Raw genomic sequence first — 57671 nt, forward strand, 5'->3', positions numbered from 1 at the left:
ATACGCGCACAACTGACCTTCGTAGTCTGCTCGTTCACCGGCGACGAAGGCGGCGAACTCCTCGCGCACCGGCTCGAAGCCATCGGCGACCGTGCCGTGGACGGTGATCTCCTGTGTCATCCGCTCTCCTCAACCGAGCCGCTGCTCGCTGCTCCCACTGTGATCAACGCCCTTGCCAACCGGGCGGATTTCCCCTTCGGATGGTCCGGGAAGAGGGGTTCGGTGCCGGACAGCACGACGTGCGGAACACTCAGAACGGGTCTCGGGGGAACGGCTCTTGCGGTGGGGCGCACGCGTACCTCCTTCGCGGTTCAGAGATCGGTACGGCGGGACGTACCTGTTCGACTCAACGGCAACAAGGGGATCTCGGTGTCACCGATGCCCCGGACGGCCGATGGCGAAGGGGGCGTACGGGGCATGCTGGGGTCGGGCGCACGCGAGACGCGGGCCGAGGAGAGGCGGGAGGGGCCATGGCGACGATTCCATCGCTGCCCAGCAGGGACGACATGCTGCGCATGGCACGCAGCACCACCGACATCACCGGCCAACTCCTGGACACGGCCGGGAACATCACCAGGATCGCGATCAACACCCTGGATCCGCGGGACGGTTCGGGCACCGAGCTGTTGCGGGTGTTACGGCAGACCACGGCGGAACTGGCGGAGGCGAGTGCGTCACCGCAGGCGCAGGAGGCGTTCTACCGGATCGTCGACACGCTGACCCGGCTGGGTACGAGCGGTGCGCCGCTGGCGGTGCACCCGGTGAGCGAACCGGCGCAGGCCCTGCTCGCCGCCCTCGGCGACAGCCTGCTGCCGGTGCTGGACGCGGTGGAGCCGGCCGTGGAGGAGGTGGCCGCTGCGGTCGGGGAGCTGGCCGAGGCGATGTCCCCGCTGCTGCCCGCGGCGGCGGGCCTGGGGGCGGGTGTGCTGCTGGCCCTCACCCCGGTGCTCCGTGCGGCGGCCGAGGTTCTGCGGGACTCCTCCCCCGAACTCCGCCGCATCGCGGACGCGCTCACCGCGGCCGTGGCTCCCCTGATGCCCCTCCAGGTGGCCCTGGCGGAGCGGGCGGCCAAGGCGGGCGTGAGCGTCGTCCGCGCCACACTGCCACCCCTGGCCGACCTGACCGAGGCGGCAGCGGCAACGACGAAGGCGGCCCGCCCGGTGCTGATAGCGGGCGAGGAACTGGTGGTCGCCGGTCTGGAACACCTCCAGCCCCTGCTCCTGACAACGGCAACCCACGCGGGCCGCGTGGCCCGGGCGGCGGCGGTACGGGTGTCGGCGGCGGTGAACCCTGCGGCCGACCGGGGGGTGGTCGTGGCGGTCACAACTGCGTAGCAGCTCCGCCGGATTCGCAGAAGAACAACACCGCGGCTTCGGGGTGGACGCCGGCCGGGCGCCCGCCGCGGGTCGTCGGTACTGCGGCCGGGGTGGTCGCCGGCCGCGCGATCGTGCCCGGCCGCGCCGCAGCCCCCGCGCCCATACCGGCGACAGCCGACCGACCGGCCCCGACAACTACCCCACGCACACCACCGCAAGAACCGCCCGCGCGACTGCGACTGCGACAGAGCGGCGGTCGCAGCAGACGTCATCGGAACCACGGCGGGGTGGGCACCGACAACGATCGCCCTGCCCGGCCGCGCCGCAGCCCCCGCGCCCATACCGGCGACAGCCGACCGACCGGCCCCGACAACTACCCCACGCACACCACCGCAAGAACCGCCCGCGCGACTGCGACTGCGACAGAGCGGCGGTCGCAGCAGACGTCATCGGAACCACGGCGGGGTGGGCACCGACAACGATCGCCCTGCCCGGCCGCGCCGCAGCCCCCGCGCCCATATCGGCCCGTCGACTACCTCACGTGCACCACCACAAGAACCGCTTGCACGTCTGGGTCGGTGACGGATGGGCGGTCGGGACGGATGTCGTGGGGGCCGTGGTCGGGGTGGGGGCCGGCTGGGCCGTGGTCGTGGCGGTCGGCCGTGATGTCGTCGTGTCCGAGCCTGCGGCGGACGACTGGTCCGACTTGTCCGTCGCCTTGTCGTCCGGGGACTTGGACGCCTTGTCCTTGTCGGACGCCGAGGCCGACGGGGAGGCGGAGGCGTCCGATGAGGCGGAGCCCGCTCCCGACGAGCCGCCGGGCGCGTCGTCCAGGGGCTTGGCGGTCTTGCCGGACTCCGCGGACGAGGAGCCGCCGTCGGTCGTCTCGCCTCCGGCCGCGACCGGTTTCGGGCTGGAGAAGGGGGCGTCGATGCCCAGTTCGGCAAGGCTCAGACCACCCGCCGCGAGGACGAACCCCGCGGTGATCAGAATGGCGCGGCGCCGCCGTCGGCGATGGGCCGCGGCCTTGCGGTCGCGACGGCTCGCGTCGGCGCCGGCCGGGCCCTCGGCGGCTCCTCCGCGCGCCCGTCCCCGGCCGCGCCCACGGCCCTGCTCACGGCGCCGGGCCGCGCGTCCCCGCGGATCGTTCTCGTCGCTGCCACCGTCGCCGTCGTAACTCTCGTCGTCCTGTTCGCCCTCGTCGTCGTAACCGTCGTACGGGGACTCGTCCTCGTACTCGTACGGATCCTGAGGGAGCGCATCCGCTTGCTGCTGATACGCGCGTAGCTCTTCGACGGGTGTGCCGCACCCCGGGCAGGCGAGGGCGCCGTTGAGGTGCCGACGGCACGGGTGGCAGTAGTCCATGACGCCGGAAGACTAAGTTCCGCACCGGTCACGTTCCTAGGCACCACTGTGAAGGTTCTGTGGGAGATCGAAAAAGCTCTCGAAAGCCTTGTCGAAACCGTTACCTGTTCGCCCCATTGACACTCCCGCCGCCCCCTCCTTACTGTCACGCCAACATTTCGAACGTGTGACGAAATATCGAACAGCTGAGAGGCAACTGCCGTGCGCATCACCGGAATCAGCACACACGTGGTGGGGACGCCGTGGCGCAACCTGACCTACGTACAGGTGCACACCGACGAAGGGATCACGGGACTCGGCGAGACCCGGATGCTCGGTCGCACCGATGCGCTGATCGGCTATCTGCGGGAGGCCGAGGCCAACCACATTCTCGGTTCGGACCCATTCGCCGTCGAGGACCTCGTCCGCCGTATGAAGTACGGCGACTACGGCCGGGCGGGTGAAATCGTGATGTCCGGCATCGCGGTGGTCGAGATGGCCTGCTGGGACATCAAGGGCAAGGCGCTCGGCGTCCCGGTCTGGCAGCTGCTCGGCGGCAAGGTCACCGACAAGGTCAAGGCGTACGCCAACGGCTGGTACACGACGGAGCGGACCCCGGAGGCCTATCACAAGGCCGCCCAGGAGGTCATGGCCCGCGGATACAAGGCCCTCAAGATCGACCCGTTCGGCACCGGGCACTTCGAGCTCGACCACGCGCAGACCCTCTACTCCGTCTCCCTCATCGAGGCCGTGCGAGACGCCATCGGCCCGGACGCCGAGCTGATGCTGGAGATGCACGGCCGCTTCTCCCCCGCCACCGCGGTCCGGCTGGCCAGGGAGCTGGCCCCGTTCAAGCCGGCCTGGCTGGAGGAGCCGGTGCCGCCGGAGAACCTCAAGGCGCTGGAGAAGGTGGCCGCCAAGGTGGACCTGCCGGTGGCGACCGGCGAGCGGATCCACGACCGGATCGAGTTCCGTGAGCTCTTCGAGAGCCAGGCCGTCGACATCGTCCAGCCGGACGTCGGCCACATCGGCGGCATCTGGGAGACCCGGAAGCTGGCCGCCACCGCCGAGACCCACTACATGCTCGTCGCTCCCCACAACGTGGGCGGCTCCGTGCTCACCGCGGCCTCGCTCCAGGTCGGGTTCACCTCCCCGAACTTCAAGATCCTGGAGCACTTCAACGACTTCGCCGACGCGGAGATCAAAAAGGTCGTGAGAGGCGCCCCGGAGGTCGTCGACGGGTACTTCCCACTGTCCGACGCACCCGGTCTCGGCGTCGAGTTCGACGCCGACGCGGCCGCCGAGTTCCCCCAGCAGCAGGCCAGGTTCGACCTGTGGGCCGACGGCTGGGAGCAGCGCAAGCCGAAGGGCGCCCAGAAGTGAACACCGCCGTCGTCATCGAAGCGCCGGGCACGCACCGCGTCGTCCCGCACGAGCCGCGCGAGCCGGGTCCGGGCGAGGCCCTGGTCGCCGTGCACGCGGTCGGCATCTGCGGCAGCGACCGTGAGGTGTACCAGGGCAACCGGCCCGAGGGGTACGTCCGTTACCCGCTGACGCCAGGCCACGAGTGGTCCGGGACGGTGTGGTCGGTGGGCGCCGGGGTGCAGGACTTCCTGGTCGGCCGCAAGGTGGTGGGCGAGGGCTTCCGCAACTGCCAGGTGTGCGACCGCTGCCACGCGGGCGAGACCACGCTGTGCACCGCGGGGTACGAGGAGACCGGCTTCACCCAGCCGGGCGCCATGGCCGGCACGCTCACCCTCCCGGCCCGGCTCCTGCACGTCCTGCCGGACGAGGCGGACCTCACCGCCGCCGCCCTCCTGGAGCCGGCTGCCTGTATCGCGGCCGCCGCGCTCAAGGGGAACGCCCGGCCGGGCGAGCGGGTCGCGGTGGTCGGCACCGGGACGCTGGGGATGTTCGCGGTGCAGTTCCTGAAGGCGGCCTCGCCGTCGGAGCTGCTGGTCGTGGGCACGCGCAACGACCGGGAGGCCCTGTCCATGCGGTTCGGGGCCGGCGACTTCCGCACGAAGAACGCCGGAAGTCCGGCACTGCCCGGCGACTTCGACGTCGTCATCGAGACCGCCGGGTCCGCGTCCGCCGCGCGCACCGCCGCCTCCCTGCTCAGACGCGGCGGGCGCCTGGTCCTGACGGGTATCCCGGCGCCGGGCGCCGAGGGTCTCGACCCGACCGATCTGGTCGTACGGCAGCTGGAGGTGCACACCGTCTTCGGGGCGCCGCCGGACGCCTGGGCGCACACGGTACGGGTCTTCGGCGCCGGGTTGCTCGACCCGCTGCCCCTGGTCACGCACGAGCTGCCGCTGACCGAGTTCTCGCAGGCCATCGAGCTGGTGGGAGCCGGCGATCCGAAGGTCGGCAAGGTGCTGCTCCGCCCCTAGCCGTACGCCGGCCACGGCGTTCACCTGACGACGCCGTGACCGGCGTACACCCGAGCCTTTTTCCGCCCCGAGCCGCGAACCTTGTCCGAAATATCGAACATGAAGGACAGCTTGTGACCGACGCTTCCGCCGCGGCAGCCCGCCGGCCCGGTGAGCAGGCGCTCACCACCCTGGGCCTGGGCGCGCCCGCCCTCGACCCCGCCGACGCCTCCGCGCACACCTTCCCGGGCGGCGGCCGCTGGCGCACCGAGATCCCCTCGTGCGAGGGTCCCGAGGCGCTGGCGGTCGTCCTCAAGGAGTCCTCCCGGCTCGACGTGCCGATCCACCGGATCAGCCAGGGCAGCGGCGTGTGGATGCTGACCGATGCCGAGATCACCGAGATGGTCGAGGCCACCGATGAACGCGACATCGAACTCTGCCTGTTCACCGGCCCGCGCGGCACCTGGGACATCGGCGGCTCGGTGCGCACCGACTCGCGCGGCGGCGGCCTGCGCGCCCGGGGCCACGACGCGGTCGCCGGATGCGTCGAAGACGCCGTCCGCGCAACCGAGTTGGGCGTCAAATGCCTGCTGGTCGCCGACGAGGGCGTGCTGTGGACGCTGCACCGGGCGCGGGAGAGCGGCATCATCCCGGCCGACACCACGCTCAAGGTCTCGGCACTGATCGGGCCGGTCAACCCGGCGTCGTACGCGGTGTACGAGCGCCTCGGCGCCGACTCCGTCAATGTGCCCAGCGACCTGACGCTCGGTCATCTCACCGAGATCCGCCGGGTGTCCGGCGCCCCCATGGACATGTACGTCGAGGCCCCCGACGACCTCGGCGGATACATCCGGATGTACGAGGTCGCCGAGCTCATCCGGCGGGGCGCGCCGCTCTATCTGAAGTTCGGCCTGTCCAGGGCTCCCGGCATCTACCCGTGGGGCACCCATCTGCGGGACGTGACCCTGGACACCGCCCGGGAGCGGGTGCGGCGCGGCCGCCTCGCCCTGGATCTGCTCGCCCGGCACGGCGCGGACGGCGACATGGCGCCGCTCGGCTCCCGGCTGCCCGGGACGCTCCACCGCTTTCCCACCGGCGCCTGAAACGCCCAGGACCTCTCAACGTCGAGAAGAACAAGGACTGATCACATGCGCAACCGCAGAGCCGCCCTCGCCGCCATGGCCTCAGCCGCCTCCCTCGCCCTCACCCTGTCCGCCTGCGGCCAGAACAGCGAGGGCGGCGGCAAGGACAAGGGCGGCAGCGTCAAGGGGGCCACGATCGGCATCGCGATGCCGACCAAGTCCTCCGAGCGCTGGATCTCCGACGGCAAGAACGTCGTCAAGAACCTGGAGACCAAGGGCTACAAGACCAAGCTGGTCTACGGCGAGGACGACCCGGACCAGCAGGTCTCGCAGATCGAGAACCTGATCACCCAGGGCGTCAAGGGCCTGATCGTCGCGGCGATCGACAACAAGTCCCTGAACAACGTGCTCCAGGAGGCCGCGGACGCCGGCATCCCGGTCATCGCCTACGACCGGCTGATCCTCGGCACCAAGAACGTCGACTACTACGCGTCCTTCGACAACACCAAGGTCGGCGAGCTCCAGGCCAACTACATCGTCGACCAGCTGGGCCTGAAGAGCGGCAAGGGCCCCTTCAACGTCGAGCTGTTCGCCGGCTCCAACGACGACAACAACACCAAGTACTTCTTCAACGGTGCGATGAGCGTCCTCAAGCCGTACATCGACAGCAAGAAGCTGGTCGTCCGCTCCGGCCAGACCGAGCTCACCAAGGTCACCACCCTGCGCTGGGACGGCGCCACCGCCCAGAAGCGCATGGACGACATCCTGACCTCGTCCTACAAGAGCCAGCGGGTCGACGCGGTCCTCTCCCCGTACGACGGCATCTCGATCGGCATCCTGTCCTCGCTGAAGTCCGACGGCTACGGCTCCAAGAGCAAGCCGCTGCCGGTCATCACCGGCCAGGACGCCGAGCTGGCCTCGGTGAAGTCGATCATCGCCGGTGAGCAGACGCAGACCGTCTACAAGGACACCCGCAAGCTCGCCGAGGTCGCGGCGGCCATGGTCGACGACACCCTCAAGGGCAAGAAGCCCGAGGTCAACGACACCAAGACCTACGACAACGGCACCAAGGTCGTTCCCTCCTACCTGTTGCAGCCGGTGAGCGTAGACAAGAGCAACTACGAGGACGTGCTGGTCAAGGGCGGCTACTACACGGACGCCGAGCTCAAGTAATCCGGACGCACCCGACCCCGACAACCCTGATTGGAAGGCACGACCATGGCGGGACCCGTCCTGGAAATGCGCTCGATCGTCAAGACCTTTCCCGGTGTCAAAGCGCTCTCGGACGTCACGCTGACCGTCCGCCAGGGCGAGGTCCACGCCATCTGCGGTGAGAACGGCGCCGGGAAGTCCACCTTGATGAAGGTGCTCTCCGGCGTCCATCCGCACGGCAGCTACGAGGGCGAGATCCTCTTCGAGGGAGAGATCTGCCGCTTCAGGGACATCCGGGCGAGCGAGCACCACGGCATCGTCATCATCCACCAGGAGCTGGCGCTGGTGCCGTACCTCTCCGTCGCGGAGAACATCTTCCTCGGCAACGAGCACGCCAGGCGCGGGCTCATCGACTGGAACGAGACCCTCAAGCACGCCACCCAACTGCTGCGCCGGGTCGGTCTCGACGAGCATCCGGAGACCCGGGTCGCCGACATCGGCGTCGGCAAACAGCAGCTCGTGGAGATCGCCAAGGCGCTGTCGAAGTCGGTCAAGCTGCTCATCCTCGACGAGCCGACGGCGGCCCTGAACGACGAGGACAGCGGCAAGCTCCTGGACCTCATCCTGGAGCTGAAGAACCAGGGCATCACCTCGATCATCATCTCCCACAAGCTGGCCGAGATCCGCCGGGTCGCCGATTCGGTGACGATCATCCGCGACGGGAAGTCCATCGAGACGCTGGACGTGAAGGCCGCGCAGACCACGGAGGAACGGATCATCGCCGGCATGGTGGGCCGCGACCTGGACCACCGCTTCCCCGAGCGCACCCCGCACGAGGCGGAGGAGGGCGCGGCCCCGGCCCTGGAGATCCGCAACTGGACCGTGCACCACCCGATCGACCAGCAGCGCAAGGTGGTCGACGACGTGTCGATCCAGGTGCGCCGCGGGGAGATCGTCGGCATCGCCGGCCTGATGGGCGCCGGCCGCACCGAGCTCGCGATGAGCGTCTTCGGGCGGACGTACGGCCGGTACGCGGGCGGCACGGTCCTCAAGGACGGCAAGGAGATCCGTACGAAGTCCGTCGCCGAGGCGGTGGACCACGGGATCGCGTATGTCACCGAGGACCGCAAGCACTACGGCCTCAACCTCATCGACACCGTCAACCGCAACATCTCGCTGACCGCGCTGGGCAAGGTCGCCAATCGGGGGATCGTCGACGAGCACGAGGAGCGGCAGGTCTCCGAGGGCTACCGCAAGTCCATGAACATCAAGGCGCCGACCGTCTTCGAGCCGGTGGGCAAGCTGTCCGGCGGCAACCAGCAGAAGGTCGTCCTCAGCAAGTGGATCTTCGCGGGCCCGGACGTGCTGATCCTGGACGAGCCCACGCGCGGCATCGACGTGGGCGCCAAGTACGAGATCTACGCGGTCATCGACCGGCTGGCCGCCCAGGGCAAGGCGGTCGTCTTCATCTCCTCCGAGCTGCCCGAACTGCTCGGCATGTGCGACCGCATCTACACGATGGCCGCGGGACGGCTGACCGGCGAGGTGCCACGGGCCGAGGCCACGCAGGAAGTGCTGATGCGTCATATGACGAAGGACAAAGAGGTAACCCGATGAGCACGGATGTCACCGCCAAGAACCCGGCCCCCGCGCCCCCGGGCAGGAGCGGGCCGGCCACCGGCGGGGGCCTGCTCGGGCTGATGCTGGACGGCCTGCGCCGCAACATGCGGCAGTACGGCATGCTGATCGCCCTCGGCCTGATCGTCGTGCTCTTCGCGATCTGGACCGACGGAGACCTGCTGCTGCCGCGCAACGTCTCCAACCTGGTGCTGCAGAACAGCTACATCCTGATCCTCGCGATCGGCATGATGCTGGTGATCATCGCGGGCCACATCGATCTGTCGGTCGGCTCGCTGACGGCGTTCGTGGGTGCCTTCGCGGCCGTGCTGACGGTGCAGCACGGGATGGCCTGGCCGCTCGCCCTGGTGCTGTGCCTGCTGGTGGGCGCGGTGGCGGGCTCGGTACAGGGATTCCTGATCGCGTATCTCGGCATACCGTCCTTCATCGTCACCCTCGCCGGGATGCTGCTCTTCCGCGGTCTCACGGAGATCCTGCTCAAGGGCCAGACCCTCGGCCCGTTCCCCGACGGTCTGCAGAAGATGGGCAACGGCTTCCTGCCCGAGGTCGGTCCGAACACCAACTACCACAACCTCACGCTGCTCCTCGGCCTCGTGCTGATCGTCGCCGTGGTGTGGCAGGAGGTGCGGGACCGCGGCCGTCAGCAGGAGTTCGCGCTGGAGGTGCTGCCCGGCCGGCTGTTCCTGCTGAAGCTGGTCGCCCTGGTCGCCGCGGTCCTCACCCTCACGATGCTGCTCGCCAGCTACAAGGGCGCGCCGATCGTGCTGATCATCCTCGGCGCGCTGGTGGTCGGCTACGGCTATGTCATGCGCAACGCCGTCTTCGGCCGCCACATCTACGCGATCGGCGGCAACCTGCCGGCGGCCAAGCTGTCCGGCGTCAAGGACAAGAGGGTCACCTTCTACGTCTTCCTGAACATGGGTGTGCTCGCGGCCCTGGCGGGTCTGGTGGTCGCCGCCCGGCTGAACGCGGCCTCGCCGAAGGCGGGCGTCAACTTCGAACTCGAGGCGATCGCCTCCTCGTTCATCGGTGGTGCGTCCATGAGCGGCGGTGTCGGCACCGTCCTCGGCGCCATCATCGGCGGTCTCGTCCTCGGTGTGCTGAACAACGGTATGAACCTCCTCAGCGTCGGCACCGACTGGCAACAGGTCATCAAGGGCATCGCCCTCCTGGTGGCGGTCGGCTTCGATGTGTGGAACAAGCGCAAGTCCGGTTCGTAAGTAGCTCGGGCCCCACCGGTCTTCCGGTACGGGGCCCGACTTCCATTGGGCGAGTGAGCCGAAGGGGGCGCACCCCGGAGGCGAACCGCGCCACAAAAAAGGGAGCCGCAACATGGAACTGAACAGACGCACGGTCATCGCAGGTACCGCGGCGGCGGCACTGGCCGCGACCACCCTCGGGGGCACCGCCGAGGCCTCCAGCAGCAAGCTGCCGAGCAAGTCGCTCTTCGGCAAGCTCGCCGACGGCACCAAGGTGTACCGCTGGTCGCTGGAGAACGGCGGCACCCGGCTGAAGGTCCTGAGCTGGGGCGGTGTCGTCCAGGGCCTGGAGCTCCCCGACCGGCACGGCCACTACGCCAACGTCTCGCTGGGCTTCGACAACATCGACGACTACGTGGCGAAGACCCCGTACTTCGGTGCCCTGATAGGCCGCTACGGCAACCGCATCGGCAACGGCCGGTTCACCCTGGACGGCACGGCGTACCAGTTGTCCGTGAACGACGGCGTGAACAGCCTGCACGGCGGCGCCAAGGGCTTCGACAAACACATCTGGCACGTCGAGCCGTTCACCAAGGGCTCCGACGTGGGCCTGCACCTGCACTACACCAGCGTCGACGGTGAGATGGGCTACCCGGGCACGCTCAGGACGAAGGTGACGTACACCCTCACCGGACACGGCGACTGGCGCATCGACTACGAGGCCACCACCGACAAAGCCACCGTCGTCAACCTCACCAGCCATGTGTACTGGAACCTGGCCGGCGAGGGCAGCGGCACGACCGAGAACCACGAGCTCACGATCGCCGCCTCCCGCTACACCCCCACCGACTCGGGACTGATCCCCACCGGCGAGCTCGCCAAGGTCCACGGCACCCCCTTCGACTTCCGCAGGACAAAGACGATCGGCCGGGACATCCGGGCCGCCCACGCCCAGCAGGTGCAGGCCAAGGGCTACGACCACAACTGGGCCCTGGACAAGGGCATCACCGCCAGGCCCGAGCACGTCGCCACCCTGCGCGACCCGCACTCCGGCCGCACCCTGCGGATCGCCACCGACCAGCCGGGCCTGCAGTTCTACTCCGGCAACTTCCTCGACGGCACCCTGACCGGCACCGGCGGCCGCACCTACCGGCAGGGCGACGCGCTCTGCCTGGAGACGCAGCACTTCCCGGACTCGCCCAACAAGCCCGCGTTCCCGTCGACCGTGCTACGGCCGGGGCAGACGTACCGGACGACGACGATCCACTCGTTCGGCGCGTAGTGCTCCGCCGGGAGAGCCGTTCGGGTGCGGTGAGGCCGTCGGGGAACTGCGGGTCGTCCGTGGCTGGTCGCGCAGTTCCCCGACGGCCCTGGCGCGTTGCGCCTCTGTGAGCTGAAGCACCATGGCGTCCACGCAAAAGACCGGCCTCCGGTTCCGCAACTCACACTTCTTTCACACACGTTGAACAGCGTCACCGCCGACTCCGTATAGAGGGGTGGCCCGTGCTCCCCCGCGCGGGCCACCCAAGACGACGAGCCCGGCCGTCCCCGTCGGCTCGCCTCATACGGAGGTTTCATGGCCGAAAACGTCACCTCGCTGTTCCGCAACACCGCGGCGCACAGCCCGTCGATGGCGGCGCTGACGCGGGAGGGCGGCGACGGGGCCGGGCCGGTGGACTTCTGTATTCCCTGTAATCCGTACTTCCCCACCCCGGCGATGTTCGAGGAGATGTCGGCCCGGCTGCGGGACATCGTCACGTACTACCCGAGCAGCGCCGACACCATCACGGCGGAGCTGTGCAACCTCCTGCAGCTGCCGCCGCAGTGCGTGGCGATGGGCAACGGCTCCACGGAGCTGATCACCTGGATCGACCACCTCCTGGTCCGTGAGTCCCTCGCCGTCCCGGTGCCGACCTTCGGCCGCTGGACCGACCAGCCGATGGAGACCGGCAAGCGCGTCGACATGTTCCCGCTCCAGGAGTCCAGCGGTTTCGCCCTGGACCTCGCGCAGTACGCGGAGTTCATCCGCAAACGCGGCACCCGCGTGGCCGTCATCTGCAACCCGAACAACCCCGACGGCGGTTTCATCCACCGCCAGGCGCTCGTGCAGTTCATGGACGCGATGGCCGACCTGGACCTGGTGGTGATCGACGAGTCCTTCCTCGAGTTCGCCGACGCCGAGGCCGAGCCGAGCGTCGTGCAGGAGGCGATGCTGCGCCCGAACGTGGTCGTGCTGCGCAGCCTCGGCAAGAACTTCGGACTGCACGGCATACGCTTCGGCTATCTGGTCGCGAACCCGTCCCTGGCGGGCAAGATCCGCTCCATGCTCCCCAAGTGGAACCTCAACTCCTTCGCCGAGCACGTGGTGTTCATGCTGAAGGAGCACGGCGCGGAGTATGCGCAGAGCCTGCTGCAGGTGCGCCGCGACCGGCTGGAGATGGCCAGCCAGCTGTCCGCGCTGCCGGGCCTGACGGTCTATCCGTCCCAGGGCAACTTCCTCTTCGTGCGCCTGCCCGTCGGCGCCGAGGGCACCGTGGTCCGGGACCGGATGCTCACCGAGCACCGGATCCTGGTCCGTGAGTGCGGCAACAAGATCGGATCTTCCAGCCGCTTCCTGAGGCTCGTGGTGCGCCCCCAGGTCGACGTGCGTCGCCTGGTGTCCGGCCTGGAGCAGGTGCTCTACGGGTCCAGGAGGGGAGCCGCCGTACCCGAGCTGAGTACAGGGACCAGCTACAGCTCGGGTACGGCGGCGGTGGACCGGCTGGTGAGCGAGACCAACGGCGCCGGGATGCTGGGGCTTGCCGCGCAGGCCATCGGTGCCGGCGCCGCCCCGGGGCCCGCCGTCGCCCCGGCCGCCGGCACCGGCATGCCGCTCCCCGCCGCCGTCCAGCCGGCCGGCGGCGGGATGCCGATGCCGGCGGCAGCCCAGGTCATGCCGCAGCCCATGGCCGTCCCGGCCGCCCCTCCGGCGCCCGCGCCCATGCCAAGCCCGATGCCGGTCCCCACACCGGTGCCTACGCCGGTGCCGGCGCCGGTCCCCACACCGGTGCCGGCGCCGGTCCCCACACCGGTGCCGGCGCCGGTCCCCACGCCGGTGCCGGCACCCGCCGCCGCGGTCGCCGGCCCCACCCCGCCCGGGGTCCCGGCCCGCGGCGGCCTCACCGCCGCCCAGGTCCGCGGTATGACGGCCCCCGCCGCGGGGCTGACCCCGGCTCCGGCGACCGGCTGGCCTAACGCCCAGAGCTGGCCGAACGCGGCGGGAATGGGGCAGGCGGGCTAGCCCGCGCGGCTGTCTCGACGACATCTTGACGGCCGTCACTTCGCCGCACCGACAGCTCGGTCGGGCGACGCCCCGTACTGATCGCCACCCGCACCGCGGCCGACGCCCTGGCCGTGGGAGCCGCCGCGGCCCTCTGCACCCTCACGAAGGAGATGACCAGGGGGCACGAGGACCACGAGCCCGCGCCCTGCCTCGCACGGCGCGGGCTCGTGTGCGTCCCCGGGTGCGGTCGGGTGCGCGTCCCCGGGTGCGGTCGGGTGCGCGTCCCCGGGTGCGGTCGGGTGCGCGTCCCCGGGTGCGGTCGGGTGCGCGTCCCCGGGTGCGGTCGGGTGCGCGTCCCCGGGTGCGGCCGGGGACGGGCCGTCAGGCTGTCAGGACTTCGCCGGGCATGTCTTCCATGCCAGGTGATACACGGTGCTGATGTCACCGTCCGTCGAGTCCATCGTCATGAAGCTGACCTTGCCGGGGTTGGTGCTGCCGGCGTTGACCCGGAGCTCGGTGTTGATGTTGAAGTTGCGCAGCACCCCGCAGGGCGCCCAGACCAGCTGCGCCCAGTCGGTGCTGTCGGTGGCCTGCCAGTCGTCGTTGTACGGACCGTTGAACGGGTGGTTCTTGGCCGCGGTGTTCGGGGAGCCCTGGAAGTAGTAGGAGGCTCTCTGGACAGCGGTCGCGCCGGACTGGAGCGAGGCGAAGCCGCGGTAGTCGGCGCTGGCGATGGCGTAGGTGAAGCCCTGCGGGACGTGCACGATCAGGTTGAGCTGGCAGTTCTTGCGGAAGGCCGTGGGGTCGGAGTTGCCGCCGGCCTGGGCGAGGTACTGGCTGTAGGTGACCGTGAAAGCGGTGTTGTCGGGCGAGACGGCGACGGCGGCGGTGCCCTGCGGGCAGCCCGAGCCGTTCACTGTGGCGACGTCGATGACGATCTTGTCCGGGGGCGGGTTGTCGATCACGGAGGACGGGCTCTGGCCCGGCAGTGCGGTGGTGAGGAGAGCGGCGACCGCACCGCTCAGAAGGAGTCCACCGGTCATGGTTTCTCCAGTCGTGGAGTGGGGGGTTGGACGCCTCCGGCCCGTGAAGAAACTGTGTGACACCTGTGAAGGCCGGGGCGGCGCTCGAATCGTAGGAACCCGCACGGGAGCAGGGCAGGGCGAACTCAGGCCATTCACACCAGCGGATTTCACACCCCGTGGTCGGACGCTGACTCAGTTGGAACCGAACCGAGTCGATCGACGCACCTCACGGGCGGCGAGTGGGGTTCAGGGGTTCTCCCAGGACGCCGGTTCCGCCGCCAGCTGCTGTACCGGCTCGGGGAGGGTGTTCGTCGCGATGTCGGCGATCGTGACGCCCTCCAGGATCTTGCGTACGTTCGCGCGGAGGGCGATCCACAGCGGGAGCAGTGGCTGGGCGGTTCCGGTGTAGGCGAGGCCCGTGGGGCGCTCACCCCGTACCGAGACGATCGGGCCGTCCACCGCGCGGATGACGTCGGCCACCGTGATCTTCGACGCCTCCCGGGCCAGCCGGTAGCCGCCGCCCCCGCCACGCCGGCTGTCCACGATTCCGGCGCGCCGCAGATCCCCCAGGATCCCCTCCAGAAACTTGTGCGGGATGGCCTGCGCGGTGGCGATTTCCTCCGCCTTCACCGGGCCTTCACCTTGCCGTACGGCTACCTCCAGTACCGCCCGTACCGCGTAATCCGCCCGTGCCGAGATCCTCATGGGTCCATTGTGGGGCGTACCTCCATGGAGAATGGCCGGACCCGCGCCCCGTAAGATCGCCCGGGAGGATCCCTTGGCGCTCAGCAGACGTTCTTTCAGTGCCCTCGCCGGCTCGGCCGCGCTCGGTCTCACCCTGGGCGGCAGCGGCGGCCCCGGGGCGCCCTCGGCGTATGCCGCGCGCAGCGTGCCGACCGGCCCGGCCCCCGCCCCGCCGAGCGCCGACGGACGCCGGCACACGATCGGGTACGACCACCACTCGCTCGTCGTGGACGGCAGACGGCTGGTGGTCTGGTCCGGCGAGATGCATCCCTTCCGGCTGCCCAGCCCGTCCCTGTGGCGGGACGTGCTGCAGAAGATGCGGGCGCACGGCTACAACGCGGTCAGCATCTATGTGTCGTGGAACTACCACTCCCCCGCTCCCGGCCACTACGACTTCACGGGTGTACGGGATCTTGATCTGTTCCTGCGCATGGCGGCCGAGACCGGGCTGTATGTGATCCTCCGCCCGGGTCCGTACATCAACGCCGAGATCGACGGCGGCGGCTTCCCGGGCTGGCTCACGGCCACTCCGGGTACGGCGAGGACGGCCGACCCCACCTATCTGAAGTACGCCGACGAGTGGCTCACCGCGGTGAACCGGATCGCCCGCCGCCATCTGTTCACCGAGGGCACCGGCACGATCCTGCTCTACCAGATCGAGAACGAGTACGACGCCCATGTGAGCGAGCCGTCCGGCCGCGACTACATGTCCCATCTGTACAAGAAGGTACGGCGGGACGGGATCGACGTCCCCCTCTTCCACAACGACAAGGGCAGGAACGGCTACTGGATCCCCGGCACCTTCGACACCGGTGGGGAGAAGGGGAACTGGCTGTACGGCTTCGACGGGTATCCGTCACCCGCCCAGCTGCCGCCGGACTGGGGTCACTTCGGGCCCGGCGGGCTCAAGGGCGGTGCCACGGCAAGTCCGCGCACGCCGGGGTTCGTGCCCGAGTTCGGGGGCGGCTGGTTCGACCCATGGGGCGGGGCGTGGTTCCAGGGGAAGGGGTACGCCGAGTCGCGGCGCACCCGGGACGCGGCCTACGAGCGGCGCTTCTACCTGACCAACCTGGCCAACGGCATCACGCTGCACAACGTCTACATGACCTTCGGCGGCACCTCGTGGGGCTGGCTGCCCGCGCCGGTCGTCTACACGTCGTACGACTACGGCGCGGCCATCGACGAGGCGCGGAACGTCACCGAGAAGATCGCCCCGATGCACGAGCTGGGGCATCTGCTGCAACGCGTGCCCGACTTCGCCAAGCTGGACCGGGCCGAGGACGTCCGGGCCGACGGGCTCAAGGTGTACCACCTCACCAATCCCGACACCGAGGCACATGTGTACGTCGTGCGCAACGACGGCACGAAGGAGGTCACCTCACGCCTGCCGACCGCCGCGGGCGACCTCCCGGTCACCGTCCCGGCCCAGGACGCCAAGCTGCTGACGACCGGGCTCTCCCTCGGCAAGCGCAAACTGAGGCACTGCACCGCGCAGCCCATGCTGGTCATCAACGCGGGACGCCAGGACATCGCGCTGTTCGCCGGGCGGTACGGCGAGATGGCGCACCTGGTCCTGGAGTGCCCGGTCGAGCCCGTTGTGCAGCGACTGGACCCCGAGGCCGCCTGGGTGTACGACCGCAACGCCCTGTATGTGAACGTGCCCCTCGGCCAGGGCGGGCTCACCCGCGTGCTGGTCGAGCGCGGCGAGAGCGAGACACCGCTGCTGCTCCTGTTCGCCGACGACGCGACCGCCGTGCGCCTGTGGCCGTACGACACCCCGTCCGGAACCGTGTTCGTCTACGGCCCGGCGCTGCTGCGCCACGTCACGCTGAACGGCTCCACGGTCGAGCTCACCGGCGACACGATCGAGGAGACCGGTCTGGAGGTGTGGGGGCCGCGCGGGATCGAGAAGGTGACATGGAACGGGCGCCCGGTGCCCACCCGGCTCACCACCTCCAAGAGCCTGTACGCCGAGACGCTGGTGCCGGGCGTGCCCGAGGTGCGGCTGCCCGAGCTGGGCGGCTGGCGTATGCGCGCCGAGAACCCGGAGGCCTGGCCGAACTACGACGACTCCGCGTGGCGGACCGCCGACCGGACGTCGTCGTACAGCACCACACCGGTGCCGAAGGGACAGCCGGTGCTGTTCGCCGACGACTACGGCTTCCACTACGGCGACGTGTGGTACCGCGGCACGTTCACGGACTCCACCGGCATCGAGGAGGTCTCGCTCGGCTACAGCACCGGTACCCAGGGTCTGCTGATGGCATGGCTGGACGGGGAGCCGCTGGGTACGCACCGGATGCCGGTTCCGGACAACAGCACGGTTCGCAAGGGCAGTTGGGCGGCCACTGCCACCTTCCCGGTGCGCGAGGAGCTGCGTGGTCCCGGCCGGCATGTGCTGTCCGTACTGGTCCGGCGCATGCAGCACGACCAGGACGGCAAGGCGCTGGACACGCACAAGGCGGCCCGTGGGCTGACCGAGGTGTCCTTCAAGGGGGCTTCGCCGAAGGTCGGTTGGCGCCTGCAGGGCGCGGCGGCCGCCGATCCCGTGCGCGGGCCGCAGAACAACGGCGGGCTGTACGGCGAACGGGAGGGCTGGCATCTGCCGGGTCTCGCGGACCGGGACTGGAAGACCGTGGCCTTCCCGCGCGCCGAGCGTCGGCAGGGCGTGACCTGGTACCGGACCGAGTTCAAACTGGCCGTGCCCGCCGGCATCGACGCCTCGGTCGGGCTCGTTCTGGAGGACGACCCGTACCGCTCCTACCGGGCGCAGATCTTCCTCAACGGCTGGAACATGGGCCAGTACATCAACGACGTCGGCCCGCAGCACACCTTCGTCCTGCCGAACGGCATCCTGCGCACCCGGGGCACCAACACCCTGGCCCTGGCGGTGCTGTCCGAGCTGACCACGCTGTCGGGCCCGGGCCGGGTGCGGCTGGCACTGCTGGGCAGCGCGGCCGGAGGAGTGCCGGTGACACCGGTGGCCTCCCCCGGCGCCTAGACCGGCCGGATCACGTTCCAGGACAGCGGCTCCGGTACGGCGGTGAGCCTGCCGTCCTGGAGAGTGGTGCCCTCGGCCCGGGTGCGGCGCGACCCGCTCCGGGTCGTCGAGGGTGTTGCGGGCGTCGGGGTCGGCGTCCGCGAGGGTGCTGCGAGGCCGGTGTGACTTTCGAGCGGCTCCGGTCACCGAAGTGATCATTCCTGGTTGAACCACGGTCGTCGGATCGCATGACGCGGACACGTCCGGGCGCGTAACCTCGGACAAGCCGTCGACCGGCGGTGAGGAGGGGAAGCGATGGACATCGCGGGCGCGCGGCAGCGGGCTGCCCGGATCGCCGCGAGGCTGCGGCGCACCCGTCCCGCATCGGGCAAGCGCGGACTCGCCGCCGACCTCGCCCGTACGGTGCGCGCGAGACCCCATCCTCCCGCCGACGTACGCGAGTTGTGCCAAGCACTGTGCGAGGCCATGGGCGACCGGCGGGCCGGGCGGCCGGTCGAGCTCCGCTTCGAACGCTTCCCCGACGAGATCGAAGTCACCGGTCTGTGGGTGGAGTTCCAGGACTTCGACCTGGTCATCGTGGAGGAACGGGCCGAGGCGCTGCAGCAACTGGTCATACTCGGACATGAGTTGTGGCATATGCATGCCGGGCACCGGCACCACCACGGCGTCGGCGCGGCAACCGTCCACGCGCTGGCGGGCCTGGACGACGTCGCCCTGACCGTCGCCGCCCGCAACGGCTCGCGCGAGGCCGACGAGGCCGCGGCCGACGACTTCGGGCACCGGCTCGCCGCGGCCTTCCGGCCCCTGCTGTCCGGGCAGGGGGCCGACGCGCGCCTCGACCCGGTCCAGCGCTCCATGGGCTACCGCGGAGGTGCGGCGCGGTGACGAACGCCTTCGGCCTGCCGGGGCCCGACCTGTCCCGCGGTCTGTACATCTCCTTCTGGCTACCGACGGTGGTGCTCACCGTCGCGCTGGCCATCAAACTGCCCAGCATCATCAAGATGTGGCGCGACCCGCTGCTGCGCGCCGTCGGCGGCCTGCTGCTGTTCGCCTGCGCGGTGTTCGTCTTCGCGGCCCCGAAGACCATCTCCTGGACCAACCGGGTCACCGGGGTGCCGAACATCTCGGCGCCCTGGGTGTATTCGCTGCTGACCGCGCTCTGCGCGTCCTGGCTGCTGCTGATCATCGCCTGGCGCAACGGCATCTCCGACCGCTCGGCCGCGACCCGCCGCGCGACCCGGTGGGTCGTCTCCGTCTACGCCGGTGTGGTGGTCGCCCTGTGGGTGCTGTTCGCGCTCGCGGACGTCCCCGTGGAACGCCTCCAGGACCTGGACACCTACTACGCCAACACGCCGTTCATGCGCGAGGAGATCCTCCTCTATCTGATCGCGCACACCGTGGCCTGCACCATCACCGCCCGGCTGATCTGGAACTGGATCCGCACCGACGGCCTCGACGCCTGGCTGCGCTGGGGGCTCCGGTTCCTGGGCGTCGGATACGCGACCAACCTGTTCTTCGACGCGTCCAAGCTCACCGCCGTCGTCGCCCGGTGGACCGGCCACGACCTGGACTGGCTGAGCACCTATCTGGCCCCGTCGGCCGCGTGTGTCTCCGCCACCCTGGTCGCCGTCGGCTTCATCATCCCGCACGCGGGTCAGTACCTGGCCGAGCGCTGGCACGTGCGCGTCAGCCACTGGCAGCTGCGGCCCCTCTACGTGCTGATGCGGACCGTTACCGGCAACCGCGAGCCCTTCACTCCCCGCGCCACCGGTGAACTGCGCCTCATCCGCCGCGAGACGTTCATCCGTGACGCGCTCCTCCAGCTCTCCCGGCACCTCGACGAGGGCCTGCGCACCCGGTCGTACGAGGCCGCCCGCGCCCTTGGCGCCGAGCCCGGCCGGGCGGAGGCACTCGCCGCCGCCGTGACGATCCTGGACGCCGTCGAGACCCGCAAGCGGTCGCCGGAGACCGACGGCGGCGCCGCCTCGTCCGGCCCGGACACCACCTATCTGCTCCAGAAGATCCAGGCCGTGTCCCGGGCCCTGCGTCACCCCGACGACATCGAGGCGGTGCGCGCCCGGGCCACCGCCCCGGCAGAGAGTGCCCGCGCATGAGTGAACGCTCCACCCCCGCCGTCAGAACCGCCGTCGTGCTGGGGGGATCCCATACCGGCATGCTCGCGGCGCGGGCCCTGGCCGGCTTCGCCGACCGTGTCGTGGTGGTCGACCGCGACGTCCTGCCCGAAGGTCCCGAGCCACGCCGCGGGCTGCCGCAGGCGCGGCACGCCCACATGCTGTGGTCGGGCGGCGTTCGGGCCGTGGAGGACCTGCTGCCGGGCATCACCGAGGTGCTCCGGAGCGCGGGCGCCCACCGGCTGCCGGTCACCACGGACGTGGTCGCGCTGTCCTCGCAGGGCTGGTTCCGCCGCTGGCCGGAGTCCCACCATGTGATCCTGGCCGGCCGCGACCTGCTGGACGCCACGATCCGCGCGAAGGTCCTCGCCGACGAGCGGATCGAACTCCTGAGCGGGGCCGAGGTGCTGGGGCTCGCCGGGACGGACCTTGAGGTCACCGGCGTACGGATCCGGACGGCGGACGAGGAGGAGCGCACCCTCGCCGCCGCCCTCGTCGTCGACGCGACCGGGCGCGGCTCCGGGACACCCCGGTGGCTGGCCGCGCTCGGGCTGCCCGCTCCGGAGCGGCGCGAGGTGGACTCCGGGCTGGTGTACGCGAGCCGCCTCTTCCTCGCCCCCGACCAGGCCCGGGACGGCTTTCCGATCGTCAATGTGCAGGCCGACCCGCGCGCCGGAGTCCCGGGCCGGTCGGGCTGGCTGGTGCCCATCGAGGACGGCCGGTGGATCGCCACCCTGTCCGGCACCCGCGGCGGCGAACCCTCCGCGGAGAACGACGACTTCCTCCGGTTCGCCCGCGCGCTGCCGCACCCGGTGATCGGCGACCTGCTCGGCAACGCGGAACCGCTGTCCGACGTGTCGGTCACCCGTGCCACCCTCAACCGCCGGCACTTCTACGAGCGGATGCCGGTGTGGCCCGAGAACTTCGCCGTCGTCGGCGACGCGCTCGCCGCGTTCAACCCGATCTACGGGCAGGGCCTGGCGGCCGCCGCCCAGAGCGTCCGGATCATGCGGGACGTGATACGGCGTCAGGGATGGGCCGTACCGGGACTGTCGCGCCGTATCCAGAAGGCGGTCGCGCGACCGGTCCGGGCCGCCTGGGACCTGGCGATCGGCCAGGACGTGTTCTACCCGGGCGCGACGGAGAACGGCCCCACGCTCAGGGACCGGCTCGTGGCCGCGTACGTGGACCGGCTCATGCGCACGGCCACCGGCAACGGCCGGGTGGCCCGCCGGGTCACCGACGTGACATCCCTGGAGCGAGGCGCGGAGGTGCTGCTCGCCCCCGACGTGCTCCTGGCGGCGGCGATCGGCCCGCTCAAGCCGCAGTTGAGCGGGCCGCCGCTGACGGCCGAGGAGCGGAAGGCGGGCGGGCTGTTGTGAGCCCCGCCGAGGTCAGCCCGCGAACGCCGGCTGCGGCCGGCCCCTGCCCGCCCCCGGTACCACCAGGAGCGATCCCGCGACCGGGTGCGGTGCCGTCAGGCCCACCCGTGCCGTCGTGATGTACAGGTCCGTCAGATCCGGGCCCCCGAAGGCGCACGCCGTCACCCGTGGGGTCGGCAGCTCGATCACGCGGTCCAGCTCGCCGTCCGGGGTGTACCGGCGCACCGTGCCGCCGTCCCACAGCGTCACCCACACACAGCCCTCGGCGTCGACCGTCAGCCCGTCGGGGACGCCCGCGCCGTCCTCGATCTCCGCCAGCCGGCGCCGGTCCACGGCCCGGCCGTCCTCGTGGTGGAAGACGTCGATCTGCCGCGTCGGCGAGTCGACGTAGTACAGCAGGCGGCCGTCGGGGCTCCACCCGGTGCCGTTGCTGACCGTCACGTCGTCGAGGACCGTCCCGACGGAGCCGTCGCCGGTGATCCGGCAGAGCGTGCCGCCCCCCGGCGCCTCGTCGTAGCGCATCGTGCCCGCCCACAGCGAGCCGTCCGGGGCCACCGCGGCGTCGTTCGCGCGGCGGCCGGGGACGGGCTCGTGGTGCAGCCAGCGGAAGGTGTCGTCCGGGTCGAGGAGGCCCACGCCGTCCCTGAGGTTCAGGACCAGGCCGCCGCCCGCCCTGGGCTTGGCGGCGCCGACGTGCTGGTGCGTCGTGCGGACGGTGCGGCGGCCGGTCGCGGGGGCGTAGGTGTGGATCCGCGAGCCCAGGACGTCCACCCAGATCAGCCGGCCCGCCGCCGGATCCCAGGTCGGGCCCTCGCCGAGCGTCGCCCGCGCGGGCACCGCCACCTCGTACGCGGTCATGCCGCGCCCCGGTGCCCGAGGCGCTCCGACAGCTCGGCCGCGCCCTTGACGGCGAGCTGCTCCAGCTCGCCGCGGCGCTCGTCGCTCCAGCGGATCATGGGGACGGAGATGGACAGGGCGGCGACCACCTGGCCCGTGCGGTCGCGCACCGCCGCCGCCACGCAGCTCACGTCCGGGTTGGACTCGCGGCTCTCGAGCGCGATGCCGCGCTGCCGGATCTCCGCCAGGGCCTCGCGCAGGACACCCGGGTCGGTGATGCTGTTGGGGGTCATCGCGGCCAGCTCGGCACCGTCCGGGATGCGCGAGGCCAGCTCCGGCTCGGGCAGCGAGGCCAGCAGCATCTTGCCGACCGAGGTGCAGTGGGCGGGCAGCCGGCGGCCGGCCGCCGACACCATGCGCACCGCGTGCGTGGAGTCGACCTTGGCGATGTAGATGACGTCGGTGCCCTCGAGGATCGCCACATGGACCGTCTCGTCGCAGGTCTCGGCGACGGACCGGGCCACCTGCTGGCCCTCGGCGGCGAGGTCGAGCTGCTCGGCGTAGCGGCTGCCGAGCTGGTACGGGCGCACACCGAGCCGGTACCGTCCGGGCTGTCCCGGTACGGGCACGATGTACGACCGGGCGGCGAGCGTGGTGACCAGTTCGTGCACGGTGGTGCGTGGCAGCTGTAGCTTGCGCACGATGTCGGGGGCGGAGAGCGTGCCGTCCCCGTCGAGGAAGAGCTCAAGAATGTCGAGAGCCCGGGTCACGGCAGGTACGAGGCGTCCCACGTCCGGCCCCCTCCCTTGGGTCTGAGTGCCTGTGTTCGAGATTTCAACAGACGATCGGCATGACGAACACAGGCTAGTCATGGTGGGTTGTACGGGCAATGGTTCTGTACGCGGGTGATGATTGTGCGTTCGACCGCGGCCCCCGCCACTACCGGTGTGTCCTGGGATCGCCCAGCTCTCCGCGCAACCGCTGGGCACGCAGCACCAGCTCCAGCTCGAAGCGGCGGTCCGGGTCGTCGATCCCGTCGCCCCACAACTCGCGGATCTGCCGCAGGCGGTAGCGGACGGTCTGCGGGTGGACGCCGAGACGCGCGGCCACCTCCGGGGCGCCTCCCCGCGTCTCCAGCCACGCCAGTAACGTTTCCGCAAGCCTTCTCCCGTGCGTCGGCCCGCAGTGCGCCAGCGGTGCCAGGCAGCGCAGGGCCAGGTCGTCGATCAGCTCCTCGGGCTGCAACAGCACCAGGGCCTCCGTGTGCTCCGTGCAGTGCAGCACCTCCCCGGCGGGAAGCAGTCCCCGCTCCATCAGGCGTACGGCGGCCTCGGCCCAGCGCAGCGACTTGCAGGCGTCGGCCAGCGGCACCGGCGGTCCGATCGCCCCGGCCCAGCCGGTCAGCGCCCGGTGCAGCAGCTCGGGGCGGCCCCCGGCATCGGGATCGGGGACGACCATCCGCGGCTGCTCGTACTCCATGTCGAGCAGCACCCCCTGCCCCACCGCCGGGGCCATCGCCTCCCGCGCCGGACGCAGCAGCACCCCCACCGCGACCTTCCCGGGCAGCGGCCAGCCGATCCGCGCGGCCCGCTCGACCAGCGCGTCGGCCGGGTCGCCCCGGTGGCGCTCGGCGAGGAGCAGCTCCATCAGCCGGCGTTGCAGGCGCAGCCGCTCCCCGGCCTGGCGGGCGGCGGCCTCGGCATAGCCACGCACGGACTGGTCGACCAGCCCGTCCAGATACTCGTACCCCGCGTCGACCAGCTCGTACATGGCCGGTGGCGGGATGTCGAGGCGCTGGCCGATCTCGGCGAAGCGGCGCCAGGCCAGCCGTACTCCCATGCGGTAGATCGCCTGGAGGGAGTCGAGGCTGCGGCCGCCCAGTCCCTCGCCCCGGCCGAACTCCTGGAACACGCCGGGCGGTACGGTCGGGCGGCCCTCGGAACTCTCCAGGTGCTGGACGAAGACCTCGATGGCCCGGCGGATGCCGATCAGTGCCATCGGTTCGCCGCTCTCGTCGAGCACGACGGGCAGGCCGGGGTACTCCCGGCGGATCTCGCCCAGGATCTCCTCGGCCAGCACGGGCGCCTCCGCCATGGCGATCGCGGCGAACTGCCGGACCTGGAGGCGGGGCACGTCGTGCCAGGCCGAGCGGGCGGGCACGGCCGCTGGACGGGCGGGCGGCCTTCTCCGGTTCGTCTCCGGCGCGCCGCTCCGGCTCACGGGGTCAACTCCCCTGACCGGCTTGCTCGTAGGTGATCAAGGGAGTGTCCGGCTGGTCGGGCCGGGCGTCGAGCAGCGCGACGACACCGAGCGCGGCGCCCACGGCAAGGGCGGCGGCGGCCACGACGGTCAGCGTGGCGGCGAGCAGTCTGGACATCGCAGGGTCAGCCTCTCTGTCCGAGTCGGCCCCGGGAACGCTCCCGGAGTCGGTCCCCATCCGGCGTCCCACCCCTGCCTGTCCGGCCCAGTGTCGACAGTCATTGACACCGAGTCAAGGGGCGCCTACGGTTCCCGGCCCATAGGGGTGGGTCAACTCGCACGCGCACTGTTCCTTCTCGGACCTGGAGTGCCGGATGCGCCGTACAGCCTCACCCTTTTCCCTGATCGCCCTGGGTCTCGGCACGTTCCTGCTGGTGCTGGCGCCCCTGCTGGCGTGGTACGTCGAGCCGCGTGCCGCCGTGAATCCGATCGACATCGACACCACCGCCGTCTACACCGGCAAGGGCAGCTATTTCGACACCGGGCAGGTCAGGACCGTGACCGACCGGCGGATCACGATCACCCAGGTGGTGCGCGGGGACGTCGAGGACAGCGAGCGCAGCGGACGGGCGGTGTGGGACGTGACGACGACCGTCGACACGGACAAGACGCTCCCGGCCGCCGATCCGCACGACGCGCTGGAGTTCTTCCTGAACCGCTGGGTCACCGACCGCTCCACCAACAAGCCCGTGCACTGCTGCAAGGAGAACCCGTACTTCGAGGGCGACGCCTATCTGAAATTCCCCTTCGACCTGCGCAAACACTCCTACCAGTGGTGGGACAACTCCCTCGGCTCCACGGTGACCCTGCACTACGCGGGCACCAAGAAGGTGCAGGGCTACCGCGGTTACCGCTTCACCGGGACGGTGGCCCCGGCGAAGGTCGGCACCCGGGTGGTGCCCGGCAGCATCGTCGGCCTGCCGAAGCGTTCTCAGGTGCAGGCCGAGGAGTGGTACTCCAACCACGGCATCGAGCTGATCGCCGACCGGAGCACCGGCCGGGTGCTCTACGCCCAGGTCGGGCCGCGGCGGACGCTGCGCGCCCCGGGGTCGAAGAAGGACGCGGTGGTGCTGCTGGACAGCCGGAAGATCGGGTTCACCACCAGGACGCAGAAGGAACAGGTGAGCCTGGCGAAGAAGGAGAGCGGCCGGCTGCGCATGGTGGGGCAAACCCTGCCCGTCGGTGCGGGTGTGGCCGGATTCGTCCTCGCGGCGGCAGGAGCTGTTTTCGTGGTACGAGGACGGAAACGTCCTGAAACAGACGCTACATCCCGGCCGCTCCTCACGATGTGACGTGACGTCAGCTCTAATGAGCCCCGAAATTGTCATCCCGGTGAGTAGCCGTGGGGAACGGCTGGGCGAAAACTGTCCACCCCACCCCGAGCACAGCCCATCCACAGAATCGCCCCCCACAGTGAGTTCCGCACCCTGAGACGAGTTGGAGCACCCATGCCCCAGCACGTGCCGTCCTCGATGCGCGCCGCGTTCCCCCAGGGCACGCGGCACCTCCCGACGCTCCCCCCACATCCGCGCCGGATCGTCTTCCTCGCCCACCGGGACCTCGGCAACCCCTCCGCCGGTGGCTCCGAACTGCTCGTCGACCGGCTCGCGGACGGACTGACCCGTCTCGGCCACCAGGTCACCCTCCTGTGCGGCGGCCCCGCCGCCTTCCGGGACTACCGGGTCGTGTCCGCGGGCGGCGCCTACGCCCACTACCTGCACGCCCGCTCGGCCTTCGCCCGCCAGGTCGGCGACTGCGACCTGCTGGTCGAGGTGTGCAACGGCATGCCCTACTTCGCGCCCCTGTGGCACCACGGCCCCACCCTGTGCCTGGTCAACCACGTCCACACCGACCTGTGGCGGATGCGCCTGAGCGGACCGCTGGCGCCGGCCGCGCGGATCGGCCGAAGACTGGAGCACTGGGCGCTGACCGGTGTGCAGCAGCGGAGTCTGATGGTCGCCGTCTCCCCGTCGACGGCCCACGCCCTGCGCGCGATCGGGGTGCAACGGGACCGCATCCGGATCGTCCACAACGGTGTGGAAGAGCCCGGTCCGCGGGCCGACCGCTCTCCGGAGCCGCTGTTCGTAGCGGTGGGGCGGCTGGTCGAGTACAAGCGGATCGATCTGCTGCTCCGACTCTGGGAGCGGGTGCGGCCGGTCACCGGCGGCCGGCTGCTGATCGTCGGCGACGGTCCGGAGCGGGAACGACTGGAACGACTCGGCGGACCCGGCGTGGAGTTCACCGGGCATGTCTCGGAGGCCGAGAAGCACCGGCTGCTGTGCGCGGCCTGGCTGCTGGTGCACCCCTCGGCCGTCGAGGGCTGGGGCCTGGTGGTGACCGAGGCGGCGGCGCGGGAGACACCGGCGGTCGCCTTCGACGTGCCCGGCCTCAGGGACTCCGTGGTGGACGGCGAGACCGGTGTGCTGGCGCGCGGCGAGTCGTCGTTCGCGGCGGCCTGGTGCGCGCTTGCGCTGTCCGCGCGTCGGCGGGAGGCGATGGGCAAGGCGGCCCGCGATCGCGCCGCCGGCTACCGCTGGGAACGGACCGTGAGACAGTTCCTCGCGGTTGGCGCGGAGGCGGTGCGGGGCTGGGAGCGATGACGCCCTTGCGCCGTGTCGGTGAGGCCGTCGCGCGACTGCGGATCCGTCGCGGCTGGTCGCTCCCCCAAGCTCTCAGCTTCGTTCGAGCAGGGAGGGAGCCCCATCGCGGCGGAGCCGCAGATGTCACAGCCCCTCGCCCCTATGGGGACGCTGCAGGGCGCCGGAGTTCGAAGGATCCCTCCCTGCGGCGTTCCCTCGCCCTCCTTCGTGCCTTCCGGCACGAGCAGGACGACCCCGAGGCCTGTTACTCCCTGCTCGCCCGGGACGCCGCCGACCAGGTCGAGGCCTACGACGGGCCGGTGGCCGGGCGGATCGTCGTGGACGTCGGCGGGGGCGGCGGGTACTTCACCGAGGAGTTCCGGCGCCGGGGCGCACAGGCCTTTCTCTTCGAGCCGGACGTGACCGAGCTGGGCGAGAAGCCGCCCGACGGGACGGTGATCGCCGACGGCTATCTGCTGCCGCTGTCCGACGGGGTCGCCGACGTGACCTTCTCGTCCAACGTCCTGGAACACGTGGCGGATCCGCAGACGTTTCTCAGCGAACTGGCGCGGGTGACCCGGCCGGGCGGGCTGATCTATGTGTCGTTCACCAACTGGCTCTCCCCCTGGGGCGGTCACGAGTGGGCGCCCTGGCACTATCTCGGCGCCGAACGGGCTCGCGCCCGCTACCGCCGCCGTACCGGACGGCCGGCCAAGCACACCCTGGGCGAGAACCTGTTCGCCGTGCACATCGGAGCCACCCTGCGGCAGGTGCGCACCCGCGACGACGTCACGGTCGTCTCGGCGCGCTCCCGCTACTGGCCGTTCCTCGCGGAAACCGTGGTGAAGGCGCCCGGCATCCGTGAGCTGGCCACCTGGAACCTCCTCCTCATCCTCCGGCGGTGTCCCCCATGACAACCACGGTCCAGGCTCCTCCCCCGGCAGCCGTCCCCACCACCGCGGCCACCTCGGGCCCGCCGGAGGGCCCGCGGTCGCGGCGCTGGCTGCTGGGGTTCTGGGCCGTGGCGTTGGTGCTGTTCCTCGCGGTGCACCCGGGCCGCCAGACCTTCGACACCAAACTGGGCGTCACCGTCGACCCGGGCCGATTCCTCTCGGATCTTGGCCAGTTGTGGCACGACCAGGGATCCTTCGGCGGGATCCAGGACCAGTACGCGGGCTATCTGTGGCCGATGCTGCCGTTCTACTGGCTGTGCCACGCGGTGTCCCTGCCGGTGTGGCTCGCGGAGCGGCTGTGGCTGTCACTGATCGTGTCGGTGGCGTTCTGGGGTGCACTGCGGCTGGCCGAGCGGTTGCGCATCGGAACCCCCGCGTCCCGGCTGCTCGGGGCGGTGGCCTATGCGCTGTGGCCGGTGTTCACGGTGGTCGTCGGCTCGACCTCGGCGGCCGCGCTGCCCGGCGCCTTCCTGCCCTGGGTGCTGCTGCCGCTGGCCGACGAGCGGTACGCCGCCCGGGTCGCGGCCCTGCGCTCGGCACTGGTCGTGCCGTTCATGGGCGGCGTCAACGCGGCCGCGACCCTCGCCTCCCTGCTCCCGGCCGGGCTGTATCTGCTCTCCCGCCCGCCCGGACCACGGCAGCGGAAGCTGATCTCCTGGTGGGTGCCCGGAGTGCTCGTGGCGACGGCCTGGTGGTGGATCCCGCTGCTGCTGCTCGGCGTCTACGGGGAGAACTTCCTGCCCTACGTGGAGACTTCCCAGACGACGACGGCCACCATGTCGGCCACGGAGGCGCTGCGCGGCGGCGGGAACTGGGTCGCGTATCTGCATCTCGGCGAGGCCTGGCTGCCCGCGGGCTGGGCCGTGGCCTCCTCGGTCGTCGTGATCGTCTGCTCGGCGCTCGCCGCCGGCCTCGGGCTGGCCGGGCTGGCCCGGCGTGACCTGCCGGAGCGGCGCTGGCTGGTGCTGACGGTGCTCACCACCGCGCTGATCACGCTCGCCGGGTACGGCGGCGCGTTCGGGGCGCCCTTCCACGGGGTCGTGCAGGACTGGCTGAACGGCTGGCTGGTGCCGTTCCGCAACATCTACAAGTTCCAGACGGGCATCGCGCTGGCGCTCGTGCTCGGGCTGGCCCATCTGGTGGGTGTGGCCGCCGAGCCGCGCGGGGCCCGCCCGGTGCGCGGGCGCCGCTTCGTCCCGCTGGTCGCGGCGGTCCTGGTGCTGCCGGGGCTGCTGTGGCCCTACCTCAACGGGTCGATCCTGAACCCGGGTTCGTTCCAGCAATTGCCCAAGTACTGGCAGACCACGGCCGACTGGCTGAAGAAGTACTCCCCCGACTCCCGCGCCCTGGTCGTCCCGGCCACCGCGCACGGCCTCTACACCTGGGGCTCCCCGATCGACCACCCCCTGGACGTGCTGGCCGACAGCCGCTGGGCGCAGCGGGACTTCGTGCCCTTCGACACCCCGGGCAACCGGCGCGCGATGGACGCGGTCGAGCAGGCGCTGCTGAGCGGCGGCGAAGTCCCTGGCCTCGCCGACTACTTGAGCCGCGCCGGGATCTACTACGTCGTCGTCCGCAACGACCTGGACCCCGACCAGATCGGTTACGTCCCGACTGCGGGCGTCAAACGCACCCTGGAGCAGTCGGGCTACCGGCGGGTGACCGGCTACGGGCCGGTGATGACCGGCGGCCGGATCGCCCACGACACCCCGCTCCAGGTGGAGGGGCTGTACCCGAGGCAGCGGGCGGTGGAGATCTACGAGCCGGTGGACAAGGACGTGCCGCGGCCCGGCCAGGCCCGGCTGCTCTCGGCCGCGGACACGGCCGTCGTCTCCGGCGGCCCCGAGGCACTGCTGCCGCTCGCCGCGCGACTGCGCGACCGGGCCACCGTGCTCACCGGCGACAACCACCCGGGGGTCGGCTCGCCCGGCCTCCAGGTGGTCGGCGACGGGCTGCGCCGGGCGGACACCCGGTTCGGGCTGGTCGACGCCAACACCTCCTACACGTACACCCGCGACGAACGCAACGCGCCGGACGCCGTGCAGGACGCGGGCGACAAGCCGCGTCAGATCCTGCCCACCGGGGGCGTCGGCCACCAGACCGTGGCCCGGCTGCGCGGCGCCCGAACGGTGACGGCGTCGTCGTACGGCAACTGGCTCTTCCACCTCCCGCAGTACGACCCGGTGAACGCCTTCGACGGCGACCCGGCCACCGCATGGGCGGAGGGAGCGCCGGGCTCGGCGAAGGGGCAGTGGCTGCGCATCGGCTTCGACGGGTCGTACGACATGCCGGCGTCCGTGAAGGTGACTCCGCTGCCGCAGCAGAGCGTACGGGCGGCCGCGACCCGGGTGCGGGTGACGACGCAGAAGGGCTCGCTGACCAGCTTCCTGCGGCCCGACGGCATGACGCAGACCGTCAGGGCCCCGGCCGGCCCCACGCGTTGGATGAAGCTGACGATCGTCGACTCGGTGGCCCGGCGCTCCGGCCTCACCGGCGCGGGCTTCTCCGAGATCGCCCTGCCCCACGTCCAGGTGACCCGGATGCTGCGGCTGCCCATCGACGCCGACGGCTCCGACGCGGCGGCCCAGGTCGTCTCCCTGCACCGCGCGGCCGACCCGACCGGTCTGTCGGCGACCGGCACCGAGGCGGGGCTGCACCGCGCCTTCGCCACGGGGGCGGCGGGCTCGTACCAGGTGGCGGCGAGCGCGGTGCCGGTGCCGGGCGAGGCGCTCGACAAGCTGCTGTACCGGGTCGCGCCGGACCAGAAGAACCGGATCACGGCGACCGCGGACTCCACCGCGGCCCTGGGCGCGGGACTGTCCGCGCGCAACCTCACCGACGGTGACCTGACGACGGCGTGGATCGCGGGCGACCGTCCCACGATCCATCTGAGCTGGAAGGGCAAGCAGCCCGTCGGCGCGATCGTGCTCGCTCCCGCGGGCGGCCTGTCGACCCGCCCCACCGAGGTGGACATCAGCTCCCCGGACGGTGCGACGACCGCGGGCGTCGACGAGAACGGCATGGTCCGCTTCGACCCGGTCACCACGGACCGGCTGGACATCACGATCACCAAGACGGCGCCGCTGACCCTGCACAATCCCGTCGCCGACGAGGACCTGCAACTCCCCGTCGGGCTCACCGAGGCGTACATCCCGGCGCTCGACGGCTATCGCACCCCGCAGCCGGCCGCCACCCGGACGTTCTCCCTGCCGTGCGGGCAGGGCCCGGTGCTGGCGGTGGACGGCGAGCTGTATCCGACGAGCGTGCAGGGGACCGTGCGGGACCTGGCGGAGCGTCGGCGGATGGAGGTGACGCTCTGTCAGGACGGCACTGCGGATGCGGCGGTGGAATTGTCCGCGGGCACTCACCGGGTCGAGGCGGGGGACACCGGTCCCCTGGTCCTGACGGACGTGACGCTGACCCGCGGAGCGGTGAACGAGGCCGCCGGTCCGGGGCGCGAGCTTCGGATACGGGACTGGCTGGGCGACCGCCGCGAGGTGACGGTCGGCTCGGGGGCGGCCACGTATCTGACGACGTACGAGAACTACAACGACGGCTGGCGGGCAACCCTGAACGGCAAGGAGCTGACCCCCCTCCGGCTCGACGGCTGGCAGCAGGGCTGGCGGATCCCGGCGGGGGCGGGCGGCACCGTCAAGCTGTCGTACGAACCGGCGACGACCTACGAGGGCGGCCTGATCGGCGGCGCGGTAGGGCTCGCGGCCCTGCTGGGACTGGCCCTGTGGCGGCGGCGCGAGCCCAATCCGGACGAGCCGCAGCCGGTGCCTGCGCCGCCCGGCGTGTGGCTGGGCACGGTGGCACTGACGCTGGTCGCCGTGGTCATCGCGGGCTGGTTCGCACTGCTGGTGCCGCCCCTGGCACTGCTCGCCCGCCGACGGCACGCGCTGCTGGTGCCGCTCGCCCTGGTGGCGCTCACCGGGGCCGGGATCGCGGCGGCGACCGGCGCCGGGGAAGCGGTGGCCGCCGGGCACGGCGCCTTCGGCCACCCGGCCCAACTGCTCGCGCTGATCGGGCTGTTCGCGGGCCTGGTGAGCGTCCGGGAGGTCCCGTCCACGGGTGCGGACGGGACACCTCCGGATGCGGAGGCGCCGACGGCACCGCTGCCGCAGCGGGTACGCGGATCCACTCCCCTGGGCGCGCATCCGCCGGGGCCCGCCCCCGCGACACCGGAGGAGAAGTCCCCGCCGAGCGCCTCCGGACCGACCGTCTCCGCCCGTGGCCCCGGACACCCCGAGGGAGGTGCCCCCGAATGACCGCGCTCCAGCACCGGCCGGACGGTCCGGCACGGCCCACGTCCCGTATCCCGTTCCCGGTCGTCGACGAGGTCGCCCGGCACTGTCTTCAGGACACGGAACCGGAGACCGTGCACATCGAGCTCCACCTGCCCGGCCGGCTGGATCCCGCGCGGCTGCGCAAGGCCTTCGGTGAGGCGCTGCGCCGGCATCCCCGCATCCTGATGCGGGAGGCTCCCCGGCCCTGGTACCGGGCCCGGTACGAGTGGGAGCTGACGGCGGAGCCGGACGTGGAGGTGATCCGTTTCCCGCCGCCGGCCCCGGACGCCCGAGGTCAGGCCCGGCAGCGCGCCCTGGACTGCGCTCCCCCGCTCTCCGCCTCCCCTCCGATCCGTCTGGAGGCCGTGCCCGAGGGCGACGGCACCGTGCTGATCCTCACCGTCAACCACACCGCCCTGGACGGCCCGGCCTGCCTGCGCGTCACGGCCACGGCGGCGGAGCTGTACGGCGGCCGGGACAACTCCCCCGCCGCACCCCCCGTCCGCACGCCGGACACGGAGCGGGAGTCCGTGGCTGTGCCGTCCAACTGGACCCCGCCCGCCCGTGTGGCTCCCGGCACCCCCGGCCCCTCTCCCGGCAACGGCGTGATCGTCACCGAACTGCCCCTCCCGCACCGCCCCAAGGGCTCCCCGTACACGGTGAACGACCAGCTCATGGTCACCACCGCGCTGCTGATCGCCCACTGGAACCGGGAACGCGGCGCCCGCCCCCGGCCGATCCGCATCACCATGCCCGTCGACGACCGCCCCCGGGACGCGGGCATGCCCATCGGCAACGGCACCCGGCTCGTCGAGGTCCCGTTCACTCCCGAGGAGCTGGATGCGACGGACATGGCCGGGCTGCTGCACCGCACGGCCGTCCGCACCCGGTTCCTCAAGTCCCTGCCCCGGCCCCAACTCGGCCACGGTGCCGCCCTGCTGACCGCCCCCTGGGCGCCGGTGGGCGTACGGGCCGCGCTCACCCGCGGGCTGCGCAGGGCCGTCGCGCCCTGGACGTCCACCACCCTGCTCAGCAACATCGGCCGCATCCCCTACCCGCTGGACTTCGGCGACGAGGCGGGCCGCGCCGACGCCGTCTGGTTCTCCGCACCGGCCCGCATGCCCCGCGGCCTCTCCTTCACCACCGCCTCCACCGCGGGCCGCCTCCACCTCGCCGTGCGCTGGTCCCGTTCCCTGCTCGGCCCCGGGGACGGTGCCGAACTGCGCGATCTGTTCGAGCACTATCTGCACACCACGGAGGTGACCGCCCCGTGACGACCACCGCCACCCCACCCGGGGGACTCCGCGACTTCTACGAGGACCCCGCCGTGCCGGTCGCATCCGGCGCCGCGCGCAGCATCCGTCAGGCCCGGCTGCTGGCCGCCGCCCTGGGCCCGGCCGGCACGGGGGCGCGAACGGTCCTCGACATCGGCTGCGGCGACGGCACCGCGGCCGCCACCGCCGCCCCGTTCCTCGCCGGCCACCGCGTCGTCGGCGTCGACTGGTCCCAGGACGCCCTGCGCCGCGCCCGTGCCCGGCTGCCGTACGCCGTCCGGGGCGAACTCACCGGCGGCGGACTGCCGTTGCGGACCGGCTGCGCCGACGCCGTGCTGTTCAGCGAGGTGATCGAGCACCTCGTCGACCCCGACGCGGCTCTGGACGAGATCCGCCGCGTGCTGCGCCCCGGAGGCCACCTCATGCTCTCCACGCCGAACCTGGCCGCCTGGTACAACCGCGCCCTGCTGCTGGCCGGCGTGCAGCCGGTGTTCTCCGAAGTCAGCCTGCGCGCGATCCACGGCCGCCCCGGGAAGGAGGTCGTCGGACATCTGCGGCTCTACACGGCCCGCGCGCTGCGGGAGTTCGTGACCGCGGCCGGCTTCGAGGTCGTCCGTGTGCACGGCGCCCCCTTCCACGGTGTGCCCAGGCCGCTGCGTCCGCTGGACCGGCTGGCCTGTGCCAGACCCTCGCTCGCCTCGATCCTGCTGCTGCATGCGCAACGGACGTAGGGGGCGGCCATGTGGTGGGGAGTGGTCGCGGCCCTGCTGGCGAACGTCCTGTACAGCACCGGGTTCGTGCTGGAGAAACGGGCCCTGTCCGCGCTGCCCGAGGTGACCGTGCGCAGGCCGGCCCGACTGCTGCGGCTGGTGCTCGGCAGCCCGCTGTGGATCGGCGGGTCGCTGGCGCTGGCGGCCGGGTTCGGCGCGCAGCTCGTCGTCTACCGAACGCTGCCGATCGCCGCGGCGCAGGGGATCTTCGTGTCCGGGCTCGTGCTGCTCGTGCTGCTGTCGGCACGGCTGCTCGGCGAGGAGACCAGCGGCCGGGAGCGCTATGCGCTCGGCGCGATCCTGGCCGCGCTGCTCATGGTCGTACTGTCCCTGCGGGAGGGGTCGGACAAGGTCAGCCGGGCCGCTCCGTACCCGCTGGTGCTGCTTGTGTGCGTGCCCTCGCTCGCCGCGGGCGTGTGGCTGTACCGCGCCACCGAGCGCCGTGCCCGCCACCGGCACCGGCTGCCCACGACGGGCGTCGAGTACGGGGTCGCGGTGGGCCTGCTGTACGGGGTCAGCTCGCTCGCCATCAAGGGCGTGTCGGGCTATGTGACCAGCGGCCCGGCCGGACTGCTGCGCTCCCCCTATCCGTACCTCCTGCTCTTCACGGGAGCGTTCGGCCTCGTCATGTCCCAGGCAGCGCTGCAACGCTGCCGGGCCTCCCTGATCGTTCCGGTGTGCACGACGGTGACCTGCCTGTTCACCGCGGTGCTCGGCACCCTGTCCTTCGGCGAGGCGCTGCCGCACGACCCGCTACGGCTCGCCCTGCGGCTGGCGGGCACGACGCTCGCGGTCACCGTGCTGCTGGCCATGCCGAAGCACGACCGAGCTCCCGAACCATCCTTCGGCGCCAAGGAGTTGACACCCCCCATGAAGCCCGACGACCCACTGCTGAGGATCCTGGCGTGCCCGCTGGACAAGGGCCCCCTGCACCTGCTGCCCGAAAAGGCCCTCTACAACCCACGGCTGCACCGCCGCTACCCGATCGTGGACGGCATCCCGCAGCTGCTGCCGTCGTCCGGGGAGCAGGTGTCGGACGAGGAGCACGAGGAGCTGCTGAGGCGGATGACACCGTGAGCGGACCGACCCTGGCCGCCCGGCTGGCCCCCCGCCTCCCCACCCGGCTCGTCGCCGCCACCGCCCGCGCCGTCTACCCGCGCTTCGAACCCGAGCTGGCCCGCCTCGGCGAGTTCTGCCCGGCCGGCTGCGGCACGGCGGTGGACGTGGGCGGCTGGTACGGCCCGTGGACGCGCCGTCTGTCGGCACGCGCACGCCAGGTGGTCACCGTCGAACCGGTCCCGCATCTGGCCCGGCTGCTGGCCTCGGCGGCGTTCCCGGCGAATGTGCGGGTGATCCAGGCCGCCGCCTCCGACCGCCCCGGCGTCGCCCGGCTCTGGCTGCCGCCGGACGACGCGGGCGACCGGGGCGTGTCGTCCCTGGTGCGCCGGGACATCCACGGCCGGGCCCTGGAGGTGCCCTGTGTGACGCTGGACGACCTGGGTCTGCGCCACGTCGGCTTCATCAAGATCGACGTGGACGGCAGCGAGCTGGCGGTGCTGCGCGGCGCCACGGCGCTGCTCGCGCGCGACCGGCCGGCGCTGTTCGTGGAGCTGGAGTCGCGGATCCAGCCGATCGCGCCGGTGCTGACGTATCTGCGACTGCTGGGTTACGAGGGCTGGGTGCTGCCGGGGGCGAGCTGGGTCCCGCTGGCCTCCTTCCCGCTGGAGGCCCACCAGGCCGGGACCGCGCACGTCGTCTCACGGGGCCTGCTGCGCCGCGTCCTGCCCTTGCGCGCCTTCAGGGGTCCGCGCTACGTCAACTCGGTGCTGTTCCTCCCGGACGGCCGCCGCCCGGGTGCCACCCCGATGGGCGACGATGGTCCGCATGCCGCCCTCCGGAAAGCGCCCCGCTAGCCCCTTCACCGCGCTCGACTTCCAGCTGGTGCTGCTGCGCCGCATGGCCGATCACAACCCCGATCTGGTCGAGGACGCCCGCCATGAGCTGGGCGCCTCCATCGCGGACATGCGGGAGGCCAACAAGCGCTGGCAGGCGATGCTCCGCTCGCCGCGCGCCCGCTCGGCCGCCACACGCTACCGCTCGGTCCTCGGCCCGCCCGAGTACGAGGCCGAGCGCACCGTCGGCGACCTGGAGTGCCGGGCCTGGCAGTGGCCGCTGCCCCTCTGGCCCGCTCTGCGCTTCGAAGTGCTGGTCGGCCCCGACGGCGCGGTCTGGAACGAATGGCTGGTACGCGCCCCCGGTGCCCCCGCCCCGGACCTCCGCACCCTCGAGGACCTCACCCCCTGGTGCTGCACGGTCGACGAGGTGGCCCGCGCCTTCGCCCCCGCCCGCCCCCTGGAGGGCACGGCGCCGACCCGCTGGGGCCTGGCGTTCACGGCGCCCGACGCGCAGGGCGTACGGCGGAAGGTGGCCGCCGAGTTCACCTGGGGGCTGCTGCAGCGGACGGCGGTCGGCGAGTAGCCGCGGCGAGCACCGCCGTGACGACCGCGTCCACCGAGCCCGGGTGCAGGAAGAGGAACAGATTCGGCTCGACCAGCTCAAGCTCCATCACGCGGGGCTCCCCGTCCGCGCCGTCGACGAGGTCCACGCGCGCGTACAGCAGCTCGGGCGCCTCCGGTACGGCGGCCAGCGCCCGCTCGGCGACGGCGAGTTCGGCCGGGGTCGGGGTCCAGGGCTCCAGGTCGGGGTGGGCCACCTTGTCCGCGTCGTAGGCGGCGCCGGGTGCCAGTACGGCGCGCTTGCGGCTGGCGTGCAGCAGACGGCCGCCGAAGAACTGCAGGGCGCGCTCGCCGCTGACGTCTATGCCCTCGACGTACGGCTGCACCATCGCGGTGAGCCCCTCGTCGTGCATCCGCGCCAGGTGCCCCACGGCCCGGTCCCGCTCGCCGGGGGTGTAACGCGCGGCGAACCGGGCGCCCGCGCCGAAGGTGGGCTTGACCACGAACTCGCGGTCGGCCGGCAGGTCTGGGGCGTCCCCGGGGGCGAGGTAACTGGTCGGCACGACGGGCACGCCGGCCGCCGCGAGGTCGCCGAGGTACCGCTTGTCCGTGTTCCAGCGCACGACGGCCGCCGGATTGGCGATGCGCGTCGCCTTCCCGGCCCGCTCCGCCCACGTCACGAACTCGTCCGCGCGCCAGCTGTAGTCCCAGGTCGACCGGATGAGGACGAGATCGAACCCGCTCCAGTCGAGGCCGGGGTCGTCCCAGTGCACGGCGACGGCCTCGGCCCCGGCGTCCGTCAGGGCCGCCACCAGCACGGGCAGGTCACGGTCGTGGTGGGGCTCGTCGCCCGGGTCGTAGGTGGCGAGTGCGATACGGGGCATGCGCAGCACGCTAACAACCGCTCCCGCAACCGATCCAACGGGTTTGACCTTCCCCTTCGGTGAGGCCCCAGCATCGGTGGCGGAACGACGAGCGGACATACGGGGGTGGCGGCGCATGGAGCTGCTGACGATCGGGGCCTTCTCGAAGGCGTGCCGGCTGTCGCCGAAGGCGCTCAGGCTGTACGACGAGCTGGAGCTGCTGCGGCCCGCGCGGGTCGACCCGGACACCGGGTACCGCTACTACGCGGTGGAGCAGCTGGAGCGGGCGCGGCTGGTGGCGTGGCTGCGGCGGCTGGGGATGCCGCTGGCCTCGATCCGGCAGGTGTGCGCGCTGCCGCCCGCGGCGGCCGTCCGGGAGATCCGTGCCTACTGGGCGCGGGTCGAGCGGGAGACGGCCGTGCGCGGCGACCTGGCCGCGTTCCTCGTCGACCATCTGACCGCAGAGCCGAGGAAGGACACCGCGATGCTGGAACTGCGCTATTCCGCCCACTCCGACACCGGGCGCGTACGGCCCGCCAACCAGGACACCGCCTACGCGGGCACACGGCTGCTCGCCGTGGCCGACGGGTGCGGTCCCGCCGGGGCGCTCGCCAGCAGCGCCGCCGTGGAGGCGCTGAAGTTCCTGGAGAGCGAGGAGCTCCCGGCGGGCAGTGTGCTCAACCTGCTGGAGGACGCCGTGCAGGGCGCGAGCCAGGCCGTCCAGGACGTGGCCGGCGGCAGCGAGGACATCGGCACCACGCTGACCGCGCTGCTGTGGACGGGCTCCCGGCTGGCCCTCGTCCACATCGGCGACTCCCGCGCGTACCTGCTGCGCGACGGTGACCTGTTCCTGATCACCCACGACCACACGGTCGTCCAGTCGATGATCGACGAGGGGCGGCTCACCCCGGAGGAGGCCGCCGTCCATCCGCAGCGTGCCCTGCTCCTCAAGGCGCTCTCGGGCGGCACCCCCGCCACCCCGGACCTGAAACTGCACGACGCCCTGCCCGGCGACCGGTACCTGCTGTGCTCCGACGGCCTGTCCGGCGTCGTACCGGACGACCGGATCGCCCGGCTCCTGTCCGCCGCCCCGGCCCCGGACACCGCGGTACGCACACTGATCGCCGAGGCGAACGCGGCCGGTGGCCCGGACAACGTGAGCTGTGTGGTGGCGGACGTGGTGGAGGCGGCGGTCTGACACGGGCGGACGCCGCGTCCTGCAACGCAGGCGCAGGTGTCCAAGGGGCGCGGGGCTGTGACATCAGCGGCTCCGCCGCGATGGGGGCCACACACAACCGCTGGGCCCCGTCGAACCCACGCCCCTACGGCGGCACCGCTTCGGTTCCGCGACAGCGCGTCGGCGTGGAGCGGGCAGGGGAGGCGCCCGGGACGCCCCCGCCGCTGAAGCATCCGGCGCTGTACTCGCGGAGCGACTCGCGTTGGACATGAGCACGGTCGTGGTGACGCGGCGCCTGGTGTAGGAAGGGTGCTGTCGTCCCCTACAGCGTCCCGACAAGGCAAGGAGTGCTCCGCGTGTCCTCCCTCTTTCCGGCCCTGGTGGGCGGTTCCGGCGAGCGAGTCGCCCTGCGGTTCGGCGATCGGTCGCTCACGTACGCACAGCTGGGTGCCGCCGCGGGGGCCGTGGCCGCCCGGATTCATGGCGCGGGCCGGGTGGCCGTATGGGCGACCCCGGAGCTGGAGACGGCCGTCGGCGTGGTGGGCGCGCTGGTCGCCGGGGTGGCCGCGGTGCCGCTCAACCCGAAGTCGGGGGAGAAGGAACTCGCGCACATCCTCTCCGACAGCGCGCCGTCCCTGGTGCTGGCCGCGCCGGGTGCCGAACTCCCGGCGGCGTCGGCCGACTTGGAGCGTGTCGACGTCGACGCGTACGGCACCGGGACCGTCCCCGAGGACCGTACGTCCGAGGGCGACCCCGCGCTGATCGTCTACACCTCAGGCACCACCGGCCCGCCCAAGGGCGCCGTCATCCCCCGCCGGGCGGTCGCCACGACCCTGGACGCGCTCGCCGACGCCTGGCAGTGGACCCGCGACGACGTCCTCGTGCACGGGCTGCCGCTGTTCCATGTGCATGGGCTGGTGCTCGGCGTTCTCGGCCCGCTCCGGCGCGGCGGGTCCGTGCGGCACCTCGGCCGCTTCGGCACCGAGGGCGTGAGCCGGGAGCTGAACGACGGCGCCACCATGGTCTTCGGGGTGCCGACGATGTACCACCGCATCGCCGAGGCCCTGCCCGGCGACCCGGAGCTGGCCAAGGCGCTCGGCAGGGCCCGGCTGCTCGTCTCCGGCTCGGCCGCGCTGCCCGTGCACGACCACGAGCGGATCACGGCGGCGACCGGCCGGCGGGTGATCGAGCGGTACGGCATGACCGAGACGCTCATGAACACCAGCGTGCGGGCCGACGGCGAGCCGCGCGCGGGCACGGTCGGGGTGCCGCTGCCGGGCGTGGAGCTGCGGCTGGTGGAGGAGGACGGGACGCCGGTCGCGGCGTGCGACGGGGAGACCGTCGGCGAGATCCAGGTGCGCGGCAAGAACCTGTTCACCGAGTACCTCAACCGGCCCGACGCCACCGCCGCCGCCTTCACCGAGGACGGCTGGTTCCGGACCGGGGACATGGCGGTGCGCGAGCCGGACGGGTACGTACGCATCGTCGGACGCAAGGCCACCGACCTGATCAAGAGCGGCGGTTACAAGATCGGGGCCGGTGAGATCGAGAACGCGCTCCTGGAGCATCCGGGGGTGCGGGAGGCGGCCGTCACCGGGGAACCGGACGCGGATCTGGGCGAGCGGATCGTGGCCTGGATCGTCCCGGCGGACCCCCAGTCCCCGCCGTCGGACCAGGAGTTGGCCGACCATGTGGCCCGCCGGCTGGCTCCGCACAAGCGCCCGCGTGTCGTCCGGCACCTGGACGTCCTCCCCCGCAACGACATGGGGAAGATCATGAAGCGGGAGCTGCGCGGTGCCTGAGCGGCTGTCGGCGCGCGACATCCTCGCGCTGGTCTGCGACGTCTCCACCTTCACCGAACTCCCTCACCAGGAAGGGAAGTCCGCACCCGACGGGCCGATCTCCTGGGAGGGCTACGACGCCTCGCGCGCCCGCGCCGCCCGGCGCACCGGCGAGGAGGAGTCCGTCGTCTGCGGCACCGCACGCGTCGAGGGTACGCCCGCCGTGCTGATCGCCTTCGAGTTCGGCTTCCTCGGCGGCTCCCTGGGCCGGCGCACCGGCGACCGTCTGGAGAGGGCGTACACCCACGCCCGCGCACACCGCCTCCCGGTCGTCCCGCTGATCGCCACCGGCGGCAGCCGGATGCAGGAGGGCATGCTCGCGCTGACCCAACTCCAGCGTGTCGCCCGCCAGTCGGCGCTCACCCGGGAGGCGGGTCTGCCCCAGATCGCCGTGCTGCGTGACCCGACGACGGGCGGCGGCTGGGCCACCCTGGGCGCCGGTGCCGACATCACCCTCGCCCTCCCCGGCGCCCAGGTCGGCTTCGCGGGTTCCCGGGTCCGCCCGCCGGACGCCGACCCCGCCGCCTACACGGCGGAGGCGCAGGTGGCGGCGGGTTCGGCGGACGCGGTGGTACGGCCGGAGGAGCTGCGGGAGACGCTGGGGCTGTGGCTGCGGCTGCTGACCACACCGGCGGCCGAGGCCCCGCCGCCGTCCGCCCTGGGCTCCACGACCCTCCCGGCCACCGGCTGGGAGGCCGTCCTCCGCGCCCGCTCCCCCGAACGTCCGCGGGCGCAGGCCTACTTGGACGCCTGCTTCACCCGCCGTGCCGCGCTCGTCGGAGACCGCTGCGGGGGCGCCGACCCGGACGGGATGCTGTGCGGCTTCGGCGAGCGGGACGGACGTACCATCGCCTACGCCGCCCAGACCGGGACCAATACCCGCCCCGCCGGATACCGCACCGCCGCCCGGCTGATCCGGCTGGCGGACCGGCTCGGGATACCGGTGCTGACCCTGGTGGACACACCGGGCGCGGCGAACGACGCCGAGGCGGAGCGGGAGGGGGCCGGCGCGGCGATCGCGGACGTGTTCGAGGCCGTGGCCGCAGCCCGTACCGCGGTCACCACCCTCGTCATCGGCGAAGGCGGCTCGGGCGGCGCACTGGCCCTGGCGGCGCCCGGCAACACCTGGGCCACGCCGGACAGCTACTTCTCGGTCATCGCCCCGGAACTGGCTGCCGCCATCCTCAAGCGCCCGCCGGAGGAGACGGAGGCGACGGCGGACCAGCTCCGCATCCGGCCGCAGGACCTGGTGGAGCTGGGGCTGATCCGCGGCATCGTGGACCCCCGGCCCTGAGCTGTCCCGGCCCTGAGCCACCCCGACCTTGGACTACCCCACTCCCACCGCCCGGATGATCTCCTGCGTCACCCTGCCGGGCAAGGACGTTGGGTGGCACAGGCGGAAAGGTGCCCGGGCGGGTTCCCGCCGGTGCGGGCGGGCGCGACCGGCGGCACGGGGGACATCGCCGGTCGCCTTCGGGGACAATGGAGCCGGTAGTGGATCAAGAACGCGGGGGAGCGTGCGGCGCCATGGCCAAGCTGGTGGAGTTCAAGACCGAGGACGGCGCGGTCGTGGTCGTGGAGACCGCGGACCCCGCGACCGGGACCCGCCTCGTCTCACGCGGCGAAGGACCCGGCAACGGGGCGGCGGACCGGACCGCGCGCACCTTCGAGGGAGCCCTGGACTCGGTCCGCTCGGCGGCGCAGTCCGCGCTGCGGGTCTTCCGGGAGGGCGCGCTGCGGCCCGACTCCGTGGAGCTGGAGTTCGGGGTGAAGCTGAGCGCGGAGGCCGGGGCGGTGATCGCCAAGGGGGCGGCCGAGGGACAACTGGTCGTCCGGCTCAGCTGGTCGTCGGGACAGGAGGCATCGGCCCCGTCAAGCACGCCACGCCAGGAGCCGCCCCGGACGCCGGCCGTGCCGCCTGCGGCGGGTCCCACCACCGGGTCGTGAGCGGCGCGCCGCCCGTGCCCCTTCTCGGGGCGGGCGGCATGCTACCGGCGCTCCCGCTCGGGGTGGGCGGCGCGCGACCCGTGCCCCCGCCCGGCCCGTCCGAACCCCCCATTCAGCGGCGCCCCGCCCGGCCCCCTCCAGAAGGCGCGCCTCTCCCCCGCCCGCGCAGGATGCAGGAAGAGGCCCGCCACCCGGCGGCACCCCCACGGCCTGCGCACCCGGGAGGATCTGCCGTGACCGTCAGTCTGGAGCAGTTGCGCCGCTGCCACTTCGCCGTCGACCTGGGGGCGGCCCGTACCCGGGTGTATGTGAAGGGCGCCGGTCTGGTCGTCGACCAGCCCTCCGTCGCTGCCGTGAACACCCGGACCGGCGCGCTCATCGCGGTGGGCGAGTTCGCGGAGAGGATGACGGGGCGGACGCCGAGTTACATCCGCGTGGTGCGGCCGGTCTCCGGTGGCACGGTCGTCGACATCGAGATGGCTCAGCGCATGCTGCGCCATCTGCTCGGGGACAAGGTCCGCCGCGCCCTGCGCCGCAAGGCCCGCCTCCGGGCCGCGGCCTGCACTCCGCACGACGCCGATCCGCTGGCCCAGCGGGCGACCATCGAGACCCTGGTGGGCCTCGGCGCCCGGCGCGTCGAGCTCGTCGACACCCTCATCGCCGCCGCCGTGGGCTGCGGGCTCCCGGTGGAACAGCCCCAGGGCATGATGATCGTCGTGTGCGGGGCCGCCGCCACCCAGGTCGCCGTCCTCTCGCTCGGCTCGATCGTCACCGCCGAGCGGATCAACGTGGGCGGGGAGGCCGTCGACCACGCGATCGTGCAGCTCCTGCGGCACGAGCACGAACTGATGCTGCCGAGCCAGTCGGTACGGCCGTTGCAGCTCGCCCTGTCCGGCAACGGTCTCAACGCGCAGGGACCGGCGACCACGGAGATCCACGGGCGGGACGTGGCCACCGGCCTCGCCCGGACCGTGCACGTCGACACCGCGGCCGTACGGGACGCCATCCAGACGCCGTTGACGGCCGTGCTGGACGGCATCGGCAAGGTGCTGCGGGTCTGCCCGCCCGATCTGGTGGCCGACCTCGCCGACGTCGGGATGATGATGGTCGGCGGATCCGCCCTGCTCCCCGGGTTCGACGAGATGCTCAGAGGGGCCACCGGCATGCCGGTGCACATCGCCGATCGGCCCGACGTATGTGCCGTACAGGGCATCGGCGCCATGCTGGAGGGCAGGATCGAGCCGATGCTGCTGGATCCGCTGGCGGCCTGAGCCCGCGGTGACTCGCGTCGGTACGGCGACTTTCGTCAGTACGGCAGGATCCGCCCCGAGGGCGTCCTTCGGTCGATCTCCTGCCCGCGGGGTGCGGCGGGCCGACGGCTGACACGAACACGGATCCGGCGGTCCATGACGCCTCCTCAGGCCTCGTACTGTCCGGTCTTCCTGGCGCTGGTCGGTACCACTCATTCAGTACGAGGTCAGTGCCCCGCACCTGATACGCCCAAGCCTCGCCCGCGACCCGGTGTGGCACATCGTGCCCACGGAGAGACCTCCCATGCCTCGCCGGCAGGAGACGAAGGGGTCCGCCTACTCCCTGGGGAGGAGACGGACCCCTGAACCGCGTCAGCTCAGACCGAGGCTGGAGAGCGCGGTGGTCCAGTCGGTGACGATGGCGTCCTGGGCGTCTTCGAGGCCGACCTGACCGGCGCAGACGGCCTTCTTGAGCTTGTTCTCGACGGTGTCCTTGTTCGCGGCGGTCCTGGTGCCGTACTCGGGCTCCGGCCAGAGGTTGAGCGCGCTCTTGGGGGCACCGCCGAGTTCGAGCGGGACGAAGTGGTCCTCCTCGTAGTCGGAGGTGCTGGTGTCGGAGTAGCCGTACTCGACGATCTGCTTCTTCTTCAGCGCGGTGGTGTAGGAGCTGGACGGCCGTACGGTCGCGGTCCAGCCGGAGACACAGATCGTGGAGTCGATGGTGTCCTGCGTGACGTCGGGGTTGAACGCGCCGGGCTGGCAGTCGGGGTCGGGCAGGGGGAGGTAGTCCTGGCTGCAGCCGGCGGCGTGGGCGGTGCCGGTGGTGACGGTGAGGCCCGCGGCGGCGAGGGCGAGGGCGGACAGGGTGGTGACGAGGGGGCGCGGTATTCGGGACATGTGGGGGTCTCCCGGTGCGGTGCCCGGCACGATTTCCGGGCGGTCGTGCGCATGACAGCACCGGGTCGTCTATGCGGGTAGACCCCTTTGCCGGACCCGGGGAGGCTTGATTGAACATTTGACCGCACCATGACAGTCATGGGTGAAGTCATGGGCCGGACTTGGTTGTTGGGCCGGACCGGTCCCGCCACGCTGCGGGGAGCGCCGTCGGAACCAACTCACCGCGGACCGGCCCCGGTTACTTCTCCGGGGCCACGATCACGGCACGGATGGCGGGCCCCTTCTCGGGACCGTCCCCGCGGGCGCAGGTGTTCGGTCTCCTTGGAGGTGGAGGCAGACCAGGCGAACGATACGGTGGGAGAACTACGCGAAGCGCCCGTACGTCCGGTGGTGCCGGGGGACGGGCGCTTGCGTAGCGGGCTCAGTTCTGGAGCTTCATGCCCTCGGGTGAGGTGAGGCCCTTTTCCGGGTGGGCACGGAACGTCGCCGTCCAAGTGGTGGGCGGGCAGGACGTGCCGTTGGGGTGCCGCTCCGTCAGTCTGGCCCGGGTGCTGTCCTCCACGACTGTGCCGCCGCTCTTCACGGAGGTCACGGTGAGCCGCACCGGCACGGTGGACGCGCCGACGTCGTCGGGGAGGTGGACCGACAGCGAGGCGAACGGGTCGTCGGGACGGCCCGATGTCCGCTCCTTGCAGGTGCCGTCCACGCATAGCCGGATCCTCGCCACGTCCCGGCCGCCGAAGTCGGCGGGCCGCCACACGGCGGAGACCTGCGAGTCCGCGTCGGCCTCGGTGCACGGCGTGTCCTGGGCGAGGAGCGAGCATCCGGTCAGGGCCGCCGCGAGCAGCGGTGCGAGAAGGGCACGGCGCATGTCAGTACCTCGCTACTGCGCCGGGGAAGGCGCCGTTGGCCGACCCGATGCCGCTGCCGCCGCCACCATGCTGCCGTCGGGCTGCTCGACCCGGATCGGGCCGGTGTACGCCTCGACGGTGGTCGTGCCGTCGGCGTTGGCCCACGTGGTGGTCGACGCGGTGCGCTCTGAGACGATCTCGGTCAGGGCCGCCGCGAGCAGCGGTGCGAGAAGGGCACGGCGCATGTCAGTACCTCGCTACTGCGCCGGGGAAGGCGCCGTTGGCCGACCCGATGCCGCTGCCGCCGCCACCATGCTGCCGTCGGGCTGCTCGACCCGGATCGGGCCGGTGTACGCCTCGACGGTGGTCGTGCCGTCGGCGTTGGCCCACGTGGTGGTCGACGCGGTGCGCTCTGAGGCGATCTCGGTCCGGGCACCGGTCGTCCGCTGCACCGCTGGGGCTTCGGCGGCCGCGTCGTCGGCGAACGCGGGCTCGCTGAGCAGGGGCAGCGGGGCGCATACGAGCGCGGCCGGCAGGGTCGCCGCCAGGGCTCGTTGCTTCCGGCGGGATCTTCGTCGGCCCGGGGCCGGGACGGCCGGCGCGCAGTGGTGCACAGGGAATCCTTTGAGTCATCCTGGCTCAAGATCTGCTGATCTTAAGGCCTGCACATGTCGCGTCCACAGGAGGAAGAGGTCGCTCCGGTTCTGACGGTCCATCCGATCGTTCTCGAATGGCCCAGGAGTCAACCCATGGCTCGCATCAAGGAGTTCGGCCCTGCCGCCGGGTCGCCGTCATGTGGCCCCGGAGCCGCGCTCGGCTCGGTGCGATTGGCCTTGTCAGGGTCCCGGTGAGTGGCCCAGCCGCAGTCGGCTCCATCGAAGCGGTAGCAGGAGCGCGAGAAGTGGGGCAAGGCCTACGTCGAGAGCGACCGGTTCTGGACCCACGAGAAACAGCGGGCCACTCCACCCCGACTGGATCAGTCGGCGGTTCAACCGGCTCGTCGAACCGTCCGGGCTTCCGCCGATCCGCCTGCACGACACCCGCCACCTGTCGGCGACGCCGGCGCTGCTCGGTAAGGCAGGACATCAAGGTCGTCCAGGGGGCGGCTGGGGCACAGTTCCCGCCAGATCACCCCGGACACGTTCACGAGCGTCCTGCCGCAGCTCGTGACGGCCGAGGCGGAGTCCACGAGGCCGTCGTGCCCCGCCCGAAGAAGGCCGGTCCCCGAGAAGCCGACGCGACCCGACGTGCAGCATGAGGCGCCCGGGACGGGTGGGGATGCTGAGGACGATGGTCCGGACGAGGGACTTCTTCCCGCCGCGTAACCGGCGTCCCAACATTGCCCCAACATGCGTGATTGCATGATCCGGGCAGGCCGCCAAGATCACTCGGCCATTGCCCCGTCCAACTAGGTCGCTGGTCAAGACGTTTCTGCGCGGGTAGCTCCTGGTGGGGCGGGTGGGACTCGAACCCACGGCCGACGGATTATGAGTCCGCTGCTCTAACCGGCTGAGCTACCGCCCCATAGCGGCGTGTCGCGTACATGTGTGCGCGCCGTCTGCCGCAGCATAGCCGCTCATACGATCTCCTGCTTCGCATGGTCGGCTTCACATGACCTTGAGGACTCCGCCCCGGGCCGGGTGGTTCCCTCGGACATGAAAAAGGACCCCGGCGGGGTCCTCGTTCAGCATGCTCCCCCGACTGGACTCGAACCAGTAACCTGCCGGTTAACAGCCGGCTGCTCTGCCAATTGAGCTACGGAGGACCGAGCTCCCCCGACTGGACTCGAACCAGTAACCTGCCGGTTAACAGCCGGCTGCTCTGCCAATTGAGCTACGGAGGAATGCCTCGTTGCATCGAACGTACCTACCTGGGTATTCGCCAGGGGGCGCGCGCTCGCTGCGACACATACATTAGCGCAAGCAGGGGGGTGCTCCGCCAATCGGTTCCTCCCGGCGCCGACGCCGCACCGGAGACCTACGCAAGGGAAGGGTGGCCGCCATGCGCTACCGGCTCACGTTCATCGCCGGACTCGCCCTGGGTTACATCCTCGGCACGAGGGCCGGGCGCGAGCGCTACGAGCAGCTGAAGAAGTCCGCACGGCAGGTCGCGCAGAACCCGGCGGTCCGCAACACCGCGGAGTCGGCCGCCCAGCAGGGGCGCGTCCTGGCGGGCCGGGCGGCCCACGCGGTGGGCGAGAAGGTCAGCGATCACGTGCCCGACGCGATGGCCCAGCGGATGCGCGCCATGCGGGCCCACCACCCGAACGGCGCAGGCGCGGACGACTGGGGCACGAGCAACACATAGCGGGACCTCTCGGCACCGGGCACGCCCACTTCCCCGGGGCCGCGGGGAACTGCGCGACCAGCCACAGCGGACCCGCAGCCACGAGAGGACGGAAACCCCTACGGCGCCCATGGCGATACCCAGCGGCGCGGTACGGCAGAATTTTCCCATGGGGATAGTCGCCGGGTTGGACAGCTCGCCCGATTTCACTCGCATCGTCGTCTGCGACACGGACACAGGAGCCGTGCTGCGGCAGGGCTATGCGCCGCACCCGGTGGATAACCCCGAGGGCGGCCGGCCCTCCGACATCGATCCGCAGGCCTGGCTGCTCTCGCTCGGCGAGGCCGCCGGCGGCGGGCTCCTCGAGGGCGTGCAGGCCATCGGCGTCTCCGCCCAGCAGAACGCACTCGTACCACTGGACGCACAGGGCAACACCGTGCGCCCCGCCATGGTCGGCGGCGACAAGCGGGCGCAGGTCGCGGCGGCCGACCTGGTCGACGCGCTCGGCGGCCGCGAGGCGTGGGCGCAGGCGGTGGGCTCGGTGCCGCAGGCGGCGCAGCCGGTGACCAAGCTGCGCTGGCTCGCCAAGAGCGAACCCGAGAACGCCCGGCGGACGGCGATCCTGCTCCAGGCGCACGACTGGCTCGTCTGGCAGCTGCTCGGGCGGCCGGTGAGACGGACCACCGACCGCGGCGGGGCCTCGGGGACCGGGTACTGGTCGGCGGCCATCGGTGGCTACCGGCCCGAACTGGTCGAGCTGGCGCTCGGTCACCAGGCCATGCTCCCGGAGGTGATCGGCCCCTCCGACGCGGCCGGCACGACGCCCGAGGGGCTGCTGATCTCCGCGGGGACCGGCGAGACGATGGCCGCCGCGTTCGGGCTCGGCCTCGGGCTCGGCGACGCGGTGGTGTCGCTCGGCGCCTCCGGGTCCGTGATGGCAGTGCACCCCGAGGCCCTCGCCGACCAGACCGGCATGATCACCTCGCTGGCCGACGCCACCGGCATGCACCTGCCGGTCGTGACCACCCTGAACGCCGTGCGGACCCTGCGCGGCACCGCCGAACTCCTCGGGGTGCCCGACCTGGAGAGCCTGTCCGACCTGGCGATGAAGTCCACGCCCGGGTCCCACGGGCTGGTGCTGCTCCCCTATCTGGAGGGCGAGCGGACCCCGAACCTGCCGCACACGGCGGGCACCCTGGCGGGCCTCAGACGCGAGTCCATGAAGCCCGAGCACCTGGCGCGGGCCGCCTTCGAGGGCATGCTCTGCGGGCTCGCGGACGCGCTCGACGTGCTGCGCGGGCGGGGCGTCGACGTACGGCGGGTCTTCCTGCTGGGGCAGGCCGCCGAGCTGTCGGCGGTGCAGTCCGCCGCGCCCTCGCTCTTCGGTGCGCAGGTCGTCGTACCGCAGCCCGCCGACTACGCGGCGATCGGCGCCGCCCGTCAGGCGGCCTGGGCCCTCGGTGTCTCCCAGGGCACGCTCGACCCGCGCACCCCGCCGGCCTGGCAGGGCGCGGCGGCGCAGGTCCTGGACCCCGGCGACCAGCTGGCGGTGGGACAGGCGGTGCGGCAGCAGTTCGTGTCGGTGCGCGAGCAGACCCATCCCGGGGCGTTTCGGCCGTAAGGTCCGCAAAGGAGTCGCAAGAGGCCCGCTGGAGACCTGCTGTCGGGATATTCGGTTGAGGTAACGCGGGTGGAGTGTCCGACGATAGGGGCCACGGGCAACCGCCTCGCCCCCCACCGCCGACTCCGAGAGACGTAGCGTGCTCATACGACTTCTGCGGACCTACCTCAGGCCCTACAAGAAACCCATCGCCATCCTGGTGCTGCTGCAGTTCCTGCAGACCTGCGCCACCCTCTACCTGCCCACCCTGAACGCGGACATCATCGACCACGGTGTCGTGAAGGGTGATACCGGTTACATTCTGTCCTTCGGTGTCCTGATGATCGGCATCTCGCTGGCGCAGGTCGTGTGCAACATCGGCGCCGTGTACTACGGCGCCAGGACCGCGTCGGCGCTCGGCCGGGACGTCCGGGCCGCCGTCTTCGACCGGGTGCAGTCCTTCTCCGCGCGGGAGGTCGGTCACTTCGGCGCCCCCTCCCTCATCACCCGTACGACCAATGACGTCCAGCAGGTCCAGATGCTGGCCCTGATGACGTTCACGCTGATGGTGTCGGCGCCCATCATGTGCGTGGGCGGCATCGTCCTGGCCCTCGGCCTGGACGTGCCGCTGTCCGGAGTCCTGGTGGCGGTCGTACCGGTGCTGGGCATCTCCGTGACGCTGATCGTGCGCCGGCTGCGCCCGTTGTTCCGGTCCATGCAGGTACGCCTGGACACGGTGAACCGGGTGCTGCGCGAGCAGATCACCGGCAACCGGGTGATCCGCGCCTTCGTCCGCGACGAGTACGAGCAGGGCCGCTTCGGGAAGGCGAACGGCGATCTCACCGAGATGCAGTTGGCGACCGGCCGGATGCTCGCGCTGATGTTCCCGATCGTGATGACGGTGGTGAACCTGTCGTCGATCGCGGTCGTGTGGTTCGGCGCGCACCGCATCGACAGCGGCGGAATGGCGATCGGTGATCTGACCGCCTTCCTCGCCTATCTGATGCAGATCGTCATGTCCGTGATGATGGCCACCTTCATGTTCATGATGGTGCCGCGCGCGGAGGTGTGCGCCGAGCGCATCCAGGAGGTCCTGGAGACCGAGTCCAGCGTGGTGCCGCCCGTCGCCCCGGTCACCGAGCTGCGACGGCACGGCCATCTGGAGATCCGCGGTGCCGGGTTCCGCTACCCGGGCGCCGAGGAGCCGGTGCTGAAGTCCGTCGACCTGGTGGCCCGGCCGGGTGAGACGACCGCTGTGATCGGCTCCACCGGCAGTGGCAAGTCGACCCTGCTCGGACTGGTCCCGCGGCTGTTCGACGCCACCGACGGCGAGGTGCTCGTCGACGGCGTCGACGTGTCGGGCCTCGACCCGGTGCTGCTCGCGAAGACCGTCGGGCTCGTCCCCCAGAAGCCGTACCTGTTCGCGGGCACGGTGGCCACCAATCTGCGGTACGGCAATCCGGACGCCACCGACGAGGAGCTCTGGCATGCGCTGGAGGTCGCTCAGGCCAAGGACTTCGTGCAGAAGCTGGAGGGCGGTCTGAACGCCCCCATCGCGCAGGGCGGCACCAATGTCTCCGGCGGTCAGCGCCAGCGCCTGGCCATCGCCCGCACCCTCGTGCAGCGCCCGGAGATCTATCTGTTCGACGACTCCTTCTCCGCGCTCGACTACGCCACCGACGCGGCCCTGCGCACCGCGCTCGCCCGGGAGACCGCCGAGGCGACCGTGGTGATCGTGGCCCAGCGCGTGGCGACCATCCGGGACGCCGACCGGATCGTGGTCCTGGACGAGGGGCTGGTCGTCGGCACCGGCCGGCACCACGAGCTCATGGCCGACAACGAGACGTACCGGGAGATCGTGCTCTCCCAGCTGACGGAAGCGGAGGCCGCCTGATGGCAGGGCCCATGGGACGCATGATGGCCGGGGGCGGCCCCGACCAGCGCTCGATGGACTTCAAGGGGTCGGGCAAACGGCTCATCGCCCGGTTCAAGCCCGAACGGCTGACCATCTACGCGCTGCTGCTGTGCGTCGTCGTCAGCGTGACCCTGAGCGTGATCGGGCCGAAGATCCTCGGCAGGGCCACCGACCTTGTCTTCGCGGGCATCATCGGCCGGCAGATGCCGGCCGGGGCCACCAAGGAGCAGGTTCTCGACTCCATGCGCGCGCGGGGCCAGGGCTCCATCGCGGACATGCTGCAGAGCACCGACTTCACCCCCGGCAAGGGCATCGACTTCGACGCCGTCGGGAACGTGCTGCTGTTCGCGCTGGGCACCTTCCTCGTCGCCGGTCTGCTGATGGCGGTGGCGACACGGCTGGTCAACCGGGCCGTGAACCGCACGATGTACCGGATGCGCGAGGACGTGCAGACGAAGCTGTCGCGGCTGCCGCTGTCGTACTTCGACAAGCGCCAGCGCGGCGAGGTGCTCTCCCGCGCCACCAACGACATCGACAACATCGGCCAGACGCTGCAGCAGTCGATGGGCCAGCTCATCAACTCGGTGCTCACCATCATCGGTGTGCTGGTGATGATGTTCTGGGTGTCGTGGCTGCTGGCCCTGGTCGCCCTGGTCACCGTACCGCTGTCGTTCGTCGTGGCGACCCGGGTCGGCAAGCGCTCGCAGCCGCACTTCGTGCAGCAGTGGCGCTCCACCGGCAAGCTCAACGCGCACATCGAGGAGATGTACACCGGGCACACCCTGGTGAAGGTGTTCGGCCGGCAGCAGGAGTCGGCGAAGCAGTTCGCCGAGCAGAACGACGCGCTGTACGAGGCCGGGTTCAAGGCGCAGTTCAACAGCGGTGTGATGCAGCCGCTGATGATGTTCGTGTCGAACCTGAACTATGTGCTCGTCGCCGTGGTGGGCGGGCTGCGGGTGGCGTCCGGCGCGCTGTCGATCGGTGATGTGCAGGCCTTCATCCAGTACTCGCGGCAGTTCTCGATGCCGCTGACCCAGGTCGCCTCGATGGCCAACCTGGTGCAGTCGGGCGTCGCTTCGGCCGAGCGGATCTTCGAACTCCTGGACGCGGAGGAGCAGGAGGCGGACCCGGTGCCGGGCGAGCGGCCGACGGAACTGGCCGGGCGCGTGGCGCTGGAGCACGTGTCGTTCCGGTACGAGCCCGAGAAGCCGCTGATCGAGGACCTGTCGCTGAAGGTGGAGCCGGGCCACACGGTCGCGATCGTCGGCCCGACGGGCGCGGGCAAGACCACGCTGGTCAATCTGCTGATGCGGTTCTACGACGTGTCCGGCGGGCGGATCACCCTCGACGGCGTCGACATCCGCAAGATGGCCCGGGACGAACTCCGGGCCGGGATCGGCATGGTGCTGCAGGACACCTGGCTGTTCGGCGGCACGATCGCGGAGAACATCGCGTACGGCGCCTCCCGCGAGGTCACCCGGGGCGAGATCGAGGAGGCGGCGCGGGCGGCCCACGCCGACCGTTTCGTCCGTACCCTCCCCGACGGCTACGACACCGTGATCGACGACGAGGGCACGGGCGTCAGCGCCGGTGAGAAGCAGCTCATCACCATCGCGCGGGCGTTCCTGTCCGACCCGGTGATCCTGGTGCTCGACGAGGCGACCAGCTCCGTCGACACCCGTACCGAGGTGCTGATCCAGAAGGCGATGGCCAAGCTGGCGCACGGGCGGACGTCGTTCGTCATCGCGCACCGGCTGTCGACCATCCGGGACGCCGACACGATCCTGGTGATGGAGAACGGCTCGATCGTCGAACAGGGCGCGCACACGGAGCTGCTGGCCGCGGACGGTGCCTATGCGCGGCTGTACAAGGCGCAGTTCGCGCAGGCGGTCGCCGAGGTGGACTGAGCGGGTTCGTACCGCCGAAGGGCCGCTCGCCGTGGGGTGAGCGGCCCCTTTCAGTCCAGGTAGCCCCGCAGCTGGTCGGCGAACGCGTGGTCCCTCAGCTTGTTGAGGGTCTTCGACTCGATCTGCCGGATCCGCTCCCGGGTAACGCCGAAGATGCGCCCGATCTCCTCGAGGGTGCGGGGGCGGCCGTCGGCGAGTCCGTAGCGCAGCTGTACGACCTTGCGCTCCCGCTCCCCCAGGGTCGACAGCACGGCCTCCAGATGCTCCCTGAGCAGCAGGAAGGCGGCCGACTCCACGGGGCTGGTGGCGTCGCCGTCCTCGATGAGGTCCCCGAGGGCGACGTCGTCCTCCTCGCCCACGGGCGCGTGCAGCGAGACGGGCTCCTGGGCGAGCCGCAGCACCTCGCTGACCCGCTCGGGCGGCAGGTCGAGGTGGGCGGCGACCTCGTCCGGAGTGGGCTCGTAGCCGCGCTCCTGCAGCATCCGGCGCTGCACCCGCACGACCCGGTTGATGAGCTCCACGACGTGCACGGGCACACGGATGGTGCGGGCCTGGTCGGCCAGGGCGCGGGACATGGCCTGCCGGATCCACCAGGTGGCGTAGGTGGAGAACTTGTAGCCGCGGGCGTAGTCGAACTTCTCGACGGCCCGGATGAGCCCGAGGTTCCCCTCCTGGACCAGGTCCAGCATGGTCAGCCCGCGCCCCACGTACCGCTTGGCGACGGAGACCACGAGCCGGAGGTTGGCCTCGATGAGCCGGCGCTTGGCCATCCGCCCCATGACGACCAGCTTGTCCAGGTCGAGGGCGAGCCGCTCGTCCAGGTCGGGGGTGTGGCCGAGCTTCTCCTCGGCGAACAGCCCGGCCTCGACCCGGCGGGCGAGCTCGACCTCCTCGGCCGCGGTGAGCAGCGGGATACGGCCGATCTCGCGCAGGTACTGGCGGAACAGGTCCGAGGAGGGGCTGCCGGTCTCGGGACGGGCGGCGGGCGGTTCGGCGGGCTCGGGGGCCTCTGCGGCCAGCGCCTCGGCGGGTGGCTCCGCCGGTTCGGACGGGCCCTCCGGCTCCGTCTCGGGGTGCAGCGCGACACGGCTCTGCGGGGGCACGGCCGCGTAGACGTCGGTCTCCGCGTCCGGCTCCTCGGTCGTGCCGACGCCGGTCTGTGTGAGGGTCTGGGTCTGCACGGGGGCGACCTCCAGGATGATCGCTGCCAAGGAGTACGGCAGCGGTACTTCGGGGACGGAGTCGACGGCCTCGCCGCTGTCCGTCCCGTACTCGATGAGCGGAACCGCGGGGGTGTGGGACCCGTGGGGGACGGATCGGCCGCGCTCCGAGGACTCAGGCACCGGAACCCAGTGTGGGGTAAGACACATCGCCGCCACGAGGGGCGTGCGGTGACTTTTTGCGTCCGAGTCGTGACCGCGTGGTAACCCTGGCGTATGCGAACCACTCAGAGAGCGGCTGCACCCTGCTCTCGAAGCGCCTGGCCGTACTGCTGCAACACCCACAACTCGTTCTGGACGGCGGCCAGATGGGCCGGGTCGGCGTTGCTGCCGAGACGGGTGAGGGTGATCTGGATGTCGTGGATGCGGCGGTCCACCGCTCGGCGGCGGACCCAGACGAGCTGTTCGCCCGCGTAGGCCTCGTCGACCGTGCGGCGCATGATCGCCTCGACCGCCAGCTCCGTGACCATGGCGCGGACCGTGTCGTCGGGGGCCGCCTCACGGACCCGGACCAGATACTCCTGCGAGTCCTGTACGCCGTACTCGGCGCCGCCCGCGTCCAGGACGGCCTGGCGTACGGCGGCGTAGGGCGGGGCGGTGAACTCGTCCACGCCGTACGCGTCGAACGCCGGAGAGACCAACTCCGGGCGCTGGAGGGCCAGTTTGAGGAGCTCGCGTTCGGTGGCGTACACCGGGTTGCGGAGGTTCAGGGCCGGGCCGGAGCCGGAGGGGCGGGCGGAGGCCGCCGCCTCGTACTGCTGGGGGGCACGGGAGGCCGGGGCCGGGCCCCTGCCGCCGCCCCGTTCGCGGGCCCAACGGGCCAGCTGGGCGACCCGCTTGACCACGAACTGGGTGTCCAGGATGCCGAGCATCCCGGCCAGCTCCACCGCGACCTCGTGCTGCGCGCCGCTGTTCTTGATGCGGGCGACGATCGGGGCCGCCTCGTCCAGGGCGGCCGCCCGGGCCGCGGGGGTGTCCAGGTCGTAGCGGCTCACGATCTGGCGGAGGGCGAACTCGAAGAGCGGGGTGCGGGGTTCGACCAGGTCGGCGACCGCCTCGTCGCCCTTGGCCAGGCGCAGCTCGCAGGGGTCCATGCCGTCGGGCGCGATCGCGATGTACGTCTCGGCGGCGAACTTCTGGTCGTCCTCGAAGGCGCGCAGGGCGGCCTTCTGGCCGGCCGCGTCGCCGTCGAAGGTGAAGATCACCCGGGCGCTGCCGTTGTCCATCAGCAGCCGGCGGAGGATCTTGATGTGGTCGCCGCCGAACGCCGTACCGCAGGTGGCGATCGCGGTCGTCACTCCGGCGAGGTGGCACGCCATGACGTCCGTGTAGCCCTCGACCACGACCGCGCGGCTGGCCTTCGCGATGTCCTTCTTCGCGAGGTCGATGCCGTACAGGACCTGGGACTTCTTGTAGATCGCGGTCTCGGGCGTGTTGAGGTACTTGGGGCCGTTGTCCGCCTCGTAGAGCTTGCGGGCGCCGAAGCCCACCACCTCGCCGCCGATGTCGCGGATCGGCCACATCAGCCGGCCGCGGAATCGGTCGATGGGGCCGCGGCGGCCCTCCTGGGACAGGCCGGAGAGGAGCAGCTCCTTGTCGGTGAAGCCCTTGCCGCGCAGATAGCGGGTGAGGTGGTCCCAGCCCTGGGGGCTGTAGCCGACGCCGAAGTGGACGGCGGCGGCCTGGTCGAAGCCGCGCTCGGCGAGGAAGACCCGGCCGGTCTCGGCCTCGGGGCTGGTGGCGAGCTGCTCGGCGTACCACTGCGCGGCGATCTTGTGCGCCTCGACCAGGCGGATACGCTCGCCTCGCTGGTGGGCCGGGTTGTACCCGCCCTCCTCGTAGCGCAGGGTGATGCCGGCCTGGGCGGCGAGACGCTCGACCGCCTCGGAGAAGGAGAGGTGGTCGACCTTCATCACGAACGTGATGGTGTCGCCGCCCTCCTGGCAGCCGAAGCAGTGGAAGAGTCCCTTGCTCGGGCTGACCTGGAAGGACGGCGACTTCTCGTCGTGGAAGGGGCAGAGGCCCTTGAGGTTGCCGCCGCCCGCGTTGCGCAGCTGGAGGTACTCGGACACCACGGCGTCGATCGGGACCGCGTCCCGTACCGCCTTCACGTCCTCGTCGTTGATCCGTCCTGCCACGCGTGAATTCTACGGGGGTGGTGTGACAGTGATGGTTCCCGGAGAGGTCAGGAACCGAGACTGTCGAGGGGTACGTGCGGGTCCGCGAGGGCCTCGGTGTTCACCCGGGGCCTGGAACGGATGAGATTCTGGATCGGCTCTGTGACATCCCACACGTTCACGTTCATTCCGGCCAGTACTCTCCCCTCCTTCACCCAGAACGCGATGAACTCCCGCTTGCCCGCGTCACCGCGGATCACCACTTCGTCGTACGCCCCCGGCGGCGCCCAACCGCTGTACTCCATCCCCAGGTCGTACTGGTCGGTGAAGAAGTAGGGCACGCGGTCGTAGACGACGTCCTTGCCGAGCATCGCGCGGGCCGCCGCCGGGCCGCCGTTCAGGGCGTTCGCCCAGTGCTCCACCCGGAGACGGGTGTCGAAGAGCGCGTGCGGGAAGGAGGCGACGTCGCCCGCCGCGTAGATGTCGGGGTCGGAGGTGCGCAACCGCCCGTCTACCGCGACGCCGCCGCCCTGCGCACGGTCGGCGATCTCCAGTCCCGCCGCCTCGGCGAGGCCGATGCGGGGGGCCGCGCCGATGGCCGCGAGGACGGCGTGCGCCGGATGCTCCTCGCCGTCGTCGGTGCGGACCGCGAGGACCATGCCGTCCTCGCCGACGATCTCGGTGAGCCGGACGCCGAAGCGGAAGCGGACGCCGTGCTCGCGGTGCAGCTCGGC

Annotated in this window: 47 protein-coding genes, 3 tRNA genes and 1 pseudogene (2 of these 51 cut by a window edge); 32 read left to right on the forward strand and 19 right to left on the reverse strand. The window is 71.6% G+C overall.

Translation table 11 applies throughout. From position 1 onward, the window contains the following. Positions 1-120, reverse strand: partial view of a serine hydrolase domain-containing protein gene (locus tag Q8A52_RS30770; protein ID WP_316757347.1) — the start only. Its footprint begins 1038 nt before the window's first position; only the first 120 of its 1158 coding nucleotides appear in the window; the start codon lies at positions 118-120; the stop codon falls past the left edge of the window. Positions 121-470: 350 nt separating this feature from the next. Between Q8A52_RS30770 and Q8A52_RS30775 the strand changes: the two genes are divergently transcribed. Beyond that, positions 471-1334 carry a hypothetical protein gene (locus Q8A52_RS30775; protein ID WP_316757349.1) on the forward strand — a complete coding sequence of 288 codons (864 nt, stop codon included), beginning with the start codon at positions 471-473 and terminating at the stop codon, positions 1332-1334. A gap of 519 nt (positions 1335-1853) precedes the next feature. Here the strand turns inward: Q8A52_RS30775 and Q8A52_RS30780 are convergent. Beyond that, positions 1854-2681, reverse strand: coding sequence for an SCO2400 family protein (locus tag Q8A52_RS30780; protein ID WP_316757351.1), 828 nt, complete (start codon positions 2679-2681; stop codon positions 1854-1856). A 201-nt stretch (positions 2682-2882) separates the two neighbouring features. On the opposite strand from Q8A52_RS30780, the gene Q8A52_RS30785 reads away from it, so the two are divergent. From Q8A52_RS30785 to Q8A52_RS30820, 8 genes are all read left to right on the forward strand, one after another. Further along, complete coding sequence (locus tag Q8A52_RS30785) at positions 2883-4043, forward strand: mandelate racemase/muconate lactonizing enzyme family protein (RefSeq protein WP_316757353.1); 1161 nt, start codon at positions 2883-2885, stop codon at positions 4041-4043. After that, complete coding sequence (locus Q8A52_RS30790) at positions 4040-5053, forward strand: zinc-dependent alcohol dehydrogenase (protein WP_316757355.1); 1014 nt, start codon at positions 4040-4042, stop codon at positions 5051-5053. The genes Q8A52_RS30785 and Q8A52_RS30790 overlap by 4 nt, the downstream gene beginning before the upstream one ends. Before the next feature lie 113 nt (positions 5054-5166). Then, positions 5167-6135, forward strand: a complete 969-nt coding sequence (locus tag Q8A52_RS30795) for a hypothetical protein (RefSeq protein WP_316757357.1) — start codon at positions 5167-5169, stop codon at positions 6133-6135. Between the two features lie 45 nt (positions 6136-6180). Further along, a complete protein-coding gene (chvE, locus tag Q8A52_RS30800) occupies positions 6181-7287 on the forward strand; it encodes a multiple monosaccharide ABC transporter substrate-binding protein (RefSeq protein WP_316757359.1) in 1107 nt (368 codons plus the stop codon). A gap of 45 nt (positions 7288-7332) precedes the next feature. Continuing rightward, positions 7333-8883, forward strand: a complete 1551-nt coding sequence (gene mmsA / locus Q8A52_RS30805; protein WP_316757361.1) for a multiple monosaccharide ABC transporter ATP-binding protein — start codon at positions 7333-7335, stop codon at positions 8881-8883. Beyond that, positions 8880-10124 (forward strand): multiple monosaccharide ABC transporter permease, encoded by a 1245-nt coding sequence (gene mmsB, locus Q8A52_RS30810; RefSeq protein WP_316757363.1) that lies wholly within the window; start codon positions 8880-8882, stop codon positions 10122-10124. The genes mmsA and mmsB overlap by 4 nt, the downstream gene beginning before the upstream one ends. A gap of 112 nt (positions 10125-10236) precedes the next feature. Next, on the forward strand, positions 10237-11385 hold the full coding sequence (locus Q8A52_RS30815) for an aldose epimerase family protein (RefSeq protein ID WP_316757365.1): 1149 nt from the start codon (positions 10237-10239) through the stop codon (positions 11383-11385). A gap of 294 nt (positions 11386-11679) precedes the next feature. Beyond that, positions 11680-13383, forward strand: coding sequence for a pyridoxal phosphate-dependent aminotransferase (locus Q8A52_RS30820; RefSeq protein WP_316757367.1), 1704 nt, complete (start codon positions 11680-11682; stop codon positions 13381-13383). Positions 13384-13754: 371 nt separating this feature from the next. On the opposite strand, the gene Q8A52_RS30825 is transcribed toward Q8A52_RS30820, so the two are convergent. Continuing rightward, the gene (locus Q8A52_RS30825; RefSeq protein ID WP_316757368.1) at positions 13755-14408 is read right to left on the reverse strand and encodes a DUF4360 domain-containing protein; all 654 of its coding nucleotides are present in this window, start codon (positions 14406-14408) and stop codon (positions 13755-13757) included. 228 nt (positions 14409-14636) lie between these two features. After that, entirely contained in the window at positions 14637-15095 is a 459-nt protein-coding gene (locus Q8A52_RS30830; protein ID WP_316757370.1) for an RrF2 family transcriptional regulator, read from the reverse strand. Positions 15096-15168: 73 nt separating this feature from the next. On the opposite strand from Q8A52_RS30830, the gene Q8A52_RS30835 reads away from it, so the two are divergent. The 4 genes from Q8A52_RS30835 (at position 15169) to Q8A52_RS30850 (ending at position 21649) form a co-directional block, all read left to right on the forward strand. Next, entirely contained in the window at positions 15169-18135 is a 2967-nt protein-coding gene (locus Q8A52_RS30835; RefSeq protein ID WP_316757372.1) for a glycoside hydrolase family 35 protein, read from the forward strand. Between the two features lie 294 nt (positions 18136-18429). Continuing rightward, entirely contained in the window at positions 18430-19020 is a 591-nt protein-coding gene (locus Q8A52_RS30840) for a toxin-antitoxin system, toxin component family protein (protein ID WP_316757374.1), read from the forward strand. Continuing rightward, entirely contained in the window at positions 19017-20249 is a 1233-nt protein-coding gene (locus tag Q8A52_RS30845) for an MAB_1171c family putative transporter (protein ID WP_316757376.1), read from the forward strand. The genes Q8A52_RS30840 and Q8A52_RS30845 overlap by 4 nt, the downstream gene beginning before the upstream one ends. Further along, entirely contained in the window at positions 20246-21649 is a 1404-nt protein-coding gene (locus Q8A52_RS30850; protein WP_316757378.1) for an NAD(P)/FAD-dependent oxidoreductase, read from the forward strand. Before Q8A52_RS30845 ends, Q8A52_RS30850 begins: the two co-directional genes overlap by 4 nt. Positions 21650-21661: 12 nt before the next feature. Here Q8A52_RS30850 and Q8A52_RS30855 read toward each other — a convergent pair whose 3' ends face one another. From Q8A52_RS30855 to Q8A52_RS30870, 4 genes are all read right to left on the reverse strand, one after another. Further along, on the reverse strand, positions 21662-22507 hold the full coding sequence (locus Q8A52_RS30855; RefSeq protein WP_316757380.1) for an SMP-30/gluconolactonase/LRE family protein: 846 nt from the start codon (positions 22505-22507) through the stop codon (positions 21662-21664). Further along, positions 22504-23277, reverse strand: a complete 774-nt coding sequence (locus Q8A52_RS30860) for an IclR family transcriptional regulator (protein WP_316757382.1) — start codon at positions 23275-23277, stop codon at positions 22504-22506. Before Q8A52_RS30860 ends, Q8A52_RS30855 begins: the two co-directional genes overlap by 4 nt. Positions 23278-23425: 148 nt before the next feature. Next, on the reverse strand, positions 23426-24646 hold the full coding sequence (locus Q8A52_RS30865; protein ID WP_316757678.1) for a helix-turn-helix domain-containing protein: 1221 nt from the start codon (positions 24644-24646) through the stop codon (positions 23426-23428). Between the two features lie 64 nt (positions 24647-24710). Then, positions 24711-24863, reverse strand: a complete 153-nt coding sequence (locus Q8A52_RS30870; RefSeq protein WP_316757384.1) for a hypothetical protein — start codon at positions 24861-24863, stop codon at positions 24711-24713. A 196-nt stretch (positions 24864-25059) separates the two neighbouring features. Here Q8A52_RS30870 and Q8A52_RS30875 point away from each other — a divergent pair, with 196 nt between their 5' ends. From Q8A52_RS30875 to Q8A52_RS30920, 10 genes and pseudogenes are all read left to right on the forward strand, one after another. Further along, on the forward strand, positions 25060-26037 hold the full coding sequence (locus tag Q8A52_RS30875; RefSeq protein ID WP_316757385.1) for a DUF3068 domain-containing protein: 978 nt from the start codon (positions 25060-25062) through the stop codon (positions 26035-26037). 156 nt (positions 26038-26193) lie between these two features. After that, entirely contained in the window at positions 26194-27345 is a 1152-nt protein-coding gene (locus Q8A52_RS30880) for a glycosyltransferase family 4 protein (protein ID WP_316757387.1), read from the forward strand. Then, the gene (locus Q8A52_RS30885) at positions 27342-28238 is read left to right on the forward strand and encodes a class I SAM-dependent methyltransferase (RefSeq protein WP_316757389.1); all 897 of its coding nucleotides are present in this window, start codon (positions 27342-27344) and stop codon (positions 28236-28238) included. The genes Q8A52_RS30880 and Q8A52_RS30885 overlap by 4 nt, the downstream gene beginning before the upstream one ends. Then, a complete protein-coding gene (locus Q8A52_RS30890; protein ID WP_316757391.1) occupies positions 28235-32548 on the forward strand; it encodes an alpha-(1->3)-arabinofuranosyltransferase domain-containing protein in 4314 nt (1437 codons plus the stop codon). Before Q8A52_RS30885 ends, Q8A52_RS30890 begins: the two co-directional genes overlap by 4 nt. Beyond that, on the forward strand, positions 32545-33840 hold the full coding sequence (locus Q8A52_RS30895; RefSeq protein WP_316757393.1) for a condensation protein: 1296 nt from the start codon (positions 32545-32547) through the stop codon (positions 33838-33840). Before Q8A52_RS30890 ends, Q8A52_RS30895 begins: the two co-directional genes overlap by 4 nt. Beyond that, complete coding sequence (locus Q8A52_RS30900; protein ID WP_316757395.1) at positions 33837-34571, forward strand: class I SAM-dependent methyltransferase; 735 nt, start codon at positions 33837-33839, stop codon at positions 34569-34571. Before Q8A52_RS30895 ends, Q8A52_RS30900 begins: the two co-directional genes overlap by 4 nt. A 21-nt stretch (positions 34572-34592) precedes the next feature. Then, a pseudogene (locus Q8A52_RS30905) lies at positions 34593-35480 on the forward strand (hypothetical protein); the annotation flags it as partial. Further along, positions 35481-35687 carry a Trm112 family protein gene (locus Q8A52_RS30910; protein ID WP_316757680.1) on the forward strand — a complete coding sequence of 69 codons (207 nt, stop codon included), beginning with the start codon at positions 35481-35483 and terminating at the stop codon, positions 35685-35687. It abuts the pseudogene before it with no gap. Beyond that, on the forward strand, positions 35684-36523 hold the full coding sequence (locus tag Q8A52_RS30915; RefSeq protein ID WP_316757397.1) for an FkbM family methyltransferase: 840 nt from the start codon (positions 35684-35686) through the stop codon (positions 36521-36523). The genes Q8A52_RS30910 and Q8A52_RS30915 overlap by 4 nt, the downstream gene beginning before the upstream one ends. Further along, positions 36486-37088, forward strand: coding sequence for a hypothetical protein (locus Q8A52_RS30920; RefSeq protein ID WP_316757399.1), 603 nt, complete (start codon positions 36486-36488; stop codon positions 37086-37088). The genes Q8A52_RS30915 and Q8A52_RS30920 overlap by 38 nt, the downstream gene beginning before the upstream one ends. Here Q8A52_RS30920 and Q8A52_RS30925 read toward each other — a convergent pair. After that, the gene (locus Q8A52_RS30925) at positions 37048-37950 is read right to left on the reverse strand and encodes an ATP-grasp domain-containing protein (protein ID WP_316757401.1); all 903 of its coding nucleotides are present in this window, start codon (positions 37948-37950) and stop codon (positions 37048-37050) included. The two genes, Q8A52_RS30920 and Q8A52_RS30925, sit on opposite strands and share 41 nt — an antisense overlap. Before the next feature lie 115 nt (positions 37951-38065). Between Q8A52_RS30925 and Q8A52_RS30930 the strand changes: the two genes are divergently transcribed. The 5 genes from Q8A52_RS30930 to Q8A52_RS30950 all read left to right on the forward strand — a co-directional run bounded on the left by Q8A52_RS30930 (position 38066) and on the right by Q8A52_RS30950 (position 44165). Beyond that, positions 38066-39127, forward strand: coding sequence for a MerR family transcriptional regulator (locus Q8A52_RS30930; protein WP_316757403.1), 1062 nt, complete (start codon positions 38066-38068; stop codon positions 39125-39127). 335 nt (positions 39128-39462) lie between these two features. Continuing rightward, positions 39463-40908, forward strand: coding sequence for an acyl-CoA synthetase (locus Q8A52_RS30935; RefSeq protein WP_316757405.1), 1446 nt, complete (start codon positions 39463-39465; stop codon positions 40906-40908). Continuing rightward, the gene (locus tag Q8A52_RS30940) at positions 40901-42241 is read left to right on the forward strand and encodes a carboxyl transferase domain-containing protein (RefSeq protein WP_316757406.1); all 1341 of its coding nucleotides are present in this window, start codon (positions 40901-40903) and stop codon (positions 42239-42241) included. Before Q8A52_RS30935 ends, Q8A52_RS30940 begins: the two co-directional genes overlap by 8 nt. 233 nt (positions 42242-42474) lie before the next feature. Further along, positions 42475-42894: a CU044_2847 family protein gene (locus tag Q8A52_RS30945; protein WP_316757408.1), complete on the forward strand. Its 420-nt coding sequence runs from the start codon at positions 42475-42477 to the stop codon at positions 42892-42894. Between the two features lie 233 nt (positions 42895-43127). Then, positions 43128-44165, forward strand: a complete 1038-nt coding sequence (locus Q8A52_RS30950) for a rod shape-determining protein (RefSeq protein ID WP_316757410.1) — start codon at positions 43128-43130, stop codon at positions 44163-44165. A gap of 351 nt (positions 44166-44516) precedes the next feature. On the opposite strand, the gene Q8A52_RS30955 is transcribed toward Q8A52_RS30950, so the two are convergent. The 7 genes from Q8A52_RS30955 to Q8A52_RS30985 form a co-directional block, all read right to left on the reverse strand. After that, positions 44517-45041 (reverse strand): hypothetical protein, encoded by a 525-nt coding sequence (locus tag Q8A52_RS30955; protein WP_316757412.1) that lies wholly within the window; start codon positions 45039-45041, stop codon positions 44517-44519. A 421-nt stretch (positions 45042-45462) separates the two neighbouring features. Then, entirely contained in the window at positions 45463-45912 is a 450-nt protein-coding gene (locus Q8A52_RS30960; RefSeq protein ID WP_316757414.1) for a hypothetical protein, read from the reverse strand. Positions 45913-45924: 12 nt separating this feature from the next. Then, complete coding sequence (locus Q8A52_RS30965) at positions 45925-46137, reverse strand: hypothetical protein (protein ID WP_316757416.1); 213 nt, start codon at positions 46135-46137, stop codon at positions 45925-45927. Between the two features lie 12 nt (positions 46138-46149). Further along, entirely contained in the window at positions 46150-46506 is a 357-nt protein-coding gene (locus Q8A52_RS30970; protein ID WP_316757418.1) for a hypothetical protein, read from the reverse strand. 833 nt (positions 46507-47339) lie between these two features. After that, positions 47340-47416, reverse strand: a tRNA-Ile gene (locus Q8A52_RS30975). A 168-nt stretch (positions 47417-47584) separates the two neighbouring features. Further along, positions 47585-47657, reverse strand: a tRNA-Asn gene (locus Q8A52_RS30980). Between the two features lie 5 nt (positions 47658-47662). Continuing rightward, positions 47663-47735, reverse strand: a tRNA-Asn gene (locus Q8A52_RS30985). A 158-nt stretch (positions 47736-47893) separates the two neighbouring features. Between Q8A52_RS30985 and Q8A52_RS30990 the strand changes: the two genes are divergently transcribed. The 4 genes from Q8A52_RS30990 to Q8A52_RS31005 all read left to right on the forward strand — a co-directional run bounded on the left by Q8A52_RS30990 (position 47894) and on the right by Q8A52_RS31005 (position 53600). Beyond that, positions 47894-48199 (forward strand): YtxH domain-containing protein, encoded by a 306-nt coding sequence (locus Q8A52_RS30990; protein WP_316757420.1) that lies wholly within the window; start codon positions 47894-47896, stop codon positions 48197-48199. 148 nt (positions 48200-48347) lie between these two features. Next, positions 48348-49799, forward strand: coding sequence for an FGGY family carbohydrate kinase (locus Q8A52_RS30995; protein ID WP_316757422.1), 1452 nt, complete (start codon positions 48348-48350; stop codon positions 49797-49799). A gap of 139 nt (positions 49800-49938) precedes the next feature. Then, positions 49939-51672, forward strand: coding sequence for an ABC transporter ATP-binding protein (locus Q8A52_RS31000; RefSeq protein WP_316757425.1), 1734 nt, complete (start codon positions 49939-49941; stop codon positions 51670-51672). Beyond that, positions 51672-53600, forward strand: coding sequence for an ABC transporter ATP-binding protein (locus tag Q8A52_RS31005; protein WP_316757427.1), 1929 nt, complete (start codon positions 51672-51674; stop codon positions 53598-53600). Before Q8A52_RS31000 ends, Q8A52_RS31005 begins: the two co-directional genes overlap by 1 nt. Before the next feature lie 50 nt (positions 53601-53650). Here Q8A52_RS31005 and Q8A52_RS31010 read toward each other — a convergent pair whose 3' ends face one another. From Q8A52_RS31010 to Q8A52_RS31020, 3 genes are all read right to left on the reverse strand, one after another. Beyond that, on the reverse strand, positions 53651-54943 hold the full coding sequence (locus Q8A52_RS31010; RefSeq protein WP_316757429.1) for an RNA polymerase sigma factor: 1293 nt from the start codon (positions 54941-54943) through the stop codon (positions 53651-53653). A 104-nt stretch (positions 54944-55047) separates the two neighbouring features. Next, positions 55048-56958, reverse strand: a complete 1911-nt coding sequence (gene dnaG, locus Q8A52_RS31015) for a DNA primase (protein ID WP_316757431.1) — start codon at positions 56956-56958, stop codon at positions 55048-55050. 47 nt (positions 56959-57005) lie between these two features. Continuing rightward, a protein-coding gene (locus Q8A52_RS31020; RefSeq protein WP_316757433.1) for an NAD(P)/FAD-dependent oxidoreductase crosses the window boundary here: on the reverse strand, positions 57006-57671 show its 3' portion. Its footprint extends 600 nt past the window's final position; 666 of the gene's 1266 nt are visible here — the last part of the coding sequence; its start codon lies beyond the right edge, outside the window; the stop codon is at positions 57006-57008.

Origin of the sequence: Streptomyces herbicida (assembly GCF_032656585.1) — a bacterium.
GTDB classification, from domain to species: Bacteria; Actinomycetota; Actinomycetes; order Streptomycetales; family Streptomycetaceae; genus Streptomyces; species Streptomyces herbicida.

Coding starts and splice junctions, on each gene's coding strand:
- Q8A52_RS30775 (WP_316757349.1), top strand. CDS start 471: ATGGCGACGATTCCATCGCTGCCCAGCAGGGACGACATGCTGCGCATG.
- Q8A52_RS30780 (WP_316757351.1), bottom strand. CDS start 2,681: ATGGACTACTGCCACCCGTGCCGTCGGCACCTCAACGGCGCCCTCGCC.
- chvE (WP_316757359.1), top strand. CDS start 6,181: ATGCGCAACCGCAGAGCCGCCCTCGCCGCCATGGCCTCAGCCGCCTCC.
- mmsA (WP_316757361.1), top strand. CDS start 7,333: ATGGCGGGACCCGTCCTGGAAATGCGCTCGATCGTCAAGACCTTTCCC.
- mmsB (WP_316757363.1), top strand. CDS start 8,880: ATGAGCACGGATGTCACCGCCAAGAACCCGGCCCCCGCGCCCCCGGGC.
- Q8A52_RS30815 (WP_316757365.1), top strand. CDS start 10,237: ATGGAACTGAACAGACGCACGGTCATCGCAGGTACCGCGGCGGCGGCA.
- Q8A52_RS30820 (WP_316757367.1), top strand. CDS start 11,680: ATGGCCGAAAACGTCACCTCGCTGTTCCGCAACACCGCGGCGCACAGC.
- Q8A52_RS30825 (WP_316757368.1), bottom strand. CDS start 14,408: ATGACCGGTGGACTCCTTCTGAGCGGTGCGGTCGCCGCTCTCCTCACC.
- Q8A52_RS30830 (WP_316757370.1), bottom strand. CDS start 15,095: ATGAGGATCTCGGCACGGGCGGATTACGCGGTACGGGCGGTACTGGAG.
- Q8A52_RS30840 (WP_316757374.1), top strand. CDS start 18,430: ATGGACATCGCGGGCGCGCGGCAGCGGGCTGCCCGGATCGCCGCGAGG.
- Q8A52_RS30850 (WP_316757378.1), top strand. CDS start 20,246: ATGAGTGAACGCTCCACCCCCGCCGTCAGAACCGCCGTCGTGCTGGGG.
- Q8A52_RS30855 (WP_316757380.1), bottom strand. CDS start 22,507: ATGACCGCGTACGAGGTGGCGGTGCCCGCGCGGGCGACGCTCGGCGAG.
- Q8A52_RS30870 (WP_316757384.1), bottom strand. CDS start 24,863: ATGTCCAGACTGCTCGCCGCCACGCTGACCGTCGTGGCCGCCGCCGCC.
- Q8A52_RS30875 (WP_316757385.1), top strand. CDS start 25,060: ATGCGCCGTACAGCCTCACCCTTTTCCCTGATCGCCCTGGGTCTCGGC.
- Q8A52_RS30880 (WP_316757387.1), top strand. CDS start 26,194: ATGCCCCAGCACGTGCCGTCCTCGATGCGCGCCGCGTTCCCCCAGGGC.
- Q8A52_RS30885 (WP_316757389.1), top strand. CDS start 27,342: ATGACGCCCTTGCGCCGTGTCGGTGAGGCCGTCGCGCGACTGCGGATC.
- Q8A52_RS30890 (WP_316757391.1), top strand. CDS start 28,235: ATGACAACCACGGTCCAGGCTCCTCCCCCGGCAGCCGTCCCCACCACC.
- Q8A52_RS30895 (WP_316757393.1), top strand. CDS start 32,545: ATGACCGCGCTCCAGCACCGGCCGGACGGTCCGGCACGGCCCACGTCC.
- Q8A52_RS30910 (WP_316757680.1), top strand. CDS start 35,481: ATGAAGCCCGACGACCCACTGCTGAGGATCCTGGCGTGCCCGCTGGAC.
- Q8A52_RS30920 (WP_316757399.1), top strand. CDS start 36,486: ATGGTCCGCATGCCGCCCTCCGGAAAGCGCCCCGCTAGCCCCTTCACC.
- Q8A52_RS30925 (WP_316757401.1), bottom strand. CDS start 37,950: ATGCCCCGTATCGCACTCGCCACCTACGACCCGGGCGACGAGCCCCAC.
- Q8A52_RS30930 (WP_316757403.1), top strand. CDS start 38,066: ATGGAGCTGCTGACGATCGGGGCCTTCTCGAAGGCGTGCCGGCTGTCG.
- Q8A52_RS30945 (WP_316757408.1), top strand. CDS start 42,475: ATGGCCAAGCTGGTGGAGTTCAAGACCGAGGACGGCGCGGTCGTGGTC.
- Q8A52_RS30955 (WP_316757412.1), bottom strand. CDS start 45,041: ATGTCCCGAATACCGCGCCCCCTCGTCACCACCCTGTCCGCCCTCGCC.
- Q8A52_RS30960 (WP_316757414.1), bottom strand. CDS start 45,912: ATGCGCCGTGCCCTTCTCGCACCGCTGCTCGCGGCGGCCCTGACCGGA.
- Q8A52_RS30965 (WP_316757416.1), bottom strand. CDS start 46,137: ATGCGCCGTGCCCTTCTCGCACCGCTGCTCGCGGCGGCCCTGACCGAG.
- Q8A52_RS30990 (WP_316757420.1), top strand. CDS start 47,894: ATGCGCTACCGGCTCACGTTCATCGCCGGACTCGCCCTGGGTTACATC.
- Q8A52_RS30995 (WP_316757422.1), top strand. CDS start 48,348: ATGGGGATAGTCGCCGGGTTGGACAGCTCGCCCGATTTCACTCGCATC.
- Q8A52_RS31005 (WP_316757427.1), top strand. CDS start 51,672: ATGGCAGGGCCCATGGGACGCATGATGGCCGGGGGCGGCCCCGACCAG.